The sequence below is a fragment of the Balneolaceae bacterium genome (genome assembly GCA_034521495.1).
Taxonomy (GTDB): Bacteria; Bacteroidota; Rhodothermia; order Balneolales; family Balneolaceae; genus Rhodohalobacter.
Map to the genome: position 1 here is coordinate 57,672 of JAXHMK010000004.1, position 57,671 is coordinate 115,342.

The 57,671-nt window shown below is 42.5% G+C and carries 53 protein-coding genes and 1 tRNA gene (1 of these 54 only partly in view); 11 read left to right on the forward strand and 43 right to left on the reverse strand.

Annotated features, from left to right (window positions below; genetic code table 11):
- The 3 genes from U5K72_01055 to U5K72_01065 form a co-directional block, all read right to left on the reverse strand.
- Positions 1–636, reverse strand: the 5' portion of a protein-coding gene (locus U5K72_01055; GenBank protein MDZ7717389.1) for a hypothetical protein. 627 nt of this gene lie to the left of the window's left edge; the window shows 636 of its 1,263 coding nt (coding positions 1–636); it begins with the start codon at positions 634–636; the stop codon falls past the left edge of the window.
- Entirely contained in the window at positions 605–1,450 is an 846-nt protein-coding gene (locus U5K72_01060) for a hypothetical protein (GenBank protein MDZ7717390.1), read from the reverse strand. Before U5K72_01060 ends, U5K72_01055 begins: the two co-directional genes overlap by 32 nt.
- Positions 1,451–1,806: 356 nt before the next feature.
- Positions 1,807–4,263: an outer membrane beta-barrel family protein gene (locus U5K72_01065; protein ID MDZ7717391.1), complete on the reverse strand. Its 2,457-nt coding sequence runs from the start codon at positions 4,261–4,263 to the stop codon at positions 1,807–1,809.
- Positions 4,264–4,601: 338 nt separating this feature from the next.
- Between U5K72_01065 and U5K72_01070 the strand changes: the two genes are divergently transcribed.
- Positions 4,602–5,030: an SgcJ/EcaC family oxidoreductase gene (locus U5K72_01070; GenBank protein MDZ7717392.1), complete on the forward strand. Its 429-nt coding sequence runs from the start codon at positions 4,602–4,604 to the stop codon at positions 5,028–5,030.
- 106 nt (positions 5,031–5,136) lie between these two features.
- Here the strand turns inward: U5K72_01070 and U5K72_01075 are convergent, their stop codons facing one another.
- The 19 genes from U5K72_01075 to U5K72_01165 all read right to left on the reverse strand — a co-directional run bounded on the left by U5K72_01075 (position 5,137) and on the right by U5K72_01165 (position 24,953).
- The gene (locus U5K72_01075) at positions 5,137–6,399 is read right to left on the reverse strand and encodes a HAMP domain-containing sensor histidine kinase (GenBank protein MDZ7717393.1); all 1,263 of its coding nucleotides are present in this window, start codon (positions 6,397–6,399) and stop codon (positions 5,137–5,139) included.
- A gap of 329 nt (positions 6,400–6,728) precedes the next feature.
- On the reverse strand, positions 6,729–7,088 hold the full coding sequence (locus tag U5K72_01080) for a response regulator (GenBank protein MDZ7717394.1): 360 nt from the start codon (positions 7,086–7,088) through the stop codon (positions 6,729–6,731).
- Positions 7,089–7,174: 86 nt separating this feature from the next.
- Positions 7,175–8,311: an ABC transporter substrate-binding protein gene (locus tag U5K72_01085; GenBank protein MDZ7717395.1), complete on the reverse strand. Its 1,137-nt coding sequence runs from the start codon at positions 8,309–8,311 to the stop codon at positions 7,175–7,177.
- A 10-nt stretch (positions 8,312–8,321) separates the two neighbouring features.
- Positions 8,322–9,578: an ABC transporter substrate-binding protein gene (locus tag U5K72_01090; GenBank protein ID MDZ7717396.1), complete on the reverse strand. Its 1,257-nt coding sequence runs from the start codon at positions 9,576–9,578 to the stop codon at positions 8,322–8,324.
- A 12-nt stretch (positions 9,579–9,590) separates the two neighbouring features.
- Positions 9,591–10,169: a Rid family hydrolase gene (locus tag U5K72_01095; protein MDZ7717397.1), complete on the reverse strand. Its 579-nt coding sequence runs from the start codon at positions 10,167–10,169 to the stop codon at positions 9,591–9,593.
- A gap of 75 nt (positions 10,170–10,244) precedes the next feature.
- Positions 10,245–11,429: a two-component regulator propeller domain-containing protein gene (locus tag U5K72_01100; GenBank protein MDZ7717398.1), complete on the reverse strand. Its 1,185-nt coding sequence runs from the start codon at positions 11,427–11,429 to the stop codon at positions 10,245–10,247.
- Positions 11,430–11,436: 7 nt separating this feature from the next.
- Entirely contained in the window at positions 11,437–13,437 is a 2,001-nt protein-coding gene (locus U5K72_01105; GenBank protein ID MDZ7717399.1) for a c-type cytochrome, read from the reverse strand.
- A gap of 10 nt (positions 13,438–13,447) precedes the next feature.
- On the reverse strand, positions 13,448–13,876 hold the full coding sequence (locus tag U5K72_01110) for a hypothetical protein (protein ID MDZ7717400.1): 429 nt from the start codon (positions 13,874–13,876) through the stop codon (positions 13,448–13,450).
- On the reverse strand, positions 13,854–14,843 hold the full coding sequence (locus tag U5K72_01115) for a hypothetical protein (protein ID MDZ7717401.1): 990 nt from the start codon (positions 14,841–14,843) through the stop codon (positions 13,854–13,856). Before U5K72_01115 ends, U5K72_01110 begins: the two co-directional genes overlap by 23 nt.
- 45 nt (positions 14,844–14,888) lie before the next feature.
- The gene (locus tag U5K72_01120; protein MDZ7717402.1) at positions 14,889–16,577 is read right to left on the reverse strand and encodes a CRTAC1 family protein; all 1,689 of its coding nucleotides are present in this window, start codon (positions 16,575–16,577) and stop codon (positions 14,889–14,891) included.
- Between the two features lie 131 nt (positions 16,578–16,708).
- Positions 16,709–17,236: an IS630 family transposase gene (locus U5K72_01125; protein ID MDZ7717403.1), complete on the reverse strand. Its 528-nt coding sequence runs from the start codon at positions 17,234–17,236 to the stop codon at positions 16,709–16,711.
- The gene (locus tag U5K72_01130; protein ID MDZ7717404.1) at positions 17,224–17,613 is read right to left on the reverse strand and encodes a hypothetical protein; all 390 of its coding nucleotides are present in this window, start codon (positions 17,611–17,613) and stop codon (positions 17,224–17,226) included. The genes U5K72_01125 and U5K72_01130 overlap by 13 nt, the downstream gene beginning before the upstream one ends.
- Positions 17,614–17,985: 372 nt before the next feature.
- Complete coding sequence (locus tag U5K72_01135) at positions 17,986–18,603, reverse strand: class I SAM-dependent methyltransferase (GenBank protein MDZ7717405.1); 618 nt, start codon at positions 18,601–18,603, stop codon at positions 17,986–17,988.
- Between the two features lie 214 nt (positions 18,604–18,817).
- On the reverse strand, positions 18,818–19,648 hold the full coding sequence (locus U5K72_01140) for a DUF1080 domain-containing protein (GenBank protein ID MDZ7717406.1): 831 nt from the start codon (positions 19,646–19,648) through the stop codon (positions 18,818–18,820).
- A 68-nt stretch (positions 19,649–19,716) separates the two neighbouring features.
- Positions 19,717–22,053, reverse strand: coding sequence for a glycoside hydrolase family 9 protein (locus U5K72_01145; GenBank protein ID MDZ7717407.1), 2,337 nt, complete (start codon positions 22,051–22,053; stop codon positions 19,717–19,719).
- 446 nt (positions 22,054–22,499) lie between these two features.
- Positions 22,500–22,685: a hypothetical protein gene (locus U5K72_01150; GenBank protein ID MDZ7717408.1), complete on the reverse strand. Its 186-nt coding sequence runs from the start codon at positions 22,683–22,685 to the stop codon at positions 22,500–22,502.
- Between the two features lie 47 nt (positions 22,686–22,732).
- Positions 22,733–22,975: a hypothetical protein gene (locus tag U5K72_01155; GenBank protein MDZ7717409.1), complete on the reverse strand. Its 243-nt coding sequence runs from the start codon at positions 22,973–22,975 to the stop codon at positions 22,733–22,735.
- A 318-nt stretch (positions 22,976–23,293) separates the two neighbouring features.
- A complete protein-coding gene (locus U5K72_01160) occupies positions 23,294–23,518 on the reverse strand; it encodes a hypothetical protein (protein MDZ7717410.1) in 225 nt (74 codons plus the stop codon).
- Between the two features lie 1,360 nt (positions 23,519–24,878).
- Positions 24,879–24,953, reverse strand: a tRNA-Val gene (locus tag U5K72_01165).
- Between the two features lie 309 nt (positions 24,954–25,262).
- On the opposite strand from U5K72_01165, the gene U5K72_01170 reads away from it, so the two are divergent.
- From U5K72_01170 to U5K72_01180, 3 genes are all read left to right on the forward strand, one after another.
- Positions 25,263–26,564: a thiolase family protein gene (locus U5K72_01170; protein MDZ7717411.1), complete on the forward strand. Its 1,302-nt coding sequence runs from the start codon at positions 25,263–25,265 to the stop codon at positions 26,562–26,564.
- A 185-nt stretch (positions 26,565–26,749) separates the two neighbouring features.
- Complete coding sequence (gene fadJ / locus U5K72_01175; GenBank protein ID MDZ7717412.1) at positions 26,750–28,885, forward strand: fatty acid oxidation complex subunit alpha FadJ; 2,136 nt, start codon at positions 26,750–26,752, stop codon at positions 28,883–28,885.
- A 134-nt stretch (positions 28,886–29,019) separates the two neighbouring features.
- Positions 29,020–29,784 carry an SDR family NAD(P)-dependent oxidoreductase gene (locus U5K72_01180; protein ID MDZ7717413.1) on the forward strand — a complete coding sequence of 255 codons (765 nt, stop codon included), beginning with the start codon at positions 29,020–29,022 and terminating at the stop codon, positions 29,782–29,784.
- On the opposite strand, the gene U5K72_01185 is transcribed toward U5K72_01180, so the two are convergent.
- The 6 genes from U5K72_01185 to U5K72_01210 form a co-directional block, all read right to left on the reverse strand.
- A complete protein-coding gene (locus U5K72_01185; protein MDZ7717414.1) occupies positions 29,781–29,963 on the reverse strand; it encodes a hypothetical protein in 183 nt (60 codons plus the stop codon). The genes U5K72_01180 and U5K72_01185 overlap by 4 nt on opposite strands.
- Positions 29,964–30,158: 195 nt before the next feature.
- On the reverse strand, positions 30,159–30,482 hold the full coding sequence (locus tag U5K72_01190) for a rhodanese-like domain-containing protein (protein ID MDZ7717415.1): 324 nt from the start codon (positions 30,480–30,482) through the stop codon (positions 30,159–30,161).
- 127 nt (positions 30,483–30,609) lie between these two features.
- Complete coding sequence (locus U5K72_01195) at positions 30,610–32,346, reverse strand: solute carrier family 26 protein (protein ID MDZ7717416.1); 1,737 nt, start codon at positions 32,344–32,346, stop codon at positions 30,610–30,612.
- A gap of 49 nt (positions 32,347–32,395) precedes the next feature.
- The gene (locus tag U5K72_01200) at positions 32,396–33,805 is read right to left on the reverse strand and encodes an MBL fold metallo-hydrolase (protein ID MDZ7717417.1); all 1,410 of its coding nucleotides are present in this window, start codon (positions 33,803–33,805) and stop codon (positions 32,396–32,398) included.
- Between the two features lie 38 nt (positions 33,806–33,843).
- Positions 33,844–34,263 carry a DUF6691 family protein gene (locus tag U5K72_01205; protein MDZ7717418.1) on the reverse strand — a complete coding sequence of 140 codons (420 nt, stop codon included), beginning with the start codon at positions 34,261–34,263 and terminating at the stop codon, positions 33,844–33,846.
- Between the two features lie 12 nt (positions 34,264–34,275).
- Entirely contained in the window at positions 34,276–34,836 is a 561-nt protein-coding gene (locus tag U5K72_01210) for a YeeE/YedE thiosulfate transporter family protein (protein MDZ7717419.1), read from the reverse strand.
- A 241-nt stretch (positions 34,837–35,077) separates the two neighbouring features.
- Between U5K72_01210 and U5K72_01215 the strand changes: the two genes are divergently transcribed.
- From U5K72_01215 to ribB, 4 genes are all read left to right on the forward strand, one after another.
- Entirely contained in the window at positions 35,078–35,869 is a 792-nt protein-coding gene (locus U5K72_01215; protein MDZ7717420.1) for a GntR family transcriptional regulator, read from the forward strand.
- 144 nt (positions 35,870–36,013) lie between these two features.
- Positions 36,014–36,220 carry a DUF2892 domain-containing protein gene (locus U5K72_01220; protein MDZ7717421.1) on the forward strand — a complete coding sequence of 69 codons (207 nt, stop codon included), beginning with the start codon at positions 36,014–36,016 and terminating at the stop codon, positions 36,218–36,220.
- A gap of 147 nt (positions 36,221–36,367) precedes the next feature.
- On the forward strand, positions 36,368–36,691 hold the full coding sequence (gene yajC, locus U5K72_01225) for a preprotein translocase subunit YajC (GenBank protein MDZ7717422.1): 324 nt from the start codon (positions 36,368–36,370) through the stop codon (positions 36,689–36,691).
- A 55-nt stretch (positions 36,692–36,746) separates the two neighbouring features.
- Complete coding sequence (ribB, locus tag U5K72_01230; protein ID MDZ7717423.1) at positions 36,747–37,967, forward strand: 3,4-dihydroxy-2-butanone-4-phosphate synthase; 1,221 nt, start codon at positions 36,747–36,749, stop codon at positions 37,965–37,967.
- On the opposite strand, the gene U5K72_01235 is transcribed toward ribB, so the two are convergent.
- The 3 genes from U5K72_01235 to ileS are packed head-to-tail and all read right to left on the reverse strand — an operon-like array spanning position 37,959 to position 42,210.
- Positions 37,959–38,612 (reverse strand): signal peptidase II, encoded by a 654-nt coding sequence (locus tag U5K72_01235; GenBank protein ID MDZ7717424.1) that lies wholly within the window; start codon positions 38,610–38,612, stop codon positions 37,959–37,961. The two genes, ribB and U5K72_01235, sit on opposite strands and share 9 nt — an antisense overlap.
- An 11-nt stretch (positions 38,613–38,623) precedes the next feature.
- Complete coding sequence (locus tag U5K72_01240) at positions 38,624–39,028, reverse strand: TraR/DksA C4-type zinc finger protein (GenBank protein MDZ7717425.1); 405 nt, start codon at positions 39,026–39,028, stop codon at positions 38,624–38,626.
- A gap of 11 nt (positions 39,029–39,039) precedes the next feature.
- Positions 39,040–42,210, reverse strand: a complete 3,171-nt coding sequence (ileS, locus tag U5K72_01245; protein ID MDZ7717426.1) for an isoleucine--tRNA ligase — start codon at positions 42,208–42,210, stop codon at positions 39,040–39,042.
- 274 nt (positions 42,211–42,484) lie between these two features.
- Between ileS and U5K72_01250 the strand changes: the two genes are divergently transcribed.
- Positions 42,485–42,991 carry a low molecular weight protein-tyrosine-phosphatase gene (locus U5K72_01250; protein ID MDZ7717427.1) on the forward strand — a complete coding sequence of 169 codons (507 nt, stop codon included), beginning with the start codon at positions 42,485–42,487 and terminating at the stop codon, positions 42,989–42,991.
- Positions 42,992–43,077: 86 nt separating this feature from the next.
- Here the strand turns inward: U5K72_01250 and hypF are convergent, their stop codons facing one another.
- The 12 genes from hypF to U5K72_01310 form a co-directional block, all read right to left on the reverse strand.
- Positions 43,078–45,351: a carbamoyltransferase HypF gene (gene hypF, locus U5K72_01255; GenBank protein ID MDZ7717428.1), complete on the reverse strand. Its 2,274-nt coding sequence runs from the start codon at positions 45,349–45,351 to the stop codon at positions 43,078–43,080.
- A 15-nt stretch (positions 45,352–45,366) separates the two neighbouring features.
- Complete coding sequence (gene hypB / locus U5K72_01260; protein MDZ7717429.1) at positions 45,367–46,248, reverse strand: hydrogenase nickel incorporation protein HypB; 882 nt, start codon at positions 46,246–46,248, stop codon at positions 45,367–45,369.
- Positions 46,249–46,258: 10 nt separating this feature from the next.
- Entirely contained in the window at positions 46,259–46,621 is a 363-nt protein-coding gene (locus U5K72_01265; protein MDZ7717430.1) for a hydrogenase maturation nickel metallochaperone HypA, read from the reverse strand.
- Positions 46,614–46,841 (reverse strand): hypothetical protein, encoded by a 228-nt coding sequence (locus U5K72_01270; protein MDZ7717431.1) that lies wholly within the window; start codon positions 46,839–46,841, stop codon positions 46,614–46,616. The genes U5K72_01265 and U5K72_01270 overlap by 8 nt, the downstream gene beginning before the upstream one ends.
- Entirely contained in the window at positions 46,838–47,398 is a 561-nt protein-coding gene (locus U5K72_01275) for an IS5 family transposase (protein MDZ7717432.1), read from the reverse strand. Before U5K72_01275 ends, U5K72_01270 begins: the two co-directional genes overlap by 4 nt.
- Positions 47,399–47,421: 23 nt before the next feature.
- Entirely contained in the window at positions 47,422–47,898 is a 477-nt protein-coding gene (locus U5K72_01280; GenBank protein ID MDZ7717433.1) for a hydrogenase maturation protease, read from the reverse strand.
- Positions 47,899–47,901: 3 nt separating this feature from the next.
- Positions 47,902–49,356 (reverse strand): Ni/Fe hydrogenase subunit alpha, encoded by a 1,455-nt coding sequence (locus U5K72_01285; protein MDZ7717434.1) that lies wholly within the window; start codon positions 49,354–49,356, stop codon positions 47,902–47,904.
- Between the two features lie 15 nt (positions 49,357–49,371).
- Positions 49,372–50,649, reverse strand: a complete 1,278-nt coding sequence (locus U5K72_01290; GenBank protein MDZ7717435.1) for a 2Fe-2S iron-sulfur cluster-binding protein — start codon at positions 50,647–50,649, stop codon at positions 49,372–49,374.
- Positions 50,650–50,672: 23 nt separating this feature from the next.
- Entirely contained in the window at positions 50,673–52,439 is a 1,767-nt protein-coding gene (locus U5K72_01295) for an NAD(P)H-dependent oxidoreductase subunit E (GenBank protein ID MDZ7717436.1), read from the reverse strand.
- Positions 52,440–52,832: 393 nt separating this feature from the next.
- Positions 52,833–53,888 carry a hydrogenase expression/formation protein HypE gene (gene hypE, locus U5K72_01300; GenBank protein ID MDZ7717437.1) on the reverse strand — a complete coding sequence of 352 codons (1,056 nt, stop codon included), beginning with the start codon at positions 53,886–53,888 and terminating at the stop codon, positions 52,833–52,835.
- Positions 53,889–53,893: 5 nt separating this feature from the next.
- Positions 53,894–54,991: a hydrogenase formation protein HypD gene (gene hypD / locus U5K72_01305; GenBank protein MDZ7717438.1), complete on the reverse strand. Its 1,098-nt coding sequence runs from the start codon at positions 54,989–54,991 to the stop codon at positions 53,894–53,896.
- 1 nt (position 54,992) lies between these two features.
- The gene (locus U5K72_01310; protein MDZ7717439.1) at positions 54,993–55,262 is read right to left on the reverse strand and encodes a HypC/HybG/HupF family hydrogenase formation chaperone; all 270 of its coding nucleotides are present in this window, start codon (positions 55,260–55,262) and stop codon (positions 54,993–54,995) included.
- Positions 55,263–55,591: 329 nt separating this feature from the next.
- On the opposite strand from U5K72_01310, the gene U5K72_01315 reads away from it, so the two are divergent.
- Both U5K72_01315 and U5K72_01320 read left to right on the forward strand, forming a co-directional pair.
- Positions 55,592–56,452 (forward strand): fructosamine kinase family protein, encoded by an 861-nt coding sequence (locus U5K72_01315; GenBank protein ID MDZ7717440.1) that lies wholly within the window; start codon positions 55,592–55,594, stop codon positions 56,450–56,452.
- Positions 56,453–56,711: 259 nt separating this feature from the next.
- The gene (locus U5K72_01320; protein MDZ7717441.1) at positions 56,712–57,635 is read left to right on the forward strand and encodes a carbohydrate-binding family 9-like protein; all 924 of its coding nucleotides are present in this window, start codon (positions 56,712–56,714) and stop codon (positions 57,633–57,635) included.
- The last annotated feature ends 36 nt before the right edge of the window (positions 57,636–57,671 follow it).

Sequence of the window (57,671 nt, forward strand, 5' to 3'; positions counted from 1 at the left end):
TGCCTGGTTCGTGGCGTATGCCCTAACATAGTAAAAGGTTCCTTGAGTAAGGTCGCTAATCATACTGTTAAATGAACCTGTTCCATTCCCATCTACCGTACATACATCATCGGTAAAGTCCGGATCAATACTCCAGCATACTCCGCGATCCGTAACTTCAAAGCCCCCATTATCAGTTACTTCGCCGCCGCCGGTTACAGAGTTGATACGCATATCACTTAGATCAGCAGTTTCAACTTCCGGCGTTCCTCCAAAAATGGCTATAATTTCAAGATCGCTGGTGACCGTTACATTCTTGGGATTTTCGGTACCTGAAATATCACCATCCCACTCTTTGAATTCAGAGGTTTCATCCGGTTCTGCTGTTATTTCTATTTCATCGCCATAGTTATAGAAATCTTTAGCCGGCTCAACACTGATGGTTCCATCCCCATTGCCCTGCGTTGATAAATTAATTTCGTACTGTTCTTCTACAAATACGGCTGTGACGTTTTTATCTCCATCAATAGTTATCTGCTCAGGATTATCACTGCCCGAAAGATCGCCCTGCCATTCGTCAAACGTCCAGCCATCGTTGGGCTCGGCGGTTAACTCAACAACCGAATCAAACGGGTAGGAAGTTTTTGAATGCGTCATTCAGCAGCTCTTCATTTACACTTCCTCCACCAGTCACATTTACAGTCAGCTCAAATCCTTCACGCTCAAATACAGCCGTCACCTCTTTCTCGCCATCAATTGTAATCTGTGATGGATTATCCGTTCCTTCCAGGTCACCTTCCCAGCGGGCAAATGTCCATCCCTCGGACGGATTTGCGGTGAGCTCCACCACAGTTTCGTACGCATAATCTTTGGCGGGCTCTTCAACAACCTCTTCAGATACATTCCCTTGCCCTTCTGTGGAAATTGTAAGGGGATAATCTTTTCGTTCAAAAACGGCGGTAACGCTCTTCTCTTCATCCATTGTAAGCGTTTGTGGGTTTTCGTTTCCGGTCAAATCGCCCTGCCATTCAACAAATACCCAGCCATCATCGGCTATGGCATTCAACTCTACTTCGGTCCCAATTTCGTAATCAGTCATTTTTGACTGGACGATATTCTCTTCAACTCTACCGCCGCCATCTATGGTCACATTCAGTGGATATTGAAGCTTTTCAAATACGGCTGTAAAAATCAGGTCATCATCCACAGTTACAATTGCGGGATTTTCAGTACCCGAAACGTCTCCCTCCCAAGACGAGAACATCCACGTATCATTAGCTTCGGCCCGGATCTCAATTTCCGCACCTTCATCATATTCTCCGGTTGCCGGTGTTACACTGCCGGCCTCTGTTGGGGTAACGGATCCTTCAATAGAGTAGGTGGTTGAAGAATTGCTTGAGCAGGAGATACCAATTAAAATTACAAGTACTGATACCAGGGCAAGGCTCCCAAATCGTACGGCGTTTCTCATAATAGTCTGAATCTGTTTTTAGAAATTGCATGTTTCTCTACTAATACATGCGAAAGCTCAGGCGGGAAGGGGTCAAATTGACCGATTTTTCTGTTTTGATATTTTTTTTTGAAGATATTTTGGATTAAACCAATAAAAAAAGCCGTCCCAATAAAACTATCGAGCCGGCCTTCAAAAAAATAAGAATTTATATCTAATTACATCTTTACCCTGATATCTGCCTTATCGTGTGGACACAAGTTTCTCCATAATACTTCACCTGAATGATTAATAGATTTCAGGCTCTCATGCCTGCACGTCTCCTTAAGGATTTTAGTGTATACTTAAATAATGAAAAGATGGGTCCACGCGATAGGTTATCTGCCACTATAACCTCCACCACCTCTGTTGTTTCCACCACTGTTACCGCTGCTAAAGTTGTATCGGAAATTCAATCTGAATGATCGTGTTGACCATGCATATCTGCTCTGTGTATAACTATTTGGATTGTTAATCTCCCGGTCACTTAAACGAGAGTTAAACAGATCGCGGACATTTAGTGATAATGTAGCTTTTCTGTTGAAGAGCTCTTTAGCCAGTGCTCCGCCAAAAAAGAGGCTGCCATCCCGGCGGCCTTGGGTTGTTTGCTGTGCTCCTCTGTAAAATGCATTCGCCTGGAAGTTCCATCCATCGGCGAATCTCCAACGCAATCTTAATCTCGAAGTTAATGATTCTGATTCACTGCTGTACTGAACGCCTTGAAACTCACCATTTCGGTCTGACTGAAACAGGTTCAGGCTTCCCATCAACTGTAAATTATCAAACAATTCCTGGTCGGCAGAGAACTCAATTCCCCATGCCTTTTCAGTAGCCAGATTTACCGGTTGAGATGTGGTGATTCCATTATTATCAACGGTGGAAATACGTTCGGTAACATCTGTTCTGTAGCGATAATATAAACTCGTAAGAATTGATCCGGTTTCCCAGTGGCGCAGATATCCTACCTCGTAAGAGTTGCCAAATTCAGGCCGCAGTTCCGGATTTCCAACCCGCCTGTTTCGAACATCTGATATCTCTGTAAATGGCAATATCCACCAAATTCGGGGACGTGATATACGCCTGCTGTAACTTACCTGGAAAGAGTTTGCTTCATCCAAAGAATATGACAAAAACACACTTGGAAAAAGATTTAAATAGTTTTGATCGCTGCCCCGTCCGCTTTCAGTCAGTTCTGTTTGAATGCGTGTATTCTCTGCCCTTAAGCCAAGCTGATAATTAAATACACCAACGTCTCCCGCCAGGGTTGAATAGAGAGCATTTACATTTTCAAAGTAAGTAAAATTGTCACTTAGCCCGATCTGTTGATCTGCAATCTGCCAATTTCCATCTACAAGTTCTTCAACTGTATAGTCGTTATCCATCCAATCAAAGTTAAAGCGGAATCCGGCTTCAAACCGTCCGTTATCACCCAATGGCTGCCTGTAATCCGAATCGATTCGAAGCTCTTTGTAAATCTCATCAGAAAAAGTTCGCCGGTTAAACCCACTGGGTGAACTATCGTCGCTGCTAACAACTTCAAGCAGCTCGGCGTCTTGGCTTTCGGTTCCAAACTCAAAATCAACATCAGCGGTTAATCGATGATCGGATCCTTCAAACCTGTTTTCGTATTGCAACCGAACATCATAGTCATTTTCTCTTGCATCCTGTATATCGTTCTGGTTGAGCTCTCGGATAACATCCCAATCACTTCTTATTTCCCGGTATATCTGGTTGTTTCCGGTGTTATAATCGGTATATCTAACATCTGAATCTTCCACTTCAGATTGTATACTTACACGTGTTTCCAGCGTAAGTATTTGAGATTGTGTTATGTAATAATCCCCTCCAAAATTGATATCAAATTCTTTTTCGGTTTCCACAGATTCAAAATTCTCGTTGTATGCGTACGTTGTGTCGCCACTAAAGCTTTGGAATGTACGCCCTTGCCTGGGATCATTTTCATACTCTAAATCGAAATTCAGGAACCAGTTGATATTATTTTTATGATAGTTCAAATTCGCACCCAACCCGTGATCCTGTGGATATCCTGTATTGGCCTGGATACTTCCATTAAATCCAAGTCGTACATCATCCACCAGTTTTATATTAATTATTCCGCCAGTTCCCTCAGCAGAGTATCTTGCGGATGGGTTGGTAATAATTTCAACTTCCTTAATCAGATTGGCAGGAATACTGCCAAGCGCATCAGTACCATTTCTTACTAAATTCGATGGGCTTCCGTTGATTAGAATCTGCACTCCCTGGTTCCCTCGTAATCTAACAGTTCCATCAAAATCTGTGGTAATTGAGGGTACGTTATCCAATACATCCAATGCAGAACCGCCAAGACTTGTAATATCCTGTCCCACACTAAATGTGCGGCTGTCGAAATTCATCGTCATATACGATCGTTCGCCTTCCACTATAACCTCATCCAGCGTTGCGTTCTCATTCAGCAGTTCAATCGTTCCCAAATCAACCGATTCACCGGCAGCTAATTCTAAATCTTCTTGGTGAGCCTGGTAGGATACGTAAGAAACTCTCAGCACATAATTACCGGGTTCCGCTTGCAAGGTAAAGCTTCCATCTTCTTTACTCGATGTTCCTTCCAATATTTCAGTCTCATCCTGATTATATAAAGCAACTGTTGCATTAGGTACGGACTCTCCTCCCACATCCTGAACCGTTCCGAATATCTCAGCGGTTTCACTGTTTGATGATTGTGCATATCCTCCCGAGACAAATAATCCCCAGAACAACAGAGGAATTGTTACATAGAATACTAATTTCTTCATGATTTTATTCTTACAGTTCATTGTTTCTTCCAAAGTAAAATCTGAACCTGCTTAAAAGTTGAACGAATATTGAAGCAAACTTGAAGTTGAGCCTATTTTACATTCTTTAAAGAACGCCCTCCACTGCGAGATGCGATATCTGGTTGACGGTACACACAAAATGAAATCTGTTTCAATCTCGTTTTCCATCATTAAACGCATCTTAAAAGTTGTACTTTTTAACAGTATGTTCATGTTTGTTATTTAATTGTTTTAATCGACAATTCGTTTAATGTTTAATATTTTTTTACCTGGTAACGTAAATGAAATCAAATAAATAGCTATTTAATCCTCCTGCCATGAAATTGAATCACGTACTTCTTTTACCTTTGACAATCTTGCTCTTGCTCACCTGTTCAAAAGAAAAACCATCGGATAAACAGTCCAATCAAGAATATATAGACGCAATAACGGCAGTCAGCAGTGCGAGGGCAGAAGCTTTCAACAATTCTGATGCAGACGGAATCGCAGAGCATTTCACTGAAGATGCAATTTTAATGGCACCGGGTGTGCCGGCAATGAAAGGAAGAGATGCGGTACGTGATTATTATCAATTTATTTTTGATGAATATAAACCTGAGCTGGAAAGCCATTATGTAGAAGTTAGAGTAGAAGGCGATCTTGCTTATGGCCGTGGAATTGCAAAAGTAACGCTTGACTCCAAAAGATGGAACGGAAACATTGGAATCTGCTTCCAAATACCTGAATATCCTGCAAAGGCAACCTGACGGCACCTGGAAAACAACTCATGATATTTGGAATGGGAATGAATCTTCAGAATAAAACCGGTGAAACGAAGTCTCTGTGTTTCCCTCAAATCATTGGATGAATCATTCAATCCAAATAGACCTCAATTCGATGCCATCCGCTTTCAAAGGTATAATTGATCGACAGATTGTTTTGATCCACAATTCGTTTGATGATGGACAGACCAAGTCCAATAGATTCTGAACTCTGCTCGGCTTTTCTGAATCGTTCGAATAGTTGATCGGGATCTATTTCCGGATCATCTCCCGAATTGGATATTACGAGTCTCTCATCATCCAGTTCAATTTTTATCTCTCCGTTCTCCACATTGTGCCGAACTGCATTCTGAAAAAGGTTGGTCCACAAAATATCAGCCAGAACGGGATGCATTTGTACCTCAACATCATCCTGAACATCCGTCTCAACTGTCAGATTATTTAAGGCGATAAACTCCTTGAACGCTTCAAGACTCTCATTGATAATATCACTCAGGTTCACCCTCTCGTTATTCTGAAATTCATGATTCTCTATTTTGGTGAGAAGTGCCAGGGATTCACTCAATCTCGACAGTTTCTTTACCGATTTTTCAAGGGATTCTATGTATTTATATTGCTCTTCGGTAAGTTCAGTTTCAGAAAGCAGTTCCAGTTTCCCTTTGGCAATAGCCAGCGGTGTCTGAAGCTCATGAGAAGCATTTTCAGCAAATTCCTTCAGGTTCTTATAGTCGGCCACTGCTTTGCGGGTCATCTTCTCTACAAATCGATTCAGATCATTAAACTCTTTCACATTGGTTTTCTCAGCTGGAACATACTCCTTCTTATGAAGCTGAAAATTGGCAATTTTTTCGAGTGTTTTCCGGAAGGGTTTAAAGAGTCGTCCAGACACCAAAAACCCAATTCCAACGGCTCCTACAATCTGCATACCTAAAATCCACAGCAACGTTTTAACAACCGCCTCGGTAATATCATCTGTTTCAATCATGGCACCGTAAGTTGAGATATAGTACGACTGTCCATTAATATTCCTCCAGGCTGACACTTTAACATTCGGCTCGTTTTGTTCAAGCCGGTCGTGATAAATAAGTGTATCGCCCACTTCTACCCTCTCTTCTACACTATAATTCAATTCCCGCACAATTAGGTTGCGGTCTCCCTCAACATCTCTGCGATGATGAAATTCCCGCCCTCTCTCCAACAGGTACGTTACACGGTCAATTCTCTCCATAAATTCCCATGTAAGCTCTCGGTCAACTTCATCTTTTATGATGAAGTATGAGAACACTCCGCCAATCCCAAGCACAATCACCGTAATGACCAGGTAGATTAAAATAAATCGGGTAATCAGCTTCATGATCCGGCCCTGTTGGCTTTAAATTTGTACCCAATGCTGTACACACTCTCGATATAATCATTCGCACCTGCATCCACCAGTTTTTTGCGAAGATTTTTGATGTGCTGATACACAAAATCGAGATTATCCAGGTGATCTACATAATCACCCCACAGGTGTTCGGCGATATTTTGTTTGGACAGAACCCGGTTTTTATTTGATGCAAAATAGAGGAGTAAGATCGTATTCTTTAGGCGTCACTTCAACGGGATTCTCATCAACCGAAATCTTCTCGCGTTTTTGTGTTAATGGAGATCTCATTCGCCCGAACAATTTCGCTTCCTCCAAGATTATTCCGGCGATTGACCGCTTTTATTCGTGCCTGATAACTCTGGTAACTGGAACGGCTTGGTGAGGTAATCATCGGCGCCCAATTCCAGGCCGGATACTTTATCATCCAGAGAATTTTTGGCGGAGATGATAATCGTACCGGTCTCCGGGTTCACGGATTTCAATTCCCGCAATACCTGCAATCCATCTCCTTTGGGAATCATAATATCGATCAGCACCACATCGTAGGTGTACGACATGATCTTGTCAAACGCCTCATCGTAATCGACGGCCGTTTCACACCGGTGTCCTTCTCTCTCCAAATACTTTATGATATTCTCAAGAAGATCCCTGTTATCTTCAACAATTAATAATTTCATAGTACCCTAAATATATAAGATAACTTTGAAGGAAAACTGAAGGGATGATTGCAATCAAAAAATATTCTGTCTACCATCATTTAAAATCAGGGCATTTCAGATATCATAAATGTAGAACGCGTTGATCCTAAAATATCAAATGAAATCATTCCGTTTATTCCCGAGATCTCCATATTGGCAAGTTCCTTTTGTATATGGGCACTCTCAGCACCATTCGATCTGATGGCTTCGAGAAGGGCGGTTGTACCATCATACAAATAAGCAGAATAAACTCCTGGCAAATACCCGTACATATTGTAAAAATCTGCTTGAAATTCTCTCTGTTTTTCTGAATCCCAATTTCCAGACCTAATCGTAAAAACCGGATTTGATATATTCTGAAGCTGATCATCATTGAGATCGATAATCGATGTATATACGGGTATTTCAATATCATCAAAGTCCAACTGCGAGATTAATATATCCCATTCATTGGAACTGCCAAAAAATACAATCACTTCAGCATCGGATTCAGATATTCCAGATGCAATTTGAGCAAAATTAACATCACCAGCTGGATAGGTCCAGACGTTTGGTATCTGAGAATTTTCTTCTTCGATCTTCTGAAGAAAGGATCTCCTAATAATACTCTGGTCATAGTCATCTGAAGAGACAACGGCTATATTTTCGTTCATATAGTTTTTGGAGATCCCATCAACCAACACTTTTGCCTGCTGCTCAGCATGGGGCATTGTACTGAAAAACCATGGAATATTAATCCTGGACAGGGCAGGATCGGTGGAAAGCATGGATATGAACGGGACCTGAGCTTTTGTGCAAACTTGTTCGATTAGATGGGCACTTCGGCCGTCAACAAATCCTAAAAGTGCCGTTGTACCGTTCTCAAAAATTAGATCTACCGCCCGTTTGGACCCGATACCCCAATTGCCATCAACGGATTTTACAAAAAGTTTAATTGGTTTTTCATGAATTCCGCCAGATTGATTTTCTTTCTTTATTACCAAATTAACGACATCTACAGCCTCGCGCATTAATGAATTTTCTGAGGGGCTTTCGGTAAGCAAAAGGCCGATTTTTATGGGTTCTTCAATCTCAGGGCCTGTTGACGGAACCGATTGGGCACAAACAGGCAGGGTGGGTGACAAGCAAATGAGAAAACTCGTCGTAAAGAAACAAAGAGCCACAAAATAATCATTTAAATACCTGATGATATTTGCTGGCAACTGTATGATTTTATTTGCTCGGATATTTAACGACAAACTTTCCATTTTCTACTTCCATCAGCCAAACTTTACCTACATCGTTCCAGGTGGTGTCCAGTATAATTTCGCCGGTTACTCCCTGATACTTACGGATGCTTGTTAGTTCATCCCTTATTCTGACGTGATTCAGACCCGCTTCTTCAATCGATTGTATTAACATTTTCATTCCGTCATATGTATGTGCAGCAAAAAGATCTGGCTCAGAACCATATCGCTCCCGATAGTTTTGAACGAACCGGAGGTAGGTGGGGTCTTGACTTTGTGGATTGTAGGGGAATATTGCCACAACTCCCTCCGCATTTTCACCGGTACGTTCAAGGAACCGGTCTGTTACCAAACGATCACTGCCGAACACTTTATGATTCATTCCCATATCCCGCATTCGGTTTACAATTTTTGCAGCATCCTCATCATTTCCCCAGATGAGTACCGCTTCGGAATCGGAGTTTCGAATTTTTTCCAATTGTGGATCAATATCCTCTGCTCCAGGAACATAATTTAAGTGTATGCGCACGGGATGACCTAACCTGATGGCACTCTCCTGGAAAATTTTTACACCAAGCCTTCCGTAACGGTCATTTGCTCTCAATATGGCCACATTCTCCAGTCCCTCTTTTTCAAATATTTGTTTGGCAAGAGCATAATTGTTTTGTCTGTCATCCGAGATGCAACGAACCATCCACGGTATACGGGTTTCTGTAAGTGTAGGATCTGTAGAAGTTGTATTCACCATTGGCATCTCTAACTTCAAAACCACCCGAAGCGCAACATGAGAATTATTTCCATCAATAGATCCAACTATCGCCCATACTCCTTTATCGTACAGATCGACAATCTCGTTTCCAGTGGAACCCCATAAGCCAACATCGTTTTTTACCAATATTTCGTAAGGCAAACCTTGATATCCGCCTTGTGCATTAGCTTCTTCCAGAGCTAACGTAGCTCCTTTTAACATACTCTGGCCGTAATCATCATCATAGGATCCTTCGAGGGGAGCTACAAAACCGATTTTCACTGTTTTGAGATCTGCAGGAGCGTTACCATCCCTCCCTGGCCCAAGATAAGGCTGCGATTCATCGAAGAATAACATATAAGGCTCCAGGAATTGGCTATATGGCAACAATTCTTCCGGAGTATCCGCATAATGTTTAATCTCCTGAGCTTGTGTAAACTCACCATACAAAGCAACCAGTAATATGAGTGGAAGGAATGATAACTTTTTCATCATAACAGTATCTATTTAGACATTTTTACAAACTGCAATCGCCTGAATTTCAACCAGAAGTGTATCCCAGCATAGAGTTGCCTGGATGCCAGTACTGGCGGGCAGTGGGTCGAGTTTTAACCAGTTGTAAAACTGAGTTCTGACTTCATTAAAATCTTTATAATCGCGTTCTATATCACGTAAATAGCAGGTCGTTCGAATTACATCATGCCAAGACATATTCTCCGAAGCCAACAGTTCCGATATATTTCTGAATGTTCTCCAGGTTTGTGCCCTGAAATCACCAATATGTTCGGCGTTCCCCTCTTCATTTACACTTGCCGTACCGGATATTAAAACCACGGAATAATCTCCAAACTCCATCCGCAGTGCACGAGAAAAAGAAGACGGCCGGGCATAGTTAAAAGCCTCATTTAAAACATTGGGTGCTTGTACAGCTTTTTTTGGAAGAGGAGGCCGGTCGTCATGAATATCTGGTATCTCAAACTCCAGGTAGTTCTCATTAGCCGATAGAATTCCCAGCTTTACCATCTCTTCTTTTTCACCTGTACTCAGGTTTAGTTTCTTTTCTGGTAGCCTTATTGCATTATTCATGATTCTGTTATTTTTTGGATTATTCTGTTTTTAAAGACTCTTTCTTTCATAAATTTTTTAGATGCATTTTTAACTTTATAATTGCACAATTTCCGAAGCTTTGGAGAAGCTTAAACCGTCTGCTGTGGCAAGCCATATTTCATCTCCATTTACATCCATTGCCCATATATAATTGTTTGACAATGCATTTGAAGTGGTGAGTTCGCGACTGTTATCGCCTTCTGTTATAATAATTTTTCCCGTTCCGCTTTCATTCTTATAAGTGGCCCATCGATGGCCATTAAAAGTGCTGAATCCGTTATCCGTACAGATGTAAATAACGTTATCCTGTGCTTTCACATAATTAATAAAGTTGCTGGCAAGGCCGCTGTCATGATCGAAATAACTTTGCCAATTTGTACCATCATACCGGCTCAATCCGAAATAGGTACCTACCCAAAGAATATCATTTGCATAAGAAACTCCCGTAGTAATATCATGTACAACACCATCATCGGGATAAAGATCAATTTGCATCTGGTGATCGGGATCCCGGTGCACCCTGAAACGGCCTGAATCTTTGAAATATTCGAGTACTCCACCACCCCAGGCAGCGATATAAATCTTTTGGTCACTATTGGCTACACCATAAGTCCAGGGTTCATGCATCGGGGAATTTTGCTCATTGAATATTTCCCACTGGCTGGTATACGTATTTAATTTAGATGCTCCTGCAGCCGTTGCAGTCCATACATATTCGCGATCAGTTACGACCGAATAGACTACATCATTGGCCAAACCGCTGTTAAACTGGTTAAAGACTTCCATCTCACCTGCCGACCATTTTGTCAGGCCAGACATTGTGGCAATCCAAACTTCGCCTGTGAGCTCACTAATATCTATATCCAGCACATAGTTATGGGAGAGGCCGTCTTCTGTTGTAATCACTGAAAACCCGCCCTCCTCATATATAGCCAGTCCTTTATCGGTGCCAACCCAAACTCGGTCCCCATCAATTTGAATGCTGGAAATTTTGTTGGATGGAAGGCCATCTTCTATGTTAAAATTCTTCCATTTTCTGAAGATTGGTAAGTTCCCGGAATCTTCATCGGGCAGCTCCACTCCGGCTTTACCGGCAGATTCTATCTCAACAAGGCTCTCATCTGCAAAAGCCTCTTTATTCATCTTGTTTCCTTTGCTGAAAGCAAAAATGAAAAAGATACCGATGAAAAATAAAGCAGCGAATGCTGTCCAATATGGTTTTCGATGTATGGTTTTCATAATGGTCTCATTTATAATACTTGGCGGATCCCAGTGATTTTAAGTATTCAATTAAATCATTCAGTTGATTCTTGGTCATGTCGTTGGCAGCTCCATGTTCATCATTGTCGTTGTAAATTGTCCAGATCTCTTCCAGGGTTTGCGCGCTGCCATCGTGCAAGTATGGTGCGGATTCATAAATATTGTTCAAATTCGGTGAATCAAATGTCATACCCGGGCTGTCATGTTCTTTTTTCGTGCCGACATCTGCATTCGTCCTGTTGGTAAAATTGGGTGGAGGATGACAAGTGACGCATTGATTCCCGACAGGTATTTCTCGCCCATCATTTGTCATAGTCCTGTAAAAAATTTCTTTTCCTCTCTCTTGAGCTTCTGTCAGCTCACCATTTGGCAGACGGAACCTGTTTGGCGGATGCTTTAGCTGCGTCAAAATGTAGGATGTAAGATTGGTCAGATCCTCGGGAGAATATGATTCAGTACGGGTTACAAATTTCGAAAATCTCATACCGTCCTGCATATATACACTTACATTATGCCCGTTCCATTTAAACGGTGATGTTTTGGGGAGCTCCCGCAGAGTTTGAACATTTGTGAGGTCTATCCCCGGTTTAAGAGCCATATCGTAGGTAAGCCCATCTTCGTGGCCGTCGGGATGACAAGTATAGCAGCTATATTGATATTGAAAGGTTCCCCCTGCATTGTAAAAAAGTCTCTGTCCCTGCCTGATCGGTGTATTCTGATCTGCTTTACTTAATACAATCGATTCTCCATTACTGAATGATGTCATATCTACAATGCCAATTTTATCATTTAAATATTCTGCATAGTAGAGTTTCGATCCATCCGGTGAAAACGCCATCCCTTTTGGAGCGGATCCGGTCTCTATTCTTTTGATGACAAATTCTTTACTTAACCCCAGGTTATTCTCCGGCATTCTAATCTCTCCGGCGTCAATTCTCAATAGCAGAGATTTTAACTTGCTCATCTCGATAATACTCAAAATATTCGCACCTGAATGAGATACGACGGCGTATTTTCCATCCGGAGAAACCTTTACATCAAAAGGATCGGCATAGAATTTATTCGGCTCATCCAGCAGTAATTGATACATTTTCCCGGTGGATGTATTATAGACACCAATTCCATGATTAATCATCCATCCATTTTCAATCTGAACGGCCGGCACCAGATTTTTTGGCCGAATCAGGGTAAACAGCGCCAGCTCACCTTCAGGCGTATAGTCAATGTTTTCCATGATATGTGCTGACATCAACTCTTTTCTATCTGCCAATCGCTGCTCCGACGTGCTGATAAAAGTGGCTTCCACCTTAGGTGGCGTTCTGAATTCTATATGTTTTGTTCGCCGGCTTAACACCATTAAAGTTTCTCCATCGGGTGTTAAAGAGGCCCCGGTCGGGTTGTTGCCAACTGAAAGCCGTTTTAACTCTTGCCCGGATGAAAGATCAATAATTGAAACATCTGATGTAAACGTGTTGACCACATAGAGCATATTCCCTTCTCCCTCATATTGAAGTTCTGCCGGGCCTGCTCCTGTTTGAAGAGTATCCACAATATTACCCTCTGGAAGCAGGATCTCTATCACATTGTCATCCCATTGATTCGAAACATATGCAGATGTGCCATCTTCATTAAGTGTCACACTATGCGGGTGATTTCCCACTTCAATTTTTTTAATGACCACCTTTTCATTTAGGTCAACAATAGAGAATGAGTTATCCTCCTGGCCTACTACGTAGAGGTAATTTCCATCGGGTGAAATTGCCACATTAAAAGGAGAGAGATAGTCATCCGTTAAAAACTGAGTGAATAAATTATCCACCTGACGACCAACATGGCAGTTGGTACATGTCAGCGGGAATCCTGTTGTTGCTGTCATGTGATCTACATGATCCCGGGCCCAGTCGTGCCCTCTTTTTGCGACAAATACAAAAACCAAAGCCGTAACGGCCAAAAGGGTAGTAAGTACTATTTTTTTATTTGTCTTCAACTTTCTGGAATCACTTTTTATTTATCATTTCCCGGAGAGCCTGTACCTCGGCCATGTTTGTAATTCTTGAAGTATCCGTGATTATGACCGGCTCCTTTTTAATCGCCATAGGCACCCGGTTTACAGGCGACATCTCTTTTTTTGCATGACACCCTATACACGCACGGCGTTCATTAGTACGAAGCCACATCCAACCGGAAGGCCCTCTCAGCCTTTCTCTATTGGCATCAAGGCTGACAAATCGGATGGGCATATTGGACTGAACTTTAAGGTAGAAGGAGCCATCCCCGGCCACTTCAATCTCATCTAATATTTTATCAGTACTTTCAATTCGAACATATTTCGTTTTCGAATCTCCATCTGTCTCAATTTGCGAATGATTAACGTCTTGACTGATCAGAATACCCGATCCCTCTTCATCGGAAATTGAAGATGGCAACTTTTTGGGTACTCTTTTGCTTGCGAACTACAACCGGTTGAACAGAGTGATAGCCCTCATCTTTATAGATTAATTCTTCATCACCCTTAAAACTGATTGCTGAAAGACCAAATACTCCCTCCGATCCGCTTTTTGCAGAAATCACCAAACGTGTTGAATCGAGGATACCTGCAGATTGGATTGCCCCTGCATCATAAGTAGCAATAATCTCTTTGGGAAGAAGCGGGTTTGCATAAGACAAAACCACAAGTTCATCCACATTTCCATCTCCCTGGACGAATATCAATTTATCTTCCCTACTCTCGCGTACAGTACTTTTGATCTGAGAATCAGATTGATCATGATAAAACGCCTGAGACTTGGTTCCATCCGGCCTCAAAACCATAAATTGGCGACTTTTTTTAGTGGGATAGAACTGCTGGCTGATTATGGCGATCCGGCCGTCATACAGAATGGATGGATAAAAATCACGATGCGGATGAAAGGTTAGTTGATTAAGCCCGGAACCATCTTCCAGAATCTTAAATAACGGATAGGTTTTTCCAATCTCCGGGTCTTCAATTTCACAGGAAAACACAATATCACCTGTTGGCAAAAAGGAAGGTGTATAGCAATTTTTTGAACTCTCGAATACTTTTTTCTTAGCCGATCCATCCAGATTCATCGTCCATATCTGCCATGAATCGTTTTGATTTACTTTTGCGGAGAAAACGATCAGCTGATTATCAAAAGATAGTGAAGGAGAAGTAGCAGAGTAAAAATCAGACGTTAAATTTTTTATACCACTTTCAGGGTTTTCATAGTTCAGGCTTACAATTCTTGCTTCTTTATAATCGGGAGGTACATTCTCACTACCGCCTGCCAAGTGATTTTCAGCAGCAGGCATTTTCGTAAAAACCAAAATCGAATCCGGTATTGTCTCTTCTGAACCTGTACGAATAATCAGGAACAGCGCAAAGAGCAGCAATTGATAATTCCGATAAATACAATTCTTCTGCGCATATCAGGGCTCTTATTCCTGAATGGTAAGAATTTGATTCGCTTCTACATTTTCCATTGTCTGGACGATTCCGGATGGCCAGCGAATTTCTATCTGATCGATGATTGAATGTCCTGCCAGTCCAAAATGAATTCTCGGATCGTTTTGGGAGAGATATCCTCCGGCACTTGTCTTTTCCATCGTTTGGGTTTTTCCGCCTGCAACAACTTTAACTTTTGCACCTATTCCATCCCTGTTGCTGGTAGTGCCTACAAGATTAATCAAAATCCAGTTATTCAGATTTCCTTTGTCATTTCGAAGCAGGGTAAAATTGTCTCCGAGATTTGAAATAAAGACGTCTATGTCTCCGTCATTATCGATATCACCAAAACAGGCACCTCTTCCCACTTTTTCTTCCTCGAAGTACGGTCCTAAAGTCAAAGAAACGTCTTCGAACGTTCGGTTTTGCCTGTATTCAAAGACCTGGTCTTCCTGCCCGTGAAGGTGCTGAATCTCTCCGTTCACTTTAAAAATATCGAGATCCATATTGTTGTTATAGTCCAGAAAAGATGAGCCCCATCCGGCAAACTGGCCGCTTGGAATTGCAATGCCCGATTGATAGGAAAGATCGACAAATCTTTCACCATCAAGATTGGTATAGAGCGCACTGTAGGATTCGTCTGTTACAAACATATCGGTGAATCCGTTATCGTCATAATCTCCAAAAACCACAGACATGCTTGATGTGGCTTCCCCGGTATGATTAAACGCTGCATGAGATACCATCCCAACATCCGTGTAGCCTTTACCTTGATCATTTCGGAACAGATAATTGGTCATCATATCATTTGCCACATAGATATCCGGATAACCGTCGTTGTTATAATCTGTCGTTCCCACGCCCATTGCCCTGCCGTCTTTCCGGTACACTCCCGTCTCACGGGTTACATCTTTAAACCGGCCATCTCCCAGGTTCCGATAAAGAACATCCGGCTGTCCGTCAAAATTCAACGGTCCCGGGTAGCCGTCCGGCGTGTAGAACAGGTTATATTTGGGATCGTACTCCAGGTAATTGGCTACATAAAGATCAAGCAGGCCGTCTAAATCATAATCAATCCAGAGTGCAGCAACACTGAATTTATCACTTTCACCGGCAACACCGGCCTGGCGGGCTATTTCTCTAAAAGTACCATCTCCATTATTATGATAAAAAACATTCGGGCCATAGTTAGAAACATAAATATCCGGATAACCGTCATTATTATAATCCCCGATTAATACTCCTGAACCGAAACCAGAATCACCCACACCGGCAATTTCTGTTACATCTTCAAACTGACCATTTCCGAGATTCCTGTAAAGTTTGTTCGTTGGCAGATTTCGTGGTTTCTCACCTTCACTGAATTGCTCGGAGTACGACCCATTTGCAATGTAGAGGTCCATAAAGCCATCCTGGTTATAATCCAGAAATGCCGCACCGGATCCAACCGTTTCAACCACATTGGACAACAGATCATCTCCAAACGTTTGAGTGAATTCAATACCCGAATATTCGCTGACATCCATAAAAAAATCTTCGCCAACAGGAGGCATATCAGGCAATGCAGAAGGAGTTGAATTACTTTGATTGCATGTGGAAAAGGAAAAACCGGCTGCAATTAAAAATGGTACTATAATAAGTAGTGCCCTGTTATGTTTGCCAGTCACAAAATTGAAAATCATAAATCCATTTTTCGACTTAAATCTTTGGATAGCTTACTTAGCTGAAGGATAGTTTTAGAGTTTTATATCCAAATATATAATAAAGGATATTTGCAAACAGTGCAACCATGCTTACTGAGTGTAACTACCACTTAATTCGTCAAGTATTCTTCACCATAGGTCCAGTTGAACGGTTTGGCGCTGGTTTCGTTATACTCCCTAATGTAGCTCATCAACTGATCGACCAGATCTTTTTTGGAATGCCAAACTCCATCTTTGAGTATTTTCCGGCTCATAATGCTAAACCAGATTTCAATCTGATTGAGCCACGAGGAGTAGGTGGGAGTAAAATGAAGGTGGAAATTTTCTTTTTTCAGCCAGCCACTCCTTGACAGCCTTGTTTTTGTGGATTGACAATTATGCAAAATAATATGGATCTGAACATTGCGGTATCTGCGGTCCAGGTGTTTGAGAAATTTCAGAAAATTTTCGGAGTTGTTGCGGTCGACACTGCCGTGCGGTGATTCTCCTGTGTGCACGGCAAGAGCGGCCATCAGGTTTACGGTACCATTGCGTTTGTACGGTAGCGGTAAGCCTGCGAGGGTTCCCTGTCCGTAAAGGCAGCTCCGGCTGGGTACGATCCAGGGCCTGAATCTGGGTTTCTCATCTACCGATAGCACCAATGCGTGTTCAGGGGATTCAGATACAGACCAACAATATCAATCATCTTGGATTCAAATTCCGGATCCGGGCTTTTCCCGCACCAATAGTCGGTTTTGTGTGGCTTGAGGTCAGCCTCTCGCAGGATCTGTGAAACCCAGCTCTGGCTCATCTGGCACATTTCGGCAATCTGGTGTTGGCTGTAGCGTGGCGTTCCGCTTTCGGTGCGCTGGCAGGCAAGATGGATCACCCGGTTGCGGTCTGCCTCCGTAAAGATCGATGGTGTGCCGGGGCGCTGGGCATCGACCAACCCCTGCGAGTCCATCTCGTTCAAACCGCTTGCGCCATTTGGCAATGGAAGGTTCACTGATCCGATTCTTTTTGCTGGATTCTTCATAGGTCAATCCACCGAGCCAGTCAAAATAATCTGAGCGCGCAGGCTCAGGCGCCGTTCTATCCTATGAGATCGTGCGTAGGTAATCGATTGGCTTCGGCTTTATCTGAGACCGTGATTGTCGTACGTTTAGCCATCGGTTTTTCTTCTCAAGATACGGAATCAGTAAATATTTTACTTAACTTATTTAACGGTAGCTACACTAGCAAAAAATACGCTTTTTTGGGTGTGAGAAAGGTTTTTCAGAAATATCTTGATCGGTAATTTTTAATTTCAGAAAACCTAAGAAATTTTATCAGAAAGAATTATTCAAACTGTACCTTCAATCGATATCAGGCCTTTTGTGTGAAGAAAGCAATCCGACTGTTCGTACATTCAACCCATCCTGGCAGACCCCCAGTAGTTGAAACTGGCGGCTTTCCATCCGGGAATGTACATCGTTTCCAGGTGTGCAATATCGAAACCGTTGCCGGAAATCAGGGCTGGAATATCCCGGTTTAGATTACAGCCTCCGGCCAGTTTTGTCCACACCGGATTGATTCGGTTTTGCCATTTTTCTACGGAGTCATCCGGTGCTTTTCCATGTTCACAGAAGTACAGAATACCTTTGGGTTTCAACACCCGGCGCATTTCGGTAAGGGCAACTTCTGGCTCGGATATCGTGCATAAACTGTAGGTAATGACGACCGAATCAAACTTGTTTTTTTCGAAGGGCAACTCCTCTGCACGGGCTTGCTCGAATACAACATCAAATTGCAGACTTCCTGGATCTAATTCATTCTCATCCCACATCTCTTCAGATGGATCAATACCTGTTACACTCTTCACTTGAGCAGGATTATAAAAGGGAAGATTCAAACCGGAACCAATTCCGATCTCCAATACTGAACCGGTTGCCTTCGGTACAATTTTCTGCCTCTGTTTTTGATTCGGCTTTTGCCTGCATGTCCAGTGGACAAGTTTGGGCAGGATATACGAGGAGTAGATACCCATAATTTATTCATTGAGTTCTGATTGACAAGAAGCGGCTGTATCAGTTCTAATATCCATGCTTCATTAGCATAGAAAGTATCTCATTGCTATGAAATATTATTCAAAAAAAGACTATTTGTAACCACTAAAAAATGCAACACAGTCTATTACAGGCTTATAGTTATCACAAGATTTGTTAACAAAACTGTTCTTAGAAAATTGAACTAGATCAGCTTCACAACTCTTTAATTACTATGTCTTTAAATGCTATTTTCAATTGATCATTTTTATGTAGTTGTAATGCAATAAAACCTTTTTTGTCTATGCCATATTTTTGATGAAAAAGATCATCCAACACTCCTTTACCATCGTAATCTGCTACTGTAATATTATTAATAATAGTAGTGATATTGTTGCCTTTGCAAATAATAACCAAATCATTCCAGTAAGGAGCTTCATTAGCATAATGATGTCGAACAACCTTTGGAGCATAAATTGCTTTATCCATATTCCAATCAGGTAAATCAGGATAAATCCAACGTTGGTGTCCTCGTGTTTCATCATATATAAATCCACTCCGCCAGGGATCACTCGGATGAATATCAACTTGAGGTCCGTCCATCCAACCCACCAATTTTGATCCCTTTACCATACCCTGACTATCATAACGACTTCTAATTTGAATACCACTATTCCCTGGACTCTCTCTATAGGATTGAAATTTCAACCTCAATTCAAAATCGGCATATTCTTTGCTCGTTTGCAACCAGCTATAATCATGGTCTGTTATTCCCATAGAATTAACGACAATAGCTCCATCTATTACACTCCAAAAATTATAATGTTGATCTTCTTTCACCGATTTTATTTTCCACCCATCCAAGTTCTCTCCATTGAATATCGCTACCCAATGACCTGTGTTTGACATTTGGTCGTTGGGGTCCATTAACGTTTTTTGGTCAGCCTTCTGACTTACAGATTGATGATTTTGTTTGTTTGTTTCAGAGCATGAAAGAACAATACCAAGAAGCAATAAGACAGAAAAATTGAATTTGGTTACTTTCATTGTGATAAACATTTTTTTACTAATGTTGACTCTTTTATAAAAAACAATTTTCCAGGAAATAGTTGATTTTATTTATAAAAATCTGTCATGATCCAGAGCCACCGGCTTGAAGGATGCACCCAGATTTCTTTCCAGTTATACACATTTTCGGCGGGCCAATAGGGTACATCCCGGTTAAAGTATGTTTGAACACCAACAGGAAGTCCACCGACCAAATTTCCACTCATCGAACTATACTGAGCAGCATAGCGATATCCCTCCCCATACATCAGGCTTTGATTAAATGGATTCAATCCTAAATGCCAGTCAAGTTGCTTATAGCTCAGAATTAAAAGGTCCTTATCATCTAAATAATTGGCTGCAGCACTCAAGCCTTTTGCCTGAGATAGAATAGTCCCGCTGTTACCACGAAAGGATGTCCAGGTTGGAAAACTTTTCAGGTAGTATCGATCATTCAACCGAACTCCACTTTTAATCTGCTCTGCCTGGATATCATCATCCGCACGGTTTAGATCATATATACCGGCCGGGATCATAAAATAAGGATCCGTGTATGTTGATATATTTTTGTAATAATCTGCATACAGGCGAATTGCATTATCCCATTCACTCATTTTTGAATGGTCAGGAAATAGCTGGCTTAATCTTACAAGACCTATAACCAAGTCCTGTTCATGCCCCCGATGAGAGTAGTGAAGAATATCGTCTCTATCGGGTGAACGATAAAAGAACCCCTTCAAGGCGACATCGGACGCAAGGTCTTTCTGCTGCTGGCTTTGCAGAATAAAGGCGCCATAAGAAATGGCGGCATCTCTATACTTTTCTTTGCCTGTTGCTTCAAACAAAGTCAGTGAAGCATTTAATGCGACAGCGGCCAAGGGGGCACTGGGTATATTGCCGGCCAGTTCTTTTCTTGCAAATTCCCAATCCTGTTCCGCACTTTCCATTGCATATTTTGCCAATCTCAGATCACTGTCCCATAATACCATAGCAGCCTTGGCTTCCGTTTTGGCCGCTTGAAAATTTTCATCGGGACTATTTCTTGCTGCGGATGGCACATCATCTACTGTTCCAATAATTCCATCTGTCCAGAAATCCATGGTTGACCACATTGGCCGATAACCGTCTCCAAATCGGGTTTTTAACATCCAATCCAACCCCCATTTCCCTTCTTTTATCAAACGATCCGAAAGAATAGGGTCAGTATGACGTAATTCATACGCCAGTGCGAACTTTGCATGGGTTGCCTCCGCAGTATTCGTTAATCCCTGAGATAGATCTCCTGCATCATGCCATCCTCCGTTGATTGCAATTGATTGATCACCATGGATACTCGTCCAATCCAAGTGGCATACAGCATGGATGCCAGGAACAGCATAACCACACCGTTGGGTATAAAAATGATTAATAGTTTTGATGACTGTACTTCGATATATATCCTCAAAACTGCCAATACTAAAAGCTTTGGTCTTTCGATCACCGGCTTTAAGAATAAATTGACCTGTTTGATTAAACTCACTGAAGTCCATCTCCTGAAATGTTCCAATAGGAGTTTCTTTTGAAACGATTGGCTTTTCAAAGACAACTTCATCGGTCAATGTATGTACCAGCGAAAAATTTTCTGCAGATACATCAGAAGCAAGTGCTGTTTTGGGCATATCGGTGACATAGCCAACATGGTTATAGGCAATATGTCCGGGTGCAACATTCCATCCTTCATAGTAATCGGGTTTTACTTTTTCAATGAAAACCTCATCGATAAAATATTTCACCGTTGTTGTTGCTCCTGGTTCATTCCCCTGTAACCGATATCGTATTTCTATACCAGTTACGTTGTCCCTGCCAAGGTGTTCAAATTCCCAAAATACTTTATTCCATTTTTGGTTTTCCACAATTTGATAGTTCAATCCATGTCGATCATAAGGCCCCGGGACTTGTTCTTGACCATCATTATGAAAGACCATACTTAATGATACCACCTTAAATCCCGGCAAATCTGGATAAACCCAAAAGCTTATTCGATTCCAATCCGACCAATCTTCCTTCTGCACTGGATGAAAAGCACTGGAAACTCCCCACGGTCGTCCATCGGTGAATCCTTCCTCCATCGTAGAGACGTTGCCTTTTGTCGGAGAAACAAGCAATAGTGACGCATTGCCTTGGTAAAAATTTTTATTGGAAATCGACAGGCTTCCATATCCCCCCCTGTGTTCCCATTCATCAATGTTTTCAGTACTTGCTAATCGTTTTGATTCAAGTACCTCTTTTTGAGACCATTCATACTCCAGCGTATTTTCCCATTTTGCAGACATAGGCATATCCGGAATACGTTGAGCAATAGTTATCTGGGAAACCATTATAAAGGCTCCCACAAGACACAGGGATAGTTTTTTGAAAGGTATCATAACGATCTTACTTTTTATAGTTCTATCATCCAAAGGGAGGATAATTGTTAATGACAACTAATACCGGCAAAACCTCCTAATCTATTCCGGAATAGTTCTATACTGAAAAAACGAAACTCAATGCTGAGGGCTAACTGCTTGATAAATTCTTTTGCATTCTTAGATTTCAAGAAATTATTATATACAGCGATGATATTAGATTTTCTTACGTTTCCCCTTTGCTTAGGAAATATAAAAATAAATTTTTTTAGGTATTGAAATAAGATTGATCCCGGATCACCGAATCCCTATATCATCTGTTTACGGCCGGATCGGCGTTCCGTCGAGGGCGCGGACTTGCGTCCAGGTGTTGAGCTGCTTATCGGGGATCGGAAATTTTTTGGCTTCTTCCTCATTGAGATCTACGCCAATACCCGGCGCTTCGTTAATTTTTACGTAACCGTTCTCTACACGTGGCGCCCAGGAAAAATAGCCCGCAGCCTGTCAGTCATATTCGGCGCCTCCTGGATGCCAAAGTTCCATACGGCCAGGTCAATATGTGCGTTGGCGGCATGTCCTACCGGTGATACATCCCCCGGACCATGCCACGCTGTACGAACATTAAACCACTCGCCCAGCCTGGCTACCTTCATAGCCGGTGTGATGCCACCGATCTGTGAAATATGAATGCGGATGAAGTCTATCCAACGGTTTCAACCACATTGGACAACAGATCATCTCCAAACGTTTGAGTGAATTCAATACCCGAATATTCGCTGACATCCATAAAAAAATCTTCGCCAACAGGAGGCATATCAGGCAATGCAGAAGGAGTTGAATTACTTTGATTGCATGTGGAAAAGGAAAAACCGGCTGCAATTAAAAATGGTACTATAATAAGTAGTGCCCTGTTATGTTTGCCAGTCACAAAATTGAAAATCATAAATCCATTTTTCGACTTAAATCTTTGGATAGCTTACTTAGCTGAAGGATAGTTTTAGAGTTTTATATCCAAATATATAATAAAATATAATCGCCAAGTACACAACCATTCTCTTATCAAAGAAATGCACTTTTTTAAGCTTTAGAAAGGCTTTTTAGAAAATTTGAGATTGGTTATTTCTAATTTCAAAAAATTTGCGAGATTTAAACAGCTACAAAAATCATCGTTCAACCCAGATTTTTTGGTTGAATGATTTTTGCTTGAGATTTACTGCCAACTGCTTACTGAGCCTCTCCTTTTCCAATCTCAATCATCCTATTACTCATCAGCAGTTTCGCCCAAAAACCAATACTTAGAATGTAACCGAAGCATAAGTGCTCCTTTCAAAACAAACTCTTCTGTATAGGCTGATTTGCTCATTCTTAACAAGAACTTCTCCATCGCATAATATTGAAGAAGCTCATTGAACGGACGCCTTCTTTCCCTCGATTTGTTTAATAAACGCTGATGAACTGACCTGGCTGCTCTTTTCTTGTCATCCATGAGCAATGGCCTCCAGATATGGTTGCATGACGTTTCTTACATTACACAGCTCCGCATATTTAACGATCTCTTGGTGGGTCACATTGGCAAACTATAATTCTTTAGACATTTCATTGAGTAGAGACAAATTTTTACATCATCTGAAGAAGAATCAGCTTAAAAATTTACACATTAAACTGTAAAAAAAACTTTGAATTTCTTTACATAATTGAGACGAGATGTAAAGAAATCGGCACATTTTTTACAAAACAGGAGGGTTAGAATTGTGCTTTCAACTCCCTAAACATGTCAATCATATTACAATAATTGACATCAAATGCATTACAAACCTCCGGAATGGGGATTCTGTTTTTCTGATTTGGATTACTTACCTCTTGCGTAACCAAAGTATGACCGGTTGACTTGCAGTAAGCCAACGCCCCCTGTACATCCCGAATGGAATAGAGGGATCTTCTTGTTCGATTCACAGCCTTCCTCAGGGAGATTCCTCGACTCGCTCCGCTCGCTCGGAATGACAGGGAACGTGTAGAAGAAAGCGGCGGGCATCACGAATCGAAATTGCACCACATTCACAGCCACCCGCCGTAATGGCAACACACTACCCTGGCGGCGTAACTCTAAACTCTTCAAACCACAGTGTCTGATACGCCGCTGTATAATAAAGCCACCCTGTCATCTCGAGTAAGAGAGCAGAGCGAACGCATCGAGAGATCTCCCTGATTCAACTCGATAGAACAAATAGGGGGAACTCCTTATTCGAACGTACTACCTCAATCAAGGAGATGTCTCGACTCCATTCGTCGCCGGGGCTCCTCACTGCGCTCGACATGACAGTGCCACAGTAGGGAAGAACGGCGGGCATCAAATTCCGAGACAGATCATAGTTTCACGCCGCCCGCCTAACCCAAACTCCTCCTGCACCAATGACGAAAACAGCTCTTCTGATTTTTTTTAGATGGCTTTCTGTAGCGGTTTATCAATTGTAACCTTATTCAACCTTTTTTCAAATTTTTCAATGTATTGCTCGTCAGGTAAATACACTTCAATCTTATTGAGATTACATTGATTTAATTTTGGTTGTGCCAAACCAGTTCTGTAAGGTTCAAGATCAAGATTTTTGATGAAGTATCTTTTTTAAGACTCGCATACACCAACTTCCATGGGCGACCGCTCTTTGTGGCTTTACTTCTGCCTTGATTGTGTCGAATAAATCGATCCCCTACATCTTCACTATGCCCAGTGTAAAACCGATCCCTTCTTTTGCTGTATAAAATGTAAACGTAATACATCTTCTCTCCGACTTTATTGATTCAACAAAAAAAGGACAGCCCTTTTCGAGAACTGTCCTTCGTTTTTTTTGTGGGCGCTGCAGGATTCGAACCTGCGACCCCCTGCTTGTAAGGCAGGTGCTCTAAACCAACTGAGCTAAGCGCCCTTCAATAATGTTTTATTAATGGGCTTTTGTGACCCTCCCGGTGATAACCGGGATGCTCTTGCCGAAGGCATCCCTTCGGGGAAACCAGCTGAGCTAACCACCCAGATTTCAAACTTTAACTCTCAAACGAGTGTTTATAATTACTGAATACATCAAAATACAGATAACCCGTTTTTGAATCAGACTCTAAATATAAGAACTTCAACAATTGGATAAAACAGTTTATCCTCAATAAAATTTTGGTTATCTATAAGAGTTAGGTTAACACCGTTAATCTTTGTTTAATCAATGTAAACAATCACTGTAGAGATGAGCACTTCCAAAAAGAAAAAAGAGGTTGTATTTGTTGATGGCGGACGCACTCCTTTTCTGCGCGCACAAACCGATTTCAAACGATTTACTGCGTATGATCTGGGACGCCTGGCCATCGCAGGGCTGATTAATAAAACCAAGCTGGACGGTAACCACATCGATCATGTTTACTATGGAAATGTGATCCAGGATATCAACACAAGCAATGTAGCCCGGGAATCTTCTATGGCGGCAGGCCTGCCCGATTCTGTTCCCGCTACTACACTATCCATGGCATGTATCTCCTCTAATATTGCATTAACCACGGCCACAGATTCTATTTCAAGAGATCAAATCAATGCATCCATTGTGGGCGGAGTGGAAATTATGAGTGATATTCCGATCCGATTCAGAAAGAAATTCAGACAAAAACTACTGGAGACACAGAAGTATAAATCTCCAACGGATTGGCTGAAATTTTTTAAAGGCCTGAACCCGTCTGATCTTCTTCCCGAAATTCCGTCCATCTCCGAATTTTCTACAGGCGAAACGATGGGAGAGAGCTGCGATAAAATGGCAGCCAAATATGACATCAACCGAAAGGAGCAGGATGCTTACGCCATGCGGTCTCATCAGCTTGCTTATAAAGCTTCGGAAGCTGGTTTTTTGAAAGATGAAATTATTCCGGTTAGCGTAAACAACGGAGATAAAATTGTTGAGAAAGACAATGGCGTTCGACCTGATACGGATATGGAAAAACTCGCGAAATTGAATCCGGCGTTTATTAAACCTCACGGAACGGTTACAGCTGGAAATGCCTCTTTTCTAACGGACGGTGCCTCCGCCGGACTTGTGATGGACAAGGATTTTGCTCTAAAAAACGGGTATCAACCAAAAGCAGTGATTCGAAGCTACACCTATGTTGCACAACGGCCTGATGATGAACTGCTGATCGGCCCGGCCTTTGCTGTACCCAAAGTTCTGGATGAGATGAATTTGACTTTGGATGACATCGACGTATTTGAATTCCATGAAGCGTTTGCCGGTCAGATGTTAACCGTATTGAAAGCTCTTGACAGCGATGAGTTTGCAAAAAACCGGCTCAACCGAAAAGAGAAGGTCGGGAAAGTTCCCTGGGAAAAATTGAATCAATGGGGCGGATCGCTGTCTCTGGGACATCCTTTCGCGGCAACCGGCATTCGTTTGGTTACTACTGCCGCGAATCGTTTAATCAAAGAAGATGGAAAATATGCTTTGATTGCAGCGTGTGCCGCCGGAGGTCAGGGGCATGCGATGATCATTGAACGATTTACTGAGTGAAACGTGAATACATAAACTTCCCTCTCGAGAGGGAAAAGTTATACTGCGTTTAGCAGGATGACGAGGAGTGTGTTTCGTGAATTCAATTGCAATTGCACGCCGTTAACATACCCCTGATGCCTCCGCTAAACGCTCCGGCACCTGTCTCCTCTCAAGAGGGGAATATTTCTAAACTTATTTTTACAATGAACAAGAAAAAAAACATACTACAGCTCGAAACCACCGAGAATGTCGCCGTCATCACGCTGGATACACCCGGCGAAAAGGTGAACAAACTGAATGAACAGCTCATCGGTGAGTTCTCAACTATTTTGGATGAACTTGAAACGGATGACTCTGTGGACGGCGCACTTCTCATCAGCGGGAAGGAGAATAATTTTATCGCCGGGGCGGATATTGAGATGTTTGAGACAAGAGAAACCGCCGATGAGTTATCCGAACTGAGTTGGACCGGTCATGAAATCCTGTTAAGAATCGAGAATTTTTCAAAGCCGATTGTTGTGGGAATCCATGGCTCTTGCATGGGTGGCGGAACCGAGCTTGCCCTTGCAAGTCACTATCGAATTGTGTCGGATCATAACTCAACTAAAATTGGCCTGCCGGAAGTAAAGCTTGGCCTGTTGCCCGGAATGGGAGGGACGCAACGGCTCCCGAGGCTGATCGGAATCCAAAAAGCTCTGCCTTATCTGCTGACCGGAAAAAATATGTACAGCTACCAGGCGGGTAAAACCGGTTTTGCCGATGAAGTGGTTCACCAGTATGCTATTAAAGATGCGGGAATTAAAGCGGTTGAAAAACTCAAAGATGGAAAGGTGAGTCATCCGGATAAACGTTCCGTTCTTGAAAAAATATCTGAGAGCAATGCCCTGGGTCGAAGTATCATTTTTGATCAGGCCCGAAAACGGACTCGCCAGGAAACAAAAGGTAATTACCCTGCTCCTCCAAAGATTATTGACAGTGTTGAGTATGGATATAAAAACGGTTTTGAAAAGGGACTGAAGTATGAATCAAAACTATTTGGAGAGCTTGCGGTAACCTCTGAATCGAGGGCATTGGTTCAGCTTTTCTTTGCCATGAATAAATCGAAAAAGAATCCGCTTGAAGAGAAAAAACGAGATGTAGAAAAAATCGGTGTGCTCGGTGCCGGTTTGATGGGAAGTGGCATCACGGAGGTGAGCATCGACGACGGATTTCATGTGTGGCTGAAAGATCAGACCCTGGAAAATGCGATGAAAGGAGAGAATACAATCCGCGATAATCTCGATAAAAAGATCAGCAAGCATATCATCTCTGAGTTTGAGCGAGATGAAACGATGAGCCGGGTTCACCCCACTGAAGCATACGACGGTTTTGAGGATATTGACCTTGTGATTGAGGCGGTTTTTGAAGACCTGGATCTGAAAAGAACCATTGTAAATGAGATTGAAGATGTTTGCCACGAGGATACGATTTTTGCCACAAACACCTCATCACTCCCCATTTCTGATATTGCCAAAAATTCAGAACGGCCTGAGCAGATTGTGGGAATGCACTACTTCTCACCCGTTCAAAAAATGCCGTTGATGGAGATCATCAAAACCGAAAAAACAGCTGACTGGGTGGTTGCAACGGCTTTTGATGTTGGATTGAGACAAGGGAAAAATGTAATCGTGGTAAACGATGGCCCCGGTTTCTATACAACGCGCATCCTCGCACCATTTATTAATGAAGCATTGTTACTTCTCGAGGAAGGCGCAAAAATTGAAGACCTCGACAGTGCCATGAAACAGTTTGGTTTCCCGGTAGGGCCGGTTGCGCTGCTGGATGAAGTGGGAATTGATGTGGGCGCTCACGTAGCTGAAACCCTTAGTGATAAATTTGAAAAGCGCGGGGCAAAAACCAGCAAAAAATCAAAAGAGTTGATGGAAGACGACTACCTCGGCCGAAAGAATAAGAGGGGTTTCTACAAATACGAAGAGGGCTCGAATAAGAAAAAAGAGGTCAATGAGAAGATCTACAGTTACTTTGGAGGAGCAGATCGCAAATCATTCGATCAAAAAGAGATACAGGACCGGCTTTCGTCTATGATGATTAACGAGGCGGTCTTATGCCTCCAGGAAGAAATTCTTCAAAATCCTACAGATGGAGATCTCGGAGCCATTCTCGGACTTGGATTTCCTCCATTCCTTGGGGGTCCTTTTCGGTATATCGACCGAATTGGTGTAGAGAGTTTTATCGAGCAGATGAAGTCTCTGCAAGACCAGCATGGTGATCGGTTTAAGCCTGCTGATATTTTGAACGAGATGAAAACTAAAGGATCACTTTTTCATCTTGAAAAATAGATATGAATCCAATTTAAATCCGCGAAGTTTTAGAAACTTCGCGGATTTTCTTCAAGCAGCAACACTCATCATTCATATTCTGCTCACAGTAATTCGTTAAATTTATACAAATGGAATCAAAAAGGGAGAAAACCATGAGACTGAAAAATAAAACCGCAGTTATCACCGGTGGTGCCGGAGCGATAGGACGAGCCACCGCAAAACGTTTTCTGCACGAAGGAGCAGAAGGAATTCTTTTGGTTGATCAGGATTCTGAAGCACTGAAAAACACCATCAAAGAATTTGAATCAGATCGGGTAAAAACATTTGATGCCGATGTTTCAAAGGCAGAAGATGCTAAAAACTATATCGAAAAAGCCGTACAGGAATTCGGTTCAATTGACATTCTTTTCCTGAATGCAGGAATTGAAGGAGTTGTAAAACCGCTGACGGAATATCCTGAAGATGTATACGACAAGGTGATGGCGGTCAATGCCAAAAGTGTATGGCTGGGTATGAAATATGCTTTTCCTTACATGGAGAAAAACGGAGGCGGAAGTATTATCATCAATTCATCCGTTGCCGGTCTCCAGGGTACTCCGCAAGTAATGGCGTATGTAACCAGTAAACATGCTGTTATCGGTTCCATGCGAGTGGCGGCTCTTGAAGGTGCACCTCTTAATATTCGTGTGAATAGTATTCATCCTTCACCCGTTGATAACCGGATGATGCGATCACTGGAGGAGGGTTTTGCACCGGGTACAAGTGTTGAAGCAAAGAAAGATTTTGAGAAGATGATACCAATGGGGCGTTATGCCGAAAATGATGAAATTGCAGAGTTGGCATTGTTTCTCGCATCCGACGAAAGCAAATTCATTACCGGCGGTACCTACACAATTGATGGCGGATTGACTGCTTAAGGATTGATCTGATCCTCAATTTCGTCAAGCCTGCTTTCAAGAGTTCCCAATCGATTCTCAATTTGCTGAAGGATGTGAATGATAATAATGTGCGTTTTCTTTGCATCGATTCCAACCACACTGTCTTCACTTCCAATCAGTTTTTCGATCTCTTTGTATCTATTTTCCGGGATGTTCATAATTTTATTTCTTTATGAGTGAAAAGGATAAACGAAATTCTGTCATTGCGAGTGAGCTTACAGGCATGGCAATCTTCTCTCGAAACAAAGTTTGGGAATTGCGGAGGTCTGCATATCCCGGCTGCTCGAGGGCGCGTCTCTCGCAATGAGATCTTCACACGTCTGCCATTTCACGTTTGTCTTTAGCCATTCTGTCTACTTCTCCGTTTCAAAACCAGCTTTTGCAAGATCTTTAAATCCACCCACGTTGTACACATTTTCAAAACCCTGCATCTTCATAATCCGGGCGGCTTTGCCACTTCGATTTCCTGTGCGACAGTAGAGATAATAGGTTTTATCTTTATCCAGTGATTCCAACTGCTGCTGAAATTCACCATTCATATAATCATGCTGGAGATCAGTTTCTGATAAATGCCCCTCTTTATATTCGCCGCGGGTGCGGACATCAATAATTACTCCACGGTCTTGTTCCATCTTATCTTTAAAATCTTCAGGGTTGATATCAATATCCTGACTCATATGTACTTCCTGTATCTTTCTATTAATGTATTGTTTAATTTTGTTTATGAACATCAGCTTGTGAAAATAAGATGAGTTGAACTTAAATACATATATTAAAATTGCTTGCGTAAACTTCTGTTAAATTTTAAATATTCGTCTGAAGCGGTGAAAATTCCCTCTCTTTTCTCACATCTTCACTTTTTTTGTAATATTCCAGCGCATCATCCACATCAAAGAAATAGGTATCTTTACCCATAAGTTCCACAACGCCACTTTTCTTCAGTTTATCCCGGACAGGACCGATAGCACCGGCTATGTAAAAATGAACTTCGCTTTTATTCAGCTCCTGAATTAAATCAGTTAGCATATGAACACCGGTTGAGTCAATATTATTAATTGCAGATGCATCCAATATAACAAGCTCCAGCTCGCTCCTGTGGTTCTCTATTTTCTGATCAATGCTTTCTCTGAAATGTTCAACATTGGCAAAATATATTGGTGCATCAAATCTGAAAATTAATACCTCATCATTTACAGAAGCTTCATCGTATCGGTCAATATTTCTAAATGTTTTACTATCCCCCAACCGTCCTAACTCTGCACTGTGCGGTTTGGAGCTGCTGTAGATTACCAAAGCGAGTGAAATTAAAACCCCAATACCAATTCCCTCTTCAATTCCAAGAGTAAGCGTTGCTATAAATGTTACCAACAGCATTGTTAAATCTTTTTTATCTGTATTCCAAAGATTCAGCATCTCTTTGTAATCGAACAAACCGGCTACAGCCACCATAATGATGGCAGCCAAAACAGCATTGGGCAAATAATAGAACAGCGGGGTTAAAAACAGTACCGTTAACGCAATAATAACTGCACTGATAACCGCTGCAAGTGTAGTTGACGCACCGGATTGATCATTAACAGCAGTTCTTGAAAATCCGCCGGTAGTTGGGAATGACTGAAAAAACGAGCCCGCAATATTGGCCATGCCTAATCCCACAAGCTCTTGGTTCGCATCCACTTTATATTCATGTTTATTTGCTATCGCTTTTGCTACAGCGATGGACTCCATATAACTCACCAGGGAAATCACCAAAATAATTGGGACTAAAAGCTGTAAATCAGCAATATTCAAAAAATCTGCAGTAAAGGAGGGCAACCCTTCAGGAATTTCACCGACTATTTTAACACCGGTTTCAGCCAGGCCAAAAGCAAATGTAAGCAGGGTACCCGCAATGACAACAAACAGGGCTGATGGAAATGTTTTTTTCCAACGTCGTATTAATACAATAGCAGCTATTGAACCGATTCCAACAGCGGCAGTTATCAGATCTATCTCAGAAAATTGGCGGACAAATCCAACCAGAATTTCATGGATATAGTTTGTCCGGGGGAGATCTAAACCCAAAAGATTTTTGATCTGGCTTGCACCAATGATCAGGGCAGCGGCCGATGTAAATCCACTTAAAACAGGATGGGACAAAAAATTGACCAGGAACCCCATTCGGAAGACTCCCATCAAAAACTGAACGAGCCCTACTCCTAAAGCAGTCAGAATGGCGAGTTGTATAAAACGGGCACTTCCAACATCAGCTATCTCGCCTACACCGGCAATAACCAGTAAAGACACCATAGCCACCGGTCCCACTGCAAGCTGTCGTGAAGTACCAAACAAAGCATAGATCAAAAGTGGCACTATTGAGGCATAGAGACCATAAACGGGAGGCATTCCGGCGAGAATTGCATACGCCATTCCCTGTGGGATGAGCATAATTCCTACCGTGATCCCGGCATTCAAATCTCCTTTAAAATCTGAGCTGTCATAACCCCGAACGGTGTCCACAACCGGGAACATCGCTCCGATATATTTTATGATAGATTCCATAGTAGATTGGCGGCTGAGATGAACGTCATATCAGACTGCTTTTATAAAATTACGCCGTTTGCGGCTTACGATAGTTTTCGAACTTATCGTCGATGAGCACCACATCGTGTCCCTCTCTCTGTAACAGAGCAGCTGCCACAGCTGATCGTCCTCCCACCTGGCAGTGAACATAGATTTTTTTGCCCTTTGGAATTTCATTCAACTTTGTAAGCAGGCGGGTGTGCGCAATATTCATGGCTCCGTCAATATGTCCCTCTTGATATTCAGAAGCTTTTCGAACATCAAGAATTAATGAATTTGTTTCCGCCGTATCTAACCCGTCAAACGTTCTGACATCCACCTTTTCAAGTTTGCCTACACCTTGCTCTGAATACATCACCAGGTCTTTGGGAGTTACAAAACCTTCAATCTTGTCATATCCAATTCTGTAAAGATCTCGCACGGCTTCTGTAACCAAGTGCTCTTCAACAACCAGGTATATCTCCTCATCCTCCGTAATGTACGATCCCGCCACGGTGTTGAACTGTTTATTCAGCGGAGACAGAAGAGAACCCGATATAAAACCCAGGGCAAAATCTTCCCGGTTCCTGGTATCCAGCAGAACAGCATCTTCTTTTTGAGTAACATTTTGCAGCTCTTTTAGAGTGAGTCTCTTAGGCTGAGGTAATCCACCGGTGACAGCTGGTCCTAATTTGTTATCACGTTTCATACGTGCAAAGTAGAGCGGTGGCTCCGGCTGACCCTCAAGAATAAATTTTACAAAACTTTCTTCTGAAGATGCAGATTTCAGGGAGTTGTTGTATCGGAGCTCATAGCCAACTGTTGACTCCGGAATTGCTCCCAGCGCTTTTCCGCATGCACTGCCCGCACCATGCCCCGGCCAAACTTGCATATATTCCGGAACAGATTTAAACTCTTCAACTGATTTAAAAAGTGTACGTGCTGAGGGTTCCATCACATCTTTCTGTCCGGCAGCTGATTCAAGAAGATCCGGCCGGCCCACATCGCCAACAAATACAAAGTCGCCGGTAGCAATTCCCATTGGCTCGTCAGCAGCAGCTCCATCCGTTATATAATAACTCATATGTTCGGGAGTATGGCCGGGTGTATGCCACGCTTTAAAGGTGATATTTCCAATTTTAAATGTGTCACCATCATTAAGCAGCTCGTAGTCGTATTTACTGTTTATGAGCCATTCATACTTCCAGTCCTTATCTCCTTCATCCGATGCATAAACTTTTACACCTCTTTCGGCAAACTCACGCAAACCAGAAATATAATCGGCGTGAATGTGTGTATCTGCTGCAGCAACAATTGATAGATTTTCATCTGCGGCTGCATCGATATATTGATCAATATCTCTCATGGGATCTATAATTAAAGCCGTGCCATTGGCCTGACAACCTATTAAATATGAATATTGTGCCAGTTTATTGTCAAAGAATTGCTTGAAATACATAGTGGTTTCTCCTTTCTATATTAATTTTTTGAATCTCATTAATGTGGCAGTTTATGCCGAACCGCTCCGTACAGCCAGGTTCCAAATATGGCCGTAATTATGGGTATTATCATGATTGTTAAGCCCGTGCCTAACAGTGCGAATATCGGCCCGGGGCATGCTCCCAACAACGCCCATCCAAGGCCAAACATGGCTCCCCCTATAATATATCTCTTCCATTGGGATCTGTCTTTTGGCGGAATTGAAATTGGGTTCCCTTCAATATCGGGAATATTTAATCTTTTTATGATCTGGATTGAGATAATCCCCACAATAATGGCAGATCCAATTATTCCGAACATGTGAAAATCCTGAAAACGGAACATCTCCTGAATTCTAAACCAGGATACTACTTCCGATTTTACGAGAATAAAACCGAAGTACATACCACCTAACAGATATCGCAGATTTCTAAACATTGTATGATACCTCTATGAAATAATGAACGGTAAAATAAAGTGAGTCATAATCAACCCGCCTGCAAAGAATGAGATTGTTGCAATCACACTTGCTATCTGGAGATCAGAAATTCCGGTGATAGCATGACCTGACGTACATCCACCACCATAGCGTGTACCAAAGCCTACCAGGAACCCACCGAGTGCTAATACCATAATACCTTCAAATGTGCCAAGATTGGCCCAGCTAAAGAGGTCGGCCGGCACTAAGCCTTCAAAAGAAGTTACACCCAGAGCTTGCAAATCAGCTACTGTTTGCGAGGAAATAGCAACCGGATCGGGATTTGCCCAGACATATCCTGCTAAAAATCCACCCAGGATAATTCCAATCAGAAATATCAAATTCCAGGTACCCTCCTTTTTCCAATCGTAATGAAAGAAATCAACATCACCCGGGAAACAAGCCGCACAAACGTGCCGGAAATTTGAGGAGAGTCCAAACTTCTTGCCACCCATAATCAAAAGCCCCGGCACCGTGAGCCCAATCAACGGACCGGCTATGTACCACGGCCACGGTTCAGTTAGAAAATCCATGTTTATTCAGTTTTGGTTGAAATTATTTCAACCAAAGATAAGAGAATTGTATATACTTGTCAATACAAGTATATCATATTTCTTCTATTACTCTTATTCACTTCTAAAAAAGAAGAAAGCCACCTTTTTACTCAAATTCGCAGATATACTGATCTCAACAGTTCTTATTTATACTACATGTTAATACAAGTATTGATGTTTAACTAATATTTGATTACGTTGAGAAAAAGAGAAGTAGTTTATGATGCTAAAAAAAGGAATTCCGCGACACTCACAAATATCTCAGTGGCTTCGAAGTCAAATTGAGAAGGGTGTTTACGAAACTGATGAAAAACTTCCATCGGAAAATGAACTGGCAAAGAAGTTTGATGTCAGCCGCGTAACAATCCGCAGGGCTCTTCAATCACTGGAGAGTGATTCAATAATTTATCGCTGCCAGGGACTTGGCTCTTTTGTAAGCGATGAACGTGCAACTCATGACCTGGTAAAACTTACCGACTTTAATGAAGATATGGCCAAAGCCGGCCTGGAACCGTCATCTGTTGTACAAATGTTTAAAACTGTAGATACACCTGATTGGCTGCCGCCACTTTTACATATAGATGAAGGAAGCAAAGTGCTGCAGATAGATCGGTTGCGGCTTGGAGACGGAGAACCAATCGCTTTTGACAGCACCTGGCTGCCCATATTATATGGACAACTGCTGAATGAGTCTGATCTTACAGATTCCACAATTTACAGGTTACTGGAGGAGAATTACGATATCCCGGTTATTCGCGGGTGCTACAAACTTTCTGCCGAAGTTGCCAGTCAGCATTTGGCAACAGTTCTAAAAGTAGATGAACATTCTCCGCTTTTTGTTATTGACCGCCTCTCTTACACAATTGGCGATAAACCTCTCTATTATCAAAAACGTTATTACAGAAATGATAAGGTTGTTTATGAAATGACATTGGAGCGTACCCCCGGCGAAGAGAGTGTGGGTATGCCTTTAAAAGAATTTGTACCGGTCTTTAATTCAGACAATAAATAATCAATCAACATAAAACACTTTAAATGATTCAAGACAAACCAACATGGTTAAAATTGGTAATTGTGTGTATCACGTGCATAATCATCATTTCAATTATTGGTTTGTTGATTCAACAATTCACATAACTACAAAATGGAGTTTATTATGAAAAAGAACATGGGAACCATCGACAGATCAATCCGAACATTAATTGCCGTTATCGTTGGAATACTTTACTTCGCGGGACAGATATCCGGCACAACGGCGATCATTTTGGGTGTACTGGCTATTGTATTTCTGCTGACCAGCTTCATAGGTACTTGTCCACTTTACCTGCCATTTGGTTTATCCACAAACAAAGATGCCACGTAGTATTATTCTGCTTAATTGAAGTAACTCAAAGTATTAAATCGCTGCGAGGTTGTTGTAGGTTGAATATAAATCAAACTGCAGAAATTGCTCTACGGTTAAGAATACGGTATCTTTAAAATCTAAAATTTTTAACAGATACTAATCTATATGACTTACCTATATACCTTTTTTATGATGTCACCTCCCGGCGGGGAAGGCGGAGGCGGAGCTATGATCAACCTGCTTTTCCTGGGAGCTATTTTCTTTGTTTTTTACTTCTTTATCATTCGTCCGCAAACCAAGCGCCAAAAAGAGATTCAAAAGAAAGTGAGTGAAATGAAAAAGGGAGATAAAGTGGTAACCGGCGGCGGCATGCTTGGAAATGTGAATTCTATTGATGAAGATACTGTTCTTTTAGAGATTGATAGTGGTGTGAAGGCACGATTTCAAAAAAGCTCTATTACAGACGTAAACCCCAATAAAGACAAATAAACGCTGATCACTTTTGATTTGTCAATAATCTAATTTACGGAAGGTTCCCAATTTTATGTCCGAGTTTACCTTTCATACAATACCAGAAGCAATAGAGGATATCCGTGACGGGAAAATGCTCATTGTGGTAGATGATGAAGATCGCGAAAATGAGGGCGATTTTCTGATGGCTGCGGACAAAGCAACACCTGATGCCGTAAATTTAATGGCCAAATATGGGCGTGGATTGATCTGTGTGCCTATCACTCAGGAGAAAGCCTACGAGCTGGATCTGGATTTTATGGTAACGGAAGGGGCCGATCCCGATGAAGCAGCATTTACCATTTCAGTGGATCATAAGCAGAAAACGACTACGGGAATTTCTGCACCTGACAGAGCGAATACCATTCTTGAGCTTATCAACCCGGAAGCAGATCCTGAAGACTTCCGGAGGCCCGGACACATTTTCCCTCTTGTTGCTGCAAATGGCGGTGTTTTAAGGCGCGCCGGACATACCGAGGCTGCCATTGATCTTGCACGTCTTGCAGGGCTCCAGCCAGCTGGTATTATTTGTGAAATTATGAAGGACGACGGAGAGATGGCACGTCTTCCCAACCTTATGGAGATGGCCGAAAGATTTGATTTGAAGATCATCACCATCAAGGATTTAATTGCCTACCGGATGGAGCATGAATCCCTGGTTAAGGAGGATCTAAATATAGATATGCCAACTATTTATGGCGATTTTGACCTGCATGTTTTTTCTGAAACACTGACCAATGATCATCACCTGGCTTTTGTAAAAGGAAGCTGGGATCCCTCTGAAGCTGTACTTGTACGTGTTCATTCATCTACTCCCCTGGCTGATATTTTCGGCAGTAAACGAAGTGATAAAACCGAGCTGCTCCATCAAGCCATGAAAATGGTTGAGCGCGCCGGTAAGGGGGTTGTGTTATACATGGATCAGATGAACAGAGATTATGGCATTATTGAACAAATTAAAGCTCTAAAACTGCAGGAAGACGGGCTCAACAAGAAACAGATACAGAAGAAACTTGGAATTCGGATGGACTACCGGGATTATGGCGTTGGCGCACAGATTCTGCATTCACTCGGTGTTCGAAAACTGCGGCTGCTTACCAATAATCCTGTAAAAAGAGTAGGCTTGAAAAGTTTTGGCCTTGAGATGGTTGAGGAAGTTTCGATACCTACTGATCATGATCCGGACGAATCAAACGAAAAATTAGACAAGCCACAAACGAAAGAGGGGTTCCTGAAAAAGCTGATGTTAGAGTGACGGTGAGTTACTGCCTGGTTCCCCACCAATCTTCTTCTCCTCATTTGGATTTACCCCAATAAACTCCTCCTCAGATCGGTAATATATCTTCTCCTCTTGATTCTCTTCTGAACTATCGGCCTCATCTTCAACCGGCATTATTTTTTTGTGGAACAGAAGCAGAATAATAATCGAAGTGCTAATAGCAATATCCGCCACATTGAAGATGTAGGGAAATACAGGTGTTTCACCTATCTCAAGATTGAAATGAATAAAATCAACAACATGCCCATCCAGAACACCTCCGTATCCGCCGATAATCCCCATAAAAATCCGGTCCATAATATTGCCAAGTGCACCGCCCAGGATCAATCCCATACAAACCAGGTAAGCGTACGTAGCCTGACCTAAATTAAAAAGCACATAAACCAGAATTCCAATCGTGGCAAGAATTGCAATGGAACTGATTACCGGCGTAGAAAGCCAGTCCATACCGAGTGCCATTCCGGGGTTTTTGGTAAAATTAAATGCAAGCCATCCCTCAATAATATCCATATGCTGAAGATCCGGTGAGGTACGTACCAGGTATTTAGAAATCTGGTCGATTACCAAAACAAGGACAATCGGCGAAAAAAGAGTTATTAATTTTTTTCCTTTATCAGACAAACCACACTCAATTATCGTCTTTTCAGTTTTGCTTCGATACTTAACTGGGTATGTGGCACTGCTTCGAGGCGGCCTTTTGCAATTTTTTTACCGGTTACTTTGCAAACGCCATAGGTTTTGTTGTCAATTCGTTTTAGAGCATCATCCAAATAGCGAATAAACTTCTTGGTCCGATTAAACAGCATGTACGTTTTTTCCCTCTCCTGGGCGTCTGTACCTGCATCAGCCATATGAAAAGAGTATGCCGATTCATCAGAGGCGTTCTCCATACTTTCCCGAAGAAGGTTTTGCAAAGTGGTTAACTCATTCTCCGCTTCATCTCTTTTTTTTATAATAATCTCGCGGAAATACTCAAGTTCTTCATCACTATAGGGAGAAACTCTTTCTTCTTTTTCTGATTCTTTTGATGCTGCCATAACACTAAATATTAATGGTTAATTGTTCGGCGTATCGAAATTTCTGTTTCATTTCCCTCGATTTCCCAGGTTTTAATGAAATCTGATACATCCAATAAACTGGTGCTAATTTCTTCGGCCAAAATTTCTGATTTTATATTCTCCAACGAAGAGTCCACTGCCTTGGTTAATTGCTCGGATCCTGAAAAACCAACAACAATTCGGTCAGTTACTTCAAAATCGGCTTCCTTGCGCATGTTTTGAATTCTGTTGACGAATTCGCGCGACAGACCTTCCTGGATCAATTCAGGTGTTAGTTCGGTATCAACAGCAACTGTAATACCTTTTTCTGTTTCAACAGACCAGCCTTTCAAACCGGTTCGTTGAATTTCGAGCTCATCGGATGAAATTCGAACGGTCTCGTCATCATCCAGGGTTAACTCAATCACACCGTCTTCTTCAAACTTAGTGATTTCTTCGTTACCAAGATCATTTATTTTTGCCGCAACAGCTTTCATTTTACTTCCAAGCCGTTTTCCAAGAACCGGAAAGTTAGGTTTGGCGGACTTACTTACAATCCCGGACTCGTCTTTTACATATTCAATTTCCTTAACGTTTACTTCATCTAATATAATATCTTTTACCGACTCTACGACAGATTGTTCATCTTTATCAATTGGCAGAATAATTCTCGCCAACGGCTGCCGAACATTAACATCTATTTGATTTCTGATTCGAAGTACAACTGAACTGATAATCCTGGCCACATCCATTCGGCGTTCGAGTTGTTTATCAATTGCGGTTTCTTCAACCACGGGATAAAATGAGACGTGAACAGATTCTTCATCTTTCTTTGCTACTTCATTCAATCGCTGAAATAACCACTCTCCCATAAACGGTGCAATGGGCGATACAATTTTGGAAAGACTAAGCAGACATTCAAACAGTGTTTGATAGGCTGCTGTCTTATCAAGACTTTTACCCTCTTTCCAGAAGCGTCTGCGGTTTCGGCGGATGTACCAATTACTTAACTCCTCCACAAAATTCTCTACAGCACGGGCAGCTTTGGTTGGCTCATACTCTTCCAGGTATTCATCCACAAGTTTTACCGTGGAATTTAAACGAGATATGATCCATCGGTCCATCTCTGTTCGCTCTGCACTTGGAATAGAAGAACCAGAGTAGGTAAATCCGTCGATGTTTGCATACATCGCGAAGAAGGAGTAGGTGTTTACGATAGTATTAAAGAATTTTCGCTGAACTTCACTCAAACCCTCTTCACTAAACTTCAGGTTTTCCCAGGGGGATGAGTTACTCATCATATACCAGCGAACCGTATCGGCCCCAAATTTTTGAATCACCTCGGTTGGGTCCACACTGTTTCCTTTCGACTTGCTCATTTTTTCGCCGTTCTCATCGAGAACCAAGCCGTTGGAAACAACATTCTTATATGCCGGCTTATCAAACAGCATGGTCCCTAAAGCATGCAATGTATAGAACCAACCGCGGGTTTGATCAACCCCCTCGGCAATAAAATCAGCTGGAAAATTTTCCTTGAATTTTTTCTTGTCTTCAAATGGATAGTGCCACTGCGCCCACGGCATGGAACCGGAATCAAACCAAACATCAAGCAGATCCGGTATGCGCCTCATCGTACCTCCTTTCGGGCATTCCCATGTAAATTCATCAATATGCGGTCGGTGAAGGTCAATCTCCTCATTCTCGTCAATTCCGGCTTTCTTGCGCAACTCCTCAATACTGCCAATACACTCCACATACTCGGGATCTTTGTCGCTCACCCAAATTGGAATGGGTGTACCCCAGTATCGCTGACGAGAAACCGCCCAGTCTACATTGTTCTCCAGCCATGTTCCGAAACGGCCGGTACCGGTACTTTCCGGCTTCCAGTTAATCTCTTTATTGAATTTGACCATCTTGTCTTTAATATCGGTCGTTCGGATAAACCAGGATTCCACCGGGTACGACATCAGCGGGGTTCCTTTACGCCAGTCGAATGGATAGTTGTGCAGATATGTCTCGTGCCAGTACATCTTGTTTTTTTCCTTAATAGCACGGTTAATCTCTTTATCGGCATCTTTAAACCACTGGCCTTCAAAATCCGGTACCTCTTCTGAAAAACGTCCACTTTCGTTGATAGGATTAAAGAGTGGTATTTCGAATTTTTTACAGATTTCATAGTCATCTGCACCAAATGCAGGTGCAATATGAACCACTCCCGTTCCCTCTTCGGTTGTTACAAAATCAGCTTCAAGAACACGCCAGGCTTCCTCTTTTTCAATCTCATCAAGTGCATAATCAAAAATCGGGTTATATATCCACCCAATCAGTTCCGAACCTTTATAGGTATCAACAATTTCGTAATCATGTTTGATCGCATCATCAAGACAGTCTTTGGCCAGTATATAATATTCTGTCTGATCATCTTCCGTTACCCGAATTTTTACATATTCAAGGTTTGGATTAACAGCGAGTGCCATGTTAGAAATAATGGTCCACGGTGTCGTTGTCCAGGCGAGGAAATACACATTTTCATCAGCTTCAAGCGGAAATTTTACATAGATCGACGGATCCTGGGTTTCCTCATATCCCAAACTAACTTCATGAGAGGAAAGTACAGTTTCGCTGCCCGGTGAGTACCACTGAATTTTATATCCTTTATAAACAAGGCCTTTATCATAAAGCTGCTTAAAAGCCCACCAAACAGATTCAATATAGTCGTTTTCAAATGTTACGTATGGATCGTCCAGATCCACCCAATAACCAATTCGGGCCGTAAGATCATCCCAAAGGTCTTTGTATTTAAGAACGCTCTCCCGGCACCTGGCATTATATTTTGCCATTCCGTACTCTTCTACCTGGGAACGTCCTTCAAGCCCAAGTTCTTTCTCAACTTCTATTTCAACCGGCAGTCCGTGAGTATCCCAGCCGCCTTTACGTTCAACCCGAAATCCTTTTAGGGTTTTGTAACGGCAAAACAGATCTTTTACGGTACGTGCCATCACATGATGAATGCCCGGTTTGCCGTTTGCGGTTGGAGGACCTTCAAAAAAAGTAAATGGAATCCCGTCATCCCGGGTATCCAAACTTTTTTTAAAAATTTGATGCTCTTTCCACCAATTTAAGATTTCAACTTCTGCCTTTGGATAGGCAAGCTGTTTAACTTCGCTGAATTTTTTAGCCATTTTGAACTTTATCGTTCACATTCTAAAAATTTGATGTAAGCCTACAATATACGAAAAGCTATACAATCAAAATACTTTGCTATATGTCGATTTTTTGGTCTGAGCTTTTGAGGCATTGAAGATAGAGTCATTCGCAAAGAAAATCAGATTAAATTTTCTTGAGATGAAAACGTTACTGCATCGAATCAATGTTGATTCAAAGCACAGTTTGGTTGTTAAACATGCATCATCTGTTGTATTTTAAATCACAATTCAGAAGGATAAAACTGAGAAAATGAATCAAAAAATTACAAAGGAAAACCCATTTAAAATCTGTTTTGTATGCTTAGGCAATATTTGCCGAAGCCCAACCGCTGAGGGTGTATTCCAGCACCTTGTGAATGAACGAGGCTTAGAACCCTATTTCTTTGTGGATTCCGCCGGAACATCCGCATATCATATTGGTGAACCGGCAAACAGCAAAAGCCAATGGGTGGCAAACCAAGAAGGGATAAAGTTACACTCAAAAGCCCGCAGATTTAAAGAAACTGACATTGAAGAGTTTGATCTCATCCTGGCGATGGATCATGAAAATCTAAGAAATATTCAGTCCCTGAATGGTAATCCAAGCCATTCAGACAAGATCAAATTACTTCGGGAGTTTGATCCCCAGCCGGAAGACAAAGCCGTACCCGATCCCTATTATGGAGGAATGAACGGATTTCAAAATGTTTTTGATGTGGTTAAACGCAGTAGCGAGGCTTTGTTGGATGAGCTTGAGAATTCCATAGTTGATGACTGACATTTTTTAATACCGAATACGCAATTCAAAAAAGGATGATGTCGTAAAAATATATTTATACGCCAACATCCAACCCTTGAAATCAATTATGTCAAATAATGATCATAATAGGCAACCTGGCCAAACGGTATATTTTCATCATTGGGACTCAGACTTTTGTGAAACCATAGCCGCGTATCATCCGGTTTTTGATTTAGCAATGCATTAACCAACGCGACATTTTGAAATACCCCTCCGCTAAATGCCAGATCTTTTACACCTGCTTGCCGGCTTATCTGAAAAACCAATTTCCCCAGTGAGTTAAAAAAGCCCCCGGCAATGTATTCGATGTTCCTGCCCTGCCGGATATCGTCCAGGATACCGATATAGGCCGGCTTCCAGTTTATAATATCATCGCAAATCTCAAATTTATAATCACCGAAATCGAGCCCCTGACTGTTTCTCGCTCTGCTTTCAAGTTTTATAGCTGCTTCTGCCTCATAACTGTTATATGAACTGATTCCCAAAATAGCTGCAACCGCATCGATCAATCTGCCCATCGATGAAGTTTTAAGTTTTGCCGGAACTGAAAGCAGTTTTTGATAATAATCCCACTCTTTTTCATTGAATTGAGCTCGTAATATCGGCTCAGCTTCGGGAATTTCAGCAAAAACCGAAATGGCAGACAACCGAGGCTCCAGGCTCATTTTATCTCCGGCTAAAACCGGAAAGTAATCCATATGCAGCTTTCTTTTGATCCCACCCTGATCCTTTTTAAAGATTTCACCTCCCCAAATCTGCCCATCATCTCCATATCCGGTCCCATCCCAGATAAATCCGAGAACTTCTTTGTCCGTTTTCAGAAGACCATTTTCTGAGAGGACGGCTGCAAAATGAGCTTTATGATGCTGAATCGTATGCAATTTCACATCTGCTTTTTCAGCAACTTTCTCCGCCAAGGCTCTGCTATGATATGCGGGATGACTATCTGCAAGAACAACCTCAGGTTCAAATGAGTAGAGTGATTGAACATGCTTCAATGTAGCTTGATAAGCAAGTTGTGAATCGTATGACCCTTGATCTCCCAGATATTGGCTGACAATCAATTTTTCACGGTCAGCAATTGCAAAAGCACCTTTCAGATCTGCCCCTGTCGCAAGTACCCGTTTATCCATTTTTCTGAATGGATGCGGAGTGTAATTCGGTGACAACCCACGGCTCCTTCTCAAAATAATCCTTTCGCCATTTTTGGCTAACTGTACAACACTATCGTCTTGGGGTGTCACGATCTCTCTGTCAAATGTCAGAATATAATCGGCAATGGATCCTAAATGATCCAATGCCTGTTGATCATCATAAATAATGGGAGACCCGCTCAGATTTGCACTTGTCGCAATCAGCGGGCGGTTCACACCCGAAAGTATCAGCTCAAAAAGCGGGCTGTAGGGAAGTAAAATCCCGATTGTTTGGAGTCCCGGTGCCACAGCCTCACAGCATAGCCCTGAAGCCGGCTCTGCTTTTCGCAATGCCAGCAAAACCGGTGCATCTGCACTGTTCAGCGCTTTCTCTTCATTTGGGCCTATCCACGCATCATTCTTCACGGATTTCAGATTCGGATACATCACCGCAAATGGCTTTGAAGGTCTTTTTTTCCTGATCCGCAACGTTTGTACACTCTTTTCACGGGTAGCATCTGCCAGCAGCAAATACCCTCCGATTCCTTTTACTGCCCATATCTGACCCTCATTTAATGATTGTGTACAAAACTGTATGACTCTTTCCGGATCACGTTCCACAACCTTCTTCTGTGAATCGTAAAGAGTTATCGGAATAGAACAGGCCGGACATGAATTGGTTTGGCTGTGCTGTCGAATAGCTCCCGGTTCTTCGTATTCCGCTTGGCAATCCCGGCACATCTCAAGTTCCGCCATCGTGGTATGAGGGCGATCGTATGGCAGTTTTCGAATGATTGAATATCTGGGGCCGCAATTCAGGCAGGTTGTAAAAGCATATCTGTACCGCCGGTTTGTTTTTTCTTTCATTTCATCCCGGCAGCGATCGCAGAGCGCAATATCGGGCGGAAGAAGCGCCCCGGTTTTTTTACCGGTTGAACTCTCCTCAATTTGAAAATCTTCGTATTGTTGATCCGCTATTTTGCGAATAGTACGGCTGGTAATCAGTGATTGGGGCGGTGCATGCTCAGCCAAATAATCATAATAAGATCGTACCGATTCCTCATCCGCAGTAATAACGATCTCAAGCCCTTTTCCACTGTTTTTAACCCGGCCTTTCAGCCCTCTTGACCGCGCCGAGTCCAGCACGAACGGCCGAAAACCAACCCCTTGAACAACTCCTTTAAAATGTAGGTGATAGGTTGGCATAAGGTTTCGGTTGTATCATCCGTTTCTCAACTCGGCAGAGCGCTCCCTGAGCCAGTCGTACCAGGAATCGAGACCATCACCGGTAGTGCAGCTTACCTGGAAAAAGATCAGGTTCGGATTGATTTTTTTTGCGTTTTCAATCAGTTTGTCGCAATCAAACGGGACATAGGGAAGCAGATCCATTTTGTTAATGATACAAACTCCTGACGTGTGGAACATATCGGGATACTTGAGTGGTTTATCGTCTCCCTCGGTTACGCTGATAATCACAACACGTTCATTTTCGCCCAAATCAAACATTGAGGGACATACCAGGTTTCCTACATTTTCGATAAACAGCAGGCTATTCTCTGCCGGCTTCAACTCCTGGATTGCATGCAGCACCATATGTGCATCCAGGTGGCAACCTTTTCCTGTGTTGATTTGAACCGCTTTTGACCCGGTCATTTCAATTCGATCCGCATCCATGGATGTTTGCTGATCTCCCTCTATCACTCCAAACGAGAGTTCTCCTTTCAGGTCTGTGAGCGTGCGCTCCAGTAACATTGTTTTTCCTGAACCGGGTGAACTCACCAAATTGATGGCCAGGATACCTTTCGCATCTATATAACCTCGGTTTCTGGCAGCCAATAGTGCATTTTCGTGCAAAATATCTTTTTCGAGATGGATCATTCTGCTCCCGGTGTTCTGTTGGCCCATCTCGTTATTGGTGTGTGAGTGTGAATGATCGTGACCCTCTCGCGACTCATGAGCATGGTGATGGTGACCGTGTGCTGTTTCATGAGCATGCTGATGAGCGTGTGCATGCATATGCCCTTTGTTACTCCCGTGGGAATGGTCGTGATTCTCAGTTACAATGTGGGCACTGTCGGTGCCGCATCCGCATGTTATACACATAATTTTACCTCTACTTTTCAGATTTTAATCTCTCTTCAATCCGTATCGTTTTGATGTTCATCTCCTTTCCTTCTATAATTTCGGAGAAATAACATCCACATTCCGGACAAGAGTCATAAAGTGCATTCATTTCAAAGAGTGTATTGCACTCGCTACACCTACCCATGCCCTGAATGTAGTTTATTTTCAACTCTGCCCTTTCAAGCACACTGTCTCGAATTCCATGTTTCCAGGCAAACTCAAATGCCGCCGGTTCGATTGTACTCAGTTTGCCGATATCCAGCTCAACGGCAGAAACCGATTCTGCGTCAGCTTTGAACACTTCTTTTTCCACTATCTCGACAATATTAAGTACGATCGAAAGTTCATGCACGTGCTTTAGCCCTCTTTTTCATTCTAAATATCAGCCATGTACAGCTGGTTGCAATCAAGAATACAACAGTGCCCAATATGATTGCATGCATCGGTTCAGTTAGATAGTGCAGCAATGAGTGTCCGGCAGTTTCTCCATGACCCGAATGTGCAAACAGTGATGCCTGATTTACGATGATTATCAGTATGGCTGTCAAAAATATTTTACGAAAGTAGTTCATGATTTAATTTTTTTGTGTTGATATATCAATGGTTGGTCTTTATCGGTTTCATCGAGCAACTCCTCAAGGACCTGCGAATCGTGGACGGACGCATCGCTGACGCTATAGGCCCCAATGAGTTTGTATTTGTTATCGACTTTCAGGTGGTCCTTATACCCATAATAGGAGACCCCATTTTTCTTTGTCCAGCGCGCATCGGTATCTTTCTGGCGTTTCTTGTTGGGGGTCTCTTCCCATTCGCAAGGGGGCTGACCGGCTTTAATCGCCTTGTTTTCCTCGCGTGTGTTTCGCTGACGGGGGACTTCTACAAAACTGGCATCCATGAGTTGCCCCTGATGGGCAATCAAGCCATGGCTGGCTAACAACCCGGCGAACACCTCAAAGAGTTCCTTCTCCAAACCAGAACTGGTGAGCCGCTCCCGGAAATCCCAAATCGTTTTCTCGTCAGGAACCTTATCATCAAGGCTCAACTCTAAAAACCGGCAAAAGCTCAGCCGATCCAGGATTTGATATTCGGTTTGCTGGTCACTGAGGTTATAATAGCGCTGGAGGATCAAAATTTTAAACTATCATAATTTAGTCAAAACAGTTCTTCTGTTTCGATTTCTTTAATTTGAGCTTGTTTATATAGTTCGGACGACCGAAATAAATCCAGTGCTCTTTGTAAGTGATTTGACGCTTTGTCGCTCAACGGTTCACCAAGTTCCCATCTGTACCCTTTAATAGGCAACACATAGGCCTCCGGCGTTTTCCGATAAAGCGTCTCACACAGATAAAGTACCGCTTCCGGGCTCTGCAGATGAGATGAAAAGTAGTAGGAACGTGCAGGCTCACATTTTTTTAATGCATAACCTTTCGGAATCAGTTCTTCCGTCGCATCCACAAAAAGCACCCTTTCATATTTACTAATTATGTCGGCATCTTCTACTTGCAGCTGATAGCGATACTCCAGGTCAAATCTGCCGGGATCTTTTCCCTCAATATCATTCAAAAAAAGCCATCCCAATGCGTCATCTCCGCGCGAACCATTTCCGATACCGATCAATAACGTACGCATGATTTAATTTTTAGTTTTTTCTCCGATCAATGTGCCTTCATGATCGTACAGTTCCGCTTTCAGTGGCATTTTTCCCATCGCTTGGGTTGCACAGCTAAGGCAGGGATCGTAAGCCCTGATGGCCACCTCCACCTGGTTCAGCATCCCTTCCGTTATAGTTTTCTCGCGGCTTATAACATTGTTTGCAACCCATTTTACCGCTTCATTCATGGCATCATTGTTATGAGTCGTCGAAACGATCAAATTACACCGCACAATCATCCCTTTGTCATCCACTTCATAATGATGTGTAAGCGTGCCCCGGGGTGCTTCAATGATTCCTATTCCAACATTGCGTTCGTTCCCCTCACGAACCAGATCATTTTCATCCAGAATATCCGGATCCAACAGCAGTTCTTTCATCAATTCTGCACAGTGAAGTGTTTCAATCAACCGGGCCCAGTGAGAATACATCGTGCTGTTGTTCACGCTTGATCCTGTAAATTCGAAATATTCACGGCGTGCTTTTTCGGCCAGTGGTGTAGATATGTAATCACAGATATTCATTCTGGCAAGAGGCCCGACACGATTCCAGCCTTTCTTTCTGCCTACACTTTTCAAATATGGAAACTTCATATACGACCATTTGGCAACGGCTTCCGAAAAATATTCCAGGTAATCATCCGGTTCCACATCCGGCAGAGTGATATTTCCCTCAGAATCGATTGCTCGCAATTTACCGTCGTATAGTTCCAGTGCGCCGTCCGTTCTCACAGTGCCCAGGTGTCCGGATGGAAAAGCTGCAAAAGTGTCCAGAAATACCCGGTTTTTGGTGTGATAATCCTTCATAAAATCAACCATCTCCTGTGACCACTTGATCATGGTGTCGATGTCCGGAAACTCCTTGCCATTTAAAAAAGTATCCCGTTCTTCCGCTTTAAGTGATTTATAGACCCCACCCGGGACCGCCAGTGTTCCATGAATTTTTTTTCCGGCAAGTGCTTTAATAAGTTCCTGGCCAAACTTTCGCATTGTAATTCCTTTCACTGCCAATTCCCTGTTTTCAACAGCCACGCCCACAACATTTCTTTTCTCAGGCGGTGCATCTACGCCAAAAAGCAAATCCGGCGAGGCAAGATAGAAGAAATGAAGTGCATGAGACTGGAAGATTTGAGCGTAATGCAGTAATCTTCTCAATTTTGTCGCTCCCGTTGAAAGATCTTTTGGGTCGATTCCCACAATTTGATCAATCGCCTTCGCTGCGGCCAGATGATGGCTCACAGGACAAATGCCACACAATCGTTGAACAAGATTTGGAGCCTGCCAATATGGATGACCCTGAATAAACCGTTCGAATCCACGAAATTCGACAATATGAAAATAGGTTTCATCAACATTACCCTCGTCATCGAGGTGAATAGTTACGCGTCCGTGGCCCTCTACTCTGGTAACCGGATCAATGGTGATTGTTTTGCTCATAATAGCTCCATTGGTTTAATCATACTTGAATTCTGAATAGAGTATGGAATAGTTCTCATTCCATAACAGGTTTTTCACGGCTTTCCAGATGTGTTGTGCATCCGGCGGACATCCCGGAATGAAATAGTCAATTTTTACAACTTCCCGGCATTCATAAATTCTGTCCAGCATTTTGGGCAGGTGTTTGTGGTAGGGTATCGTTGTATTTCCCTGCTCATTTGTTACGCAATTCAGAAAAGCCTCTTCCAGGCACTCTCCCAGTGGAATGGTATTACGCAGGGATGGCAGCCCACCCCAAATAGCGCATTCTCCCACAGCTACCAGCAGATCACATTGTTCCCGGAAAGTTCTCAGGGTTTCAACATTCTCTTCGTTACAAACCGAGCCTTCAATAATTCCTACATCACAGCGCTGAGTAAATTTTTTGAAATCTGTCAGAGGTGATTTGTCAAAGGTAATCAGTTCAACGAGATCGAGTATTTCTGTATCCACATCCAGCATTGACATATGGCACCCAAAACATCCGGCCAGTGATACAGTGGCAACTCTCTTTTTCTCAACATTACTGAGATCGATGTTGTTATCAGATTTTACGGGCTTTACGTAGTCCGGCCTGATCGAATCTTCATCAAATTTACGTTCACCAAAAGGTTTACCAACGCTTTCTCCACGTACAATAATTGCGCCGGTCGGGCAGATGTTCATTGCCTGTATCGCCTGATCCCGGGTCAGTTTTTTCTCCTCTTCGTAATCAACTCCTACATGTGTTTCATTGCCGCGATTTTGATAGCTGAATACCTTTTTCCCATCGTCATTCTCTACTTCAACCACGCATCGCAAACATTTGATACAGCGATTGTGCTCCATCACCATCCGTTTAGCACCGTAATCGATCAACCGGTTTTTAAACAGGTGGGGAAAGCGGCTGATGGCTATACCTAATTCATACCCCATATGCTGGAGATCACAATTTCCACTCTTTTCACAGGATGGGCATATGTGGTTGCCCTCTGCAAACATCATCTCAACGATGCCTTTTCGCATATCTTTCAGTTCTGCACTGTTCACCTCCACAGCCAACCCCTCTCTCACTTTTTCAGTACATGCGGGAGTAAATTTTCCGTTTATTTTGCAAGTGCATGTCCGGCACGTTCCCAGCGGTGGATCTATATTCTCAAAATAACAGAGTGATGGGATAAAGAATCCATTTTCAGTTGCAACATCTACCAGGTTTCTTCCTTCATCAGCAAGGATATTTCTGCCATCAATCGTAATATTTACATGTTTACCCATAGCAGGTTCTCTCCCACTTTTTATTAATCTTTAAACTCTTCGTAGTCCCGGGTAGCTGCTTCCAGGTCAAATTTCAGACTTTGGTCAGAACCGTTATGTTGAACTATTTTTTCAAAATAATCGCCAAATTTGTCCAGAGTATTAATCAAACTGTTGGTTGCAGTTTTTCCCAGTCCGCATCGGCTGGTATTTCTCATAAGCACTCCCCACTCTTTCAGCTCATCAATATCATTTCTATTTGCCACACCGTTTCTGACCCTCTCCAGTTTTCGCTCGATAATAAAATTTCCTGCCCGGCAGGGTGTGCATATTCCGCATGATTCATGTTTATAGAAGTCGGCATAGTTCAGCAGAATGGTGATAATATCCCGGCTTTTATTATAAACGGTCAGCGCCCCTCCGCACCGGATATGCTGAACAAAAAAGTCTGAAAACAGTGCAAAAGGCTGATCCTGTTCATCAAGTGTATGTACTGTGCCCGATGGGCCGCTTTCCTGGATAAAATAGGGGTCTTCCGCACCGCACTCCTGCAGCAGCTCTCTGAGAGTCATGCCCCACTCGATTTCATAAATTCCCGGATATTTACAATCTCCGGAAACGCTGATCACTTTTGTGCCGGGAGATTTTGGTATACCGTATGTCAGATACTTATCAGCCCCCATATTTATAATTCTGGCTGCTGCGCAAAATGTCTCTACATTATTTACGACAGTAGGCAGATTCAGAAACCCTTTTTGAACCGGGAAAAACCAGCGGGTACGGGGTTCACCTCTTTTACCTTCCGCCGATTCAAGCAGTGCGGTCTCTTCTCCGCAAACATAAGATCCGGCTCCCATCTGTATTTTTATATCAAAATGAAAATCTGTAATTCCCCCACAATTCTCTCCCAAGAGACCTTTATCTCTGTATAGTTTAATAGCTTGTTCAAGTCGTTGCTTTAACCATGTATATTCACCTCTCAGATAGATAAGCCCAAAAGATGCCCCGATAGTATAGGCGCAGATAATCATCCCTTCTATCATCGATTCGGGAACACGCTGCATCAGAACCCTGTCCTTAAAAGTACCCGGCTCTCCTTCGTCTGCGTTACATACCACAACCTTTTTTGTCTCTTTTTCATCTGCTGCAGCCTGCCACTTCATCCAGGTTGGGTAGAAAGCCCCGCCACGGCCGGCCAGTTTAGTCAATCTCAGAGCCTCAATCACACCTTCCGGTTTTATATCAGTAAGCTTTGAAATGGATTTACCTATTTTGAACTCCGAAAAAAATAAACTGGGCTTGTTTTCCGGTGTATACCGTAAATTTTCCTCAGGTTCATCACAGATCTCCTCAACAGGCACTCCCTTTTTCAATTGTGTGATGATCTCCCGCACCTTTAACGAATTCAGGTTTACAAACGGATGGAAATTTATAAGTGCTGCCGGTTCCTGGTCGCTTAATCCGATACACGGAGTTAAATAGAGTCCAAATGTCCCGGTTGGATCCGTTGAACCTACAGTGGCAGAGGTCTCCCGTTCAAATGCTTCAAGAATTCGTTTAAATCCCTTTATCTGGGATGTCATACTGTTATTGAGATAGATCACATACTTACCGGCAGGCTTTCTGTGAAAGAAGTGATAAAACGAGGCAACTCCCTCTACCTCTACTTCTGATATGTTATACTCTTTTGCAAGCGTTGTTACATCCGAATCTGAGATATAGTTTTTTGAGTGCTGAAAATCCCATAAACGATTCAGTATCTCTGTTCGGGGAGGAAGGGATATAAATTGCCTGAAATACTCTGAATTCATAGCATCGTAATTTTAGGATGTTTGAGACTTCAATCATTTGATTTTATCTCATTTCTGAATCGGTCCGATCCAAGTTATAATCCGATGGATTCAGAAATCATAGATACTTCGCTTGAACTTTATTCCCACCATTTTCCAAACGAAATCCTGACTGAATTTAAATCTCTTGCACTACACTGCTACTTCTTATTTATATATTAAGGTATTTTTATCTTATTTAATATTTATTTATGCCTCCCATGATTAAATTTTATCTTTTTTCATTCTCTTGACCGATTACCCAGGTAATACAACACAGCTGATCCGGATGGTAAATCCTTAATACAAATTTCTACTTGTTCTAATCTGTACGAACCTCAATTGCCACTTCATCTCAAAATATTAGTTAACAGTTTAGCAAATGCGAGGCAATAACTCGCCCGTTGCCTGGGCCAACACTCTCCTGCCTCCGATAGCACTGTGGAGTACAACCTTACCCGGATGATCCTCTGTAACTTTGCCGATCGCGACTGCACTTGAACCATATTCCCATTTTCGTATCAGTTCAATACACTCTTCTGCGATTTCTGCATCCACAATAGCGACAAATAGTCCCTCATTGGCAACATAAAGAGGGTCCAAACCTAACATTTCGCATGCACCGGCCACTTCATCCTCTACCGGCAGCACCTTTTCATTTAGCTGAATGCCCTTACCTGTTTGTTCTGCAATTTCATTCAATACGTTTGCAACGCCACCCCGGGTCGGATCGCGCATCAGGTGGATTTGGCTGCCAAAAGTATCGATCAGTTCAAGACAAATCCGGTGTAACGGACGGGTATCGCTATTTAATTTTGTCTCAAACTCCAATCCGTTTCGTTTGCTCATGATCGTGATACCATGCCGAGCCATGGATCCGCTTAGCAATACTGCATCACCCTTTTTGATCCGGTTCATTCCCATTTTCGACTTCGAGTGCATCTCTCCTATACCTGTTGTATTGATAAATATCTGATCCCCTTTTCCTTTCTCCACGACTTTGGTATCACCCGTAATAATTTTGACATCTGCTTCTTCACATGCATCTCGAATGGAGTGTAGAATCTGCTGAAAAAGTTTCATCTCCAATCCCTCTTCAAGAATAAATGAGAGTGACAAATATTGTGGCTTAGCTCCGCTTACTGCAAGATCATTGACCGTTCCATTCACTGCCAGATCGCCAATAGTTCCTCCCGGAAAAATTAACGGAGATACCACAAATGTATCCGTACTGAACGCTGTCTTTCCATTCAGTTGAATAGTTGCCGCATCTCCCTGTTCACGCAGCCATTCATTATCCAGCAGAGAAAACACGCCGCTTTTCAGTAAATTTTGGGTCAGTTTCCCACCTCCTCCGTGTCCAATAGTAATGGAATCAAACTCATTGACAGGAGCAGGACAGTTCAGCTCTACTTTTACAGATTTATTCATAGACTTTACTCTGTTGATTCCTGGGTTGCATAATTATAATAAGCTGCGCAAGCACCCTCACTGCTAACCATTGGTGCTCCAAGCGGTTTTTCAGGTGTACACCCTTTGCCAAAATGGGGACACTCATGTGGTTTTATTTTCCCTTTCATTACATCCCCCGACAGACATCCGCTATCTTCAGAAATTCTCTCTTTCAGTGGCCCAAATTTAAGTGTGGCATCATAATCCCTATATTTTTGAGCCAAAAAAAGGCCACTCATTGGTATTTCACCGATTCCACGCCACTCCCGGTCACGATATTCAAACACGGATTTCACCAGGTCAACAGCTTGCCGGTTACCGTCTTTTCCCACGACTCTTTTATACTGATTTTCCAGCCTGTATTCTCCATTCTCAAGCTGAGATACCACCATGTAAATTCCTTCAAGCAGATCCACCGGTTCAAAACCTGTAACAACAATGGGCATTTTCCATTTTTCAACCAGTGGCACGTACTCACTCAAACCCATCACCGTGCAAACATGTCCGGCAGCCAGAAAACCATCCACTTTTGTATCCGGATCCGACATGATTGCTTCCATCGCCGGCGGTACCATTACGTGGGCACTCAAAACAGTGTAGTTTTTCAATTTTTGTCTGTACGCCTGCTCCACAGATAGCGCATTGGCAGGAGCCGTTGTTTCAAAGCCTACCGCAAAAAAGACGACCTCCCTGTTCGGGTTTTGTCGTGCAATAGAGACCGCTTCAAGCGGAGAATAGAGAATTCTGATATCGCCACCCTTGGCACGGGCTTGCTGCAGGCTGAGTGTGCTTCCGGGAACCCGGAGCATATCTCCATATGAGCATAAAATCACATCATGTTCCAATGCAAGTTCTACAGCTTTATCAATCAATGAAACGGGTGTGACACATACCGGGCACCCGGGTCCATGAATCATTCGGATTTGGTCGGGCAACATCTGAAGCAATCCATGGCGGACAAGGCCGTGGGTTTGTCCGCCACAAACTTCCATTATATTCCATGGCTTCGTTACACACTTTCTGATCTTATTAAGAAGTGTTCGTACAATTTCTTCGTCACGGAATTCTGACAGGTATTTCATATTACTCTCCGTAACCGCCCGGCTCAGGGTTTAACTCATCCAGCTCACCCATTTCCTTAAGATACCTCAGGGTTTCGATGGCTTCGTTCTCATCAACCTTGCTTAATGCCACTCCAACATGTACAAGTACATAATCATCTACCCCAATTTCGGGCAAAAAGCAAAAATTCACTTCCCTGATGATACCACCGAAGGAGACTTTACCGGGCCGGTTTGTAGGATCTTCGGTAGTTTGCAGTTCAACAACTTTACCCGGGATGGCAAGACACATTAGCTGACCTCTCGTTTGAAATTTATCGGTTTGAAATCTTTTTTATTCCGTTTGGCGCAAGTTTAACTTTTCAGTTCGATGTCTGCATTGATCAGGTAATTCCTAACATTGCAGTAAAAACCGTCAACTCTTGTTGAAATGAAATAACCCTCTATTTTATATTCTTTTCTCTTTGAATCTGTTCTATATATTAATAATACAAAAAAATGGTTGGTATTCATCAGCAATCACAGGCTTATGTAATATATTCGGGCTGAATGTCCACAACTGTTCCTGTTTTTTTGAGCTGTAATTTTAGTTGTTAAAACAATCTATCAGAATTCGAAATCATGATTCCCGAAACCCTCAAAAACCGTTTATCTGAAGATTATGATATTGAAATCCTAAATGTCAGGGCAGTTTCGGGTGGCAGCATCAACCGGGCGGCGAAGATCTCCACAAACCGGGGTGATCTGTTTCTGAAATGGAACAACAGTGCGCCGGATGACTTTTTTGAGAAAGAAGCTGACGGACTAAAACTTTTGGGTTCAGCCGGAACCGCACTTCGTATTCCAAAGGTACTTTCATCAGGTAAACCTGAAAACGGCATGCCCGGCTATCTTTTGATGGAATTTATCGAAGAAGGACGAAACGGCGACTCATTTGAATTCGGCCGTAACCTTTCAAAATTGCACCAAACCGGCACCGATCAGTTCGGACTTGAAACCGATAACTATATCGGGAGCCTGCCCCAAAGCAATCGCCGGCATGATGAGTGGATCGACTTCTTTGTGGAAGAGCGGATCAACCCGCAAATTGAGATGGCTGTGGATTCCGGTAAACTCGACAACGGTATTCTTCAAAACTGGGATCGACTTGCAGGGAAACTGAATGAAATCTTCCCGCCGGCTAAACCCTCTCTTCTTCACGGCGACCTCTGGGGAGGGAACTACCTGTTTGATTCATCCGGGAGCGCCGTACTGATCGATCCCGCGGTCTACTACGGTCACCCCGAAATGGACCTTGCGTTCACCAAAATGTTCGGCGGATTCTCACGTGATTTTTATGAGGGATACGAGTCGGAATCACCTCTCGAATCCGGTTTTTCAGAACGCGTGCCCATCTACAACCTCTATCCTCTGCTGGTACACGTAAATCTCTTTGGCGGACATTATATCACTCAATTTCAGAGATTTATGAACAAATATTAACCGAAATTCTTAATTATAAAAGCCTCTCGACCTTTTGAGCCACTATTTTTGGCCGCCGTTGAAAAATCTATACAAATGTTTACAAAAAATTCTTCTTGTCATTATCTAGAATTTCACTTTACACCATTGTTAATCAAGTAAGGAGATGCTGAATTAAGTTCAGCGTGACGTTTTTTTTAATCCCCTGCCTGGTACAGAAATAATTTCGGCTTTTCTCCATCAACGGAAAACTCGATGAAACCGCCTGGCGACAAACCCAATGGACCGATCCCTTTTAGATATCCAGGGAGATCAGCTTCCCGCTCCCAGATTTGAAACCAGGGCCAAAATGCTTTGGGATGACGAATATCTCTATATCGCTGCCCAACTGGAAGAACCCCATCTTTGGGCTACTATTGAAAAGCGGGATGCGATCATCTTTCAGGAAAATAACTTTGAAATTTTTATTGATCCGGATGGCGACACACATAACTATTACGAACTGGAAATCAACGCTTTGGAAACGTTTTGGGATTTGATGCTCACTAAACCCTATCGAAACGGTGGGCGTCCGATAAATGCATGGGATATTAAAGGGCTGAAGATTGGAGTTAATCTGCTCGGAACTTTGAATGATCCATCGGATACAGATGAAGGCTGGGCGCTTGAAGTTGCCATCCCGCTTGATCTGTTAAATCAAACCATTCGGCGTAACCAACCGCAAGACGGATCTCTGTGGCGTCTCAATTTCTCAAGGGTTGAATGGCATACCGATATCGAAAACGGAGCCTATGTAAAACGAACAGATCCTAAAACTGGCAAGCCTTTTCCGGAAGATAATTGGGTTTGGTCCCCACAAGGAGTCATTAATATGCACCTGCCGGAACGATGGGGCATTATTCAGTTTTCAGATCAACCGCCACGTGGCGAAGCGACTTTTTCTCAATCATCAGATTTGAAATATGAGTGGATTCTGAGAGAGTTGTATTATCGCCAAAGGGATTTTCGTCGTGAGCATGGAGAATACTCTGAAGATTTATACCAGCTGCAAGCATCCGATCTTTTTGAGGAACTTAACGTTCAGCCTGAAATTCAGATCATCGTTCTGGATAATTCTTATCTGATGAGTCTCACAGCCGAGGAGTTAAGTCATACGTTTTATATCCGCGAAGATAGTAAAGCGTGGAAGGAGTTGAAGAATTGAAAAAGCAAAATCTCCCCTCTTGAGAGGGGACAGATG

Bases quoted from the DNA above. Each gene is read 5' to 3' on its own strand.
- U5K72_01185 (MDZ7717414.1), bottom strand. From the start codon at position 29,963: ATGAACATCCCGGAAAATAGATACAAAGAGATCGAAAAACTGATTGGA.
- U5K72_01320 (MDZ7717441.1), top strand. From the start codon at position 56,712: ATGGACCGATCCCTTTTAGATATCCAGGGAGATCAGCTTCCCGCTCCC.
- hypF (MDZ7717428.1), bottom strand. From the start codon at position 45,351: ATGCCAACCTATCACCTACATTTTAAAGGAGTTGTTCAAGGGGTTGGT.
- U5K72_01100 (MDZ7717398.1), bottom strand. From the start codon at position 11,429: ATGAAAACCATACATCGAAAACCATATTGGACAGCATTCGCTGCTTTA.
- hypE (MDZ7717437.1), bottom strand. From the start codon at position 53,888: ATGAATAAATCTGTAAAAGTAGAGCTGAACTGTCCTGCTCCTGTCAAT.
- U5K72_01295 (MDZ7717436.1), bottom strand. From the start codon at position 52,439: ATGAATTCAGAGTATTTCAGGCAATTTATATCCCTTCCTCCCCGAACA.
- U5K72_01180 (MDZ7717413.1), top strand. From the start codon at position 29,020: ATGAGACTGAAAAATAAAACCGCAGTTATCACCGGTGGTGCCGGAGCG.
- U5K72_01065 (MDZ7717391.1), bottom strand. From the start codon at position 4,263: ATGAAGAAATTAGTATTCTATGTAACAATTCCTCTGTTGTTCTGGGGA.
- ribB (MDZ7717423.1), top strand. From the start codon at position 36,747: ATGTCCGAGTTTACCTTTCATACAATACCAGAAGCAATAGAGGATATC.
- U5K72_01080 (MDZ7717394.1), bottom strand. From the start codon at position 7,088: ATGAAATTATTAATTGTTGAAGATAACAGGGATCTTCTTGAGAATATC.
- U5K72_01140 (MDZ7717406.1), bottom strand. From the start codon at position 19,648: ATGAAAGTAACCAAATTCAATTTTTCTGTCTTATTGCTTCTTGGTATT.
- U5K72_01315 (MDZ7717440.1), top strand. From the start codon at position 55,592: ATGATTCCCGAAACCCTCAAAAACCGTTTATCTGAAGATTATGATATT.
- U5K72_01205 (MDZ7717418.1), bottom strand. From the start codon at position 34,263: ATGTTTAGAAATCTGCGATATCTGTTAGGTGGTATGTACTTCGGTTTT.
- U5K72_01250 (MDZ7717427.1), top strand. From the start codon at position 42,485: ATGAATCAAAAAATTACAAAGGAAAACCCATTTAAAATCTGTTTTGTA.
- U5K72_01145 (MDZ7717407.1), bottom strand. From the start codon at position 22,053: ATGATACCTTTCAAAAAACTATCCCTGTGTCTTGTGGGAGCCTTTATA.
- U5K72_01195 (MDZ7717416.1), bottom strand. From the start codon at position 32,346: ATGGAATCTATCATAAAATATATCGGAGCGATGTTCCCGGTTGTGGAC.
- U5K72_01270 (MDZ7717431.1), bottom strand. From the start codon at position 46,841: ATGAACTACTTTCGTAAAATATTTTTGACAGCCATACTGATAATCATC.
- U5K72_01060 (MDZ7717390.1), bottom strand. From the start codon at position 1,450: ATGAGAAACGCCGTACGATTTGGGAGCCTTGCCCTGGTATCAGTACTT.
- U5K72_01150 (MDZ7717408.1), bottom strand. From the start codon at position 22,685: ATGAAGGTAGCCAGGCTGGGCGAGTGGTTTAATGTTCGTACAGCGTGG.
- U5K72_01190 (MDZ7717415.1), bottom strand. From the start codon at position 30,482: ATGAGTCAGGATATTGATATCAACCCTGAAGATTTTAAAGATAAGATG.
- U5K72_01130 (MDZ7717404.1), bottom strand. From the start codon at position 17,613: ATGAAGAATCCAGCAAAAAGAATCGGATCAGTGAACCTTCCATTGCCA.
- yajC (MDZ7717422.1), top strand. From the start codon at position 36,368: ATGACTTACCTATATACCTTTTTTATGATGTCACCTCCCGGCGGGGAA.
- U5K72_01210 (MDZ7717419.1), bottom strand. From the start codon at position 34,836: ATGGATTTTCTAACTGAACCGTGGCCGTGGTACATAGCCGGTCCGTTG.
- U5K72_01280 (MDZ7717433.1), bottom strand. From the start codon at position 47,898: ATGCGTACGTTATTGATCGGTATCGGAAATGGTTCGCGCGGAGATGAC.
- U5K72_01095 (MDZ7717397.1), bottom strand. From the start codon at position 10,169: ATGAATAATGCAATAAGGCTACCAGAAAAGAAACTAAACCTGAGTACA.
- hypB (MDZ7717429.1), bottom strand. From the start codon at position 46,248: ATGTGTATAACATGCGGATGCGGCACCGACAGTGCCCACATTGTAACT.
- U5K72_01070 (MDZ7717392.1), top strand. From the start codon at position 4,602: ATGAAATTGAATCACGTACTTCTTTTACCTTTGACAATCTTGCTCTTG.
- U5K72_01120 (MDZ7717402.1), bottom strand. From the start codon at position 16,577: ATGATTTTCAATTTTGTGACTGGCAAACATAACAGGGCACTACTTATT.
- U5K72_01075 (MDZ7717393.1), bottom strand. From the start codon at position 6,399: ATGAAGCTGATTACCCGATTTATTTTAATCTACCTGGTCATTACGGTG.
- U5K72_01090 (MDZ7717396.1), bottom strand. From the start codon at position 9,578: ATGATGAAAAAGTTATCATTCCTTCCACTCATATTACTGGTTGCTTTG.
- U5K72_01220 (MDZ7717421.1), top strand. From the start codon at position 36,014: ATGAAAAAGAACATGGGAACCATCGACAGATCAATCCGAACATTAATT.
- U5K72_01200 (MDZ7717417.1), bottom strand. From the start codon at position 33,805: ATGTATTTCAAGCAATTCTTTGACAATAAACTGGCACAATATTCATAT.
- U5K72_01215 (MDZ7717420.1), top strand. From the start codon at position 35,078: ATGATGCTAAAAAAAGGAATTCCGCGACACTCACAAATATCTCAGTGG.
- U5K72_01240 (MDZ7717425.1), bottom strand. From the start codon at position 39,028: ATGGCAGCATCAAAAGAATCAGAAAAAGAAGAAAGAGTTTCTCCCTAT.
- U5K72_01285 (MDZ7717434.1), bottom strand. From the start codon at position 49,356: ATGAGCAAAACAATCACCATTGATCCGGTTACCAGAGTAGAGGGCCAC.
- U5K72_01160 (MDZ7717410.1), bottom strand. From the start codon at position 23,518: ATGGATGACAAGAAAAGAGCAGCCAGGTCAGTTCATCAGCGTTTATTA.
- hypD (MDZ7717438.1), bottom strand. From the start codon at position 54,991: ATGAAATACCTGTCAGAATTCCGTGACGAAGAAATTGTACGAACACTT.
- U5K72_01310 (MDZ7717439.1), bottom strand. From the start codon at position 55,262: ATGTGTCTTGCCATCCCGGGTAAAGTTGTTGAACTGCAAACTACCGAA.
- U5K72_01290 (MDZ7717435.1), bottom strand. From the start codon at position 50,649: ATGGGTAAACATGTAAATATTACGATTGATGGCAGAAATATCCTTGCT.
- U5K72_01135 (MDZ7717405.1), bottom strand. From the start codon at position 18,603: ATGGGTATCTACTCCTCGTATATCCTGCCCAAACTTGTCCACTGGACA.
- ileS (MDZ7717426.1), bottom strand. From the start codon at position 42,210: ATGGCTAAAAAATTCAGCGAAGTTAAACAGCTTGCCTATCCAAAGGCA.
- fadJ (MDZ7717412.1), top strand. From the start codon at position 26,750: ATGAACAAGAAAAAAAACATACTACAGCTCGAAACCACCGAGAATGTC.
- U5K72_01170 (MDZ7717411.1), top strand. From the start codon at position 25,263: ATGAGCACTTCCAAAAAGAAAAAAGAGGTTGTATTTGTTGATGGCGGA.
- U5K72_01155 (MDZ7717409.1), bottom strand. From the start codon at position 22,975: ATGATTTTCAATTTTGTGACTGGCAAACATAACAGGGCACTACTTATT.